Here is a 46,987-nt window from a genome sequence, read left to right as displayed (position 1 = left end):
TCAATCAGGTTTTGGTTTTGGCATTGGGGACAGCGCAGCTCGTGTGCCAATGCCAAAGCGCGCTTCTGATTTTCTGCCGACTTGAACTCATAGGTGTCCACAGGCGTCGCCAGCACTTGCCATGAAAACAGCACCGAACAGCAAAATACGAGCAATGCACGGATCATGATGCGGCTCCTTGCTGCGCAGCTTCGGCTTGGAGCTGCTGTATCATGGGATACAGGGTTTCACTCCATACCCGCTGATCGACTGGTCCGGCGAAGCGATATCGAATAATTCCCTTGTGATCCACCAGGAAAGTTTCTGGGGCGCCATAAACGCCCAAATCCAGTCCCAGTCGGCCATCCTTATCGAAAATATTCATCGTATAGGGATTGCCCTGATATTTGAGTTCCTGCAATGCCGGATCGCGCTCGTCACGGTAATTTATGCCATAGATAGGCAATATGTTTTTACGTGACAACATCAGCAAAAATGGATGCTCATACTTACAGGAAGGACACCAGGTCGCCCATACGTTGAGCATGGACACCTTACCCTTGAGATCTTCATTGCTGATCATTTCCCCGGGTACATCCAATTTTTCCAGGGAAAATACCGGAATAGGCTTTCCTTCCAGGGCGGAATCCAATTGCTGTGGATTAAGAAACAATCCTTTGTACAAAAAGATCCCCAGTCCTAAAAACACAAACAGTGGAATAAAGAGCACCAGCTTTTTCATGTCATCTCCAAAATCAGGCAGTTGCCATTTTTCCCTGAGCCGCCTCAGGCGCTGCGGCACGCACCCGATAACGCTTGTCCGAAGCGGCAAATAAACCGCCGATCATCATAAATATGCCACCGAACCACAACCAGCGGACGAAAGGCTTGTAATTCAGACGCACGGCAAATTCTGTATCACTGACAGGATCACCCATGGTGACATACAAATCCCGGAACAGACCCCAGTCGATGCCGGCTTCGGTCATATCCATGGTGCTGACATTGTACTGACGTCTGTCGGGCTTGAGCAGCGTCAGGAACTTATCCCCTTCGTAAACCTCAATTTGGCCTTGTTTCGCCGTGTAGTTCGGACCGGCCATATTCTTAATATCGACAAACTTGAAGGTGTAACCGGCCAACTCATAGCTGGCACCCGGCCCCATACGCACACTCTTTTCTATGGTGTAGTTGGACACCATGGTTGCTCCAACCACAGAAACGGCGATGCCCAGGTGCGCGACTATCATGCCCAATTGGCCGCGGCTGATGCGGGTCAGTTCAAATGTGCCTTCTTTGGTCTTGGCGAGGTTATAAGCTTCACGCAGGGTTGCCAGGGTAATCCACACAGCTGCCGCTATTCCGGCAGCAACCCAGGCATTGAACTCTCCGCCGGCCAGGAATGGAGCCGCCAAACCAAACAGTACAGACACAACCGCCGGTATCAATAACTGACGCTTAAGTTCACCTTGTTTGGCTTTTTTCCATCGCACAATGGGACCGATCCCCATGAAGACGAACAGTACCAGCACCAGAGGAACAAACACGGCATTAAAGTACGGTGGTCCAACGGAGATCTTACCCATGCCCAGTGCATCAATCAGCAGTGGATACAGGGTGCCAAGCAGCACAGTGCCTGCGGCTACAGTGAGTATCACATTGCACAACAGCAACATGGTTTCCTTGGACATGAGTTCAAATTTGGCAGGACTGGTCATATCGCTGGCCCGGAAGGCAAAGAGTGTCAGCGAACCACCTATGGTAATACCCAAGAGCAACAGAATGAACATACCGCGACTGGGGTCGGACGCAAAGGAGTGCACCGAGGTCAGCACGCCGGAACGCACAATAAAGGTGCCAAGCAGGCTTAGAGAAAACGCAAAAATAGACAGCAGTACCGTCCAGTTGCGGAAGGTGCCGCGCTTTTCGGTGACGATAAGCGAATGCACCAAAGCGGTACCGATCAACCAAGGCATAAAGGAGGCGTTTTCAACCGGATCCCAGAACCACCAGCCGCCCCAGCCCAGCTCATAGTAGGCCCACCAGGAGCCCAGCGCGATACCGCCGGTCAGGAATATCCAGGCAGCGAGTGTCCAAGGACGACTCCATCGTGCCCAGGCGGAATCCAGGCGACCACTGAGCAGCGCCGCAATGGCAAAAGCAAAACTGACCGCAAATCCAACATACCCCAGATACAGCATGGGGGGATGGAAGATAAGGCCCACGTCCTGCAGCATGGGGTTAAGATCCCGTCCTTCCATCGGTGCCGGAAACAGGCGGGCAAAGGGACTGGAGGTCAGCAAAGTGAAGGTACTGAAGCCCAGGGTGATAAGACCGATAACGGCCAACACCCTTGCGGTGAACACCTCTTCCAATCCCTTACTGAAGGTCGCTACTGCAGCGGCCCAAACAGAGATGGCGAAAACCCAAAACAGCAGGGAACCTTCATGACCACCCCAGACCGCGGCAATCTTGAAGAATATGGGTAGCTGCGAGTTGGAATGCTGGGCCACATAGGAAACCGAGAAATCGTCCACGGCAAAGCTGTATCCCAGAGCCACTATGGCCAAAAGGATAAAGAAACACATGCCGTAAGCTAAAGGCCAAGCATAACGCACCAGGTACTGATCCTTGCGCGCCACCCCAATCAGAGGCACGATGGTCAGCAGCAGGGCAAAGGCCATGCCGGTGATCAGCGAAAAATGTCCAAGTTCTGGGATCATGAGGATTCCTTCAATCAATTTGCCATGTTGAATGCCCGGCTGAGCATCAACCCACAACAAGCCTTGCTGCACATATTAGTGCTTGCGAATGCTCGTGCCATTTTAGACATAGCTACTGTGGCTGTCTGCCACTTTAGCTCAATAATGGGTTACGAGTCTCATTCTGTATTTGTCGACCCAAGACCCGCATCAGGGTTTGCAATCTGACAATGACACTTAAGCGAAAGTTCTTCGTGAGTCATTGATCTGTGAGGCAGACCTCAACTCCGGGTCGAAAAGCGTATATTACTGTTCAATGAATCTGCTTTTCGTATAATCTGGCGCTCAACCCTGCTTTACCGTCAATTCAAACGAAAGCGAACTGAAACGATGACCACATTCTGGATTTTGATAGCACTCGTTGTCCTGGTCGGCCTGGTGCTGATTTGGATTCCCCATTTCCGCCAACAAAAGGGTCTGGCCAAAGCTGAAGATGTGCGTCAAAGCACCAACCTGGCTTTGTACAAAGAAAGATTGGCCAATCTTGAACTGGAGTTGACCAATCAATCTCTGGATCAAAGCGAATTTGACGCGCTGAAAGCCGAGCTGGAACTGAGCCTGCTACAGGATATCAAGCAAGGCGACAAGGCCAGTGCCGGACTTAACAAGAACTCCCGCAGTCTGGCGTGGCCAATTCTGATGTCGGTAATGTTGCTGGCAGTCACCGCCTTCATGTATCACCGCCTGGGTGCATTTGAGGAGTTGGCCAATCCTCCCGTGGCGAATGATCCTCACGCCGGCATGAATCCGGAACAACTGATGGCCCAGCGTTTGAAAATGATGGAGGCCGCCGTCGCCTCTGAGCCCGAAAACAGCCAGGCCTGGTTCTCTCTCGGCCATGCCTATATCTCAGCCGGCCAATATGACAAGGCCATGACTGCCTTCGATAAGGTCATGGAGCTGGTTGGTACCTATGCGGAAATGCTCGGCCCTAAAGCCACCGCGCTCTACTACAAAAACGATCAGCAAATGACGCCGGAAGTACAGGCCCTGATCGATCAGGCTCTGGCACTGGATCCCAAGGATCCTTCGACTCTGTTGCTGGTTGGTATGGACGCATTTTTCAGTTCCGACTTCACCAAGGCCATCACCGCCTGGGAAACCATACTGACCTCTGACCGTCCGGACGTTGATCGTGAAGCCCTGGCCAATGCCATCGCGACCGCCAGAATGAGAATGCAGGACAGCGGTGCCATGCCAAATGATGCCACTCACAGGCCAATGACCCAGGCATCTGAACTGACAGTGACTGTATCGGTAAAACCCGAGCTGGCCACTCAGGTGCAGGCAAGTGACACCCTGTTTGTGTTTGCCCGCACCACAGACGGCGAGCGTATCCCCTTGGCTGTGACCAAGGTCAAGGCCGATGCCATGCCCATGACGGTTAAACTGGACGACAGCAGCGCCATGAGCAACGATCATAAGCTCAGTGGTGCCAAGGTAGTGGATGTTATTGCCCTGCTCTCAAAAAGCGGCACAGTCAGACCGCAAGCCGGAGATCTTCAGGGTCGGGTTGCCTCCGTCAAACCAGGCGAGCAAATCCAACTGACGTTGGACGTTCAGGTCCATTAGCGTTCAGCCCAAATAAATAAAGGCTCCCCAGGGAGCCTTTATTTTTACCTCACTCATCTCAGCAAAATCGGCATAAAAAAACCGGCCAATAGGGCCGGTTTTTTATCTGATGCCAGATTACTTGGACATGAACTCGATAGCAGCCTTGTAATCGTCATCGGAACAGTCGGTGCACATGCCACCTGGTGGCATAGCATTCAGACCTGATTTAACGCTGCCTACCAGAGCATCGATACCCTTGGCCAGGCGAGGCTCCCATTGGGCAGCGTCATGAACAACTGGTGCGCCGGCAACGCCCATGGCGTGGCATACGTGGCATGCTTTCTCGTATACAGCCTTACCTTCTTGTGCAGATACGCTTCCGGCCATTGCCAGAGAAGCTACTGCTACCACTGCTAACAGTTTTTTCATTCTAAGTGTTCCTAATGCAATTGTTACAATGCTCAACGCTGCCTTTCTAAAGGGGCAGACTGATGATTGCGTAACCAAGGCTACTACAAACTTCACCAAAACTCACCTTTTTGTGACCACAATCCCAGCCTTTGAATCAGGATGAGACATGGGACACAATTTCCTTATTATATTAGCAAGCCATAGAAAACGGGCGTGGGCAGCAGAAGCTGAGCCAGATCAAAATGCTGACACTAAATCCCTGCGCCGGATCACCATAGAGGTCAAGTGTGTTAGTATCGCAGCAGCTAGACATTCCCGAACCAGAGGCATCAGTGACCCCAAAGTTAATGACAGCTAACGCATTGATTTCCGCAGAGGGTCTTACCTGCATCCGCGAAGAGCGCATTCTGTTTGATGACCTGAGTTTCGCCATCAATCCCGGCGATATAATCCAGATTGAAGGCCCTAACGGGGCAGGTAAAACCAGCCTGTTGCGGATCCTTGCCGGTTTGTCCCGCCCATACGCAGGCACCGTGAAGTACCAGCATGAGGACATCAATGCCTGCCGCGATGAATTCAATGAAGACTTGCTTTACCTTGGCCACTTGGCCGGGGTGAAAAGCGAGCTGACAGCAGAAGAAAACCTTAACTTCAATTTAAGGATCAGTGGTTATGCTGACTTTGATTGCCGCGAAATCCTGGCCAAGGTGAACCTAGGTGGCTTTGAAGAAGCCCTGGCGGGGCATCTGTCCGCCGGCCAACACAGGCGTACGGCCTTGGCCAGGCTTTGGCACAATAGTGCCAAAATCTGGATCCTCGACGAACCTTTCACCGCCATTGATAAACGTGGTGTTGAGGAACTTGAACATTTGTTCATTCAACACGCCGATAGCGGTGGCTGCGTCATATTGACCACCCATCAGGACATGGGGTTAATCAAAGACGACAGATTACGCAAACTCCGCCTGGATTATCGCTTCCTATAAGGTTATTGCATGAAAAGAGGCATCAGTTTTACCCAGGCATTCTTCACACTGCTAAAGCGCGATCTGAAGATAGCCGTCCGTCACCGTGGCGATATATTCAACCCATTACTCTTCTTTGTCATGGTGGTGACCCTGTTTCCCCTCGGCATAGGACCTGAACCGAAAATTTTGACCCAAATTGCCCCCGGTATCATTTGGGTTGCCGCGCTGCTTGCCTCCATGCTCTCTCTTGAGCGCCTGTTCAAGGCTGATTTTGTCGATGGCTCACTGGAGCAAATGCTGTTGAGCCCCCAGCCGCTGTCTATTTTGGTGCTGGCGAAAGTACTGGCACACTGGCTACTGACCGGCGTGCCGCTGATCCTGGTCTCTCCCCTGCTGGCGGTACTGCTTCACCTTGAAGAGAACAGCTACGGCGCCCTGATGAGCACTCTGCTTCTGGGCACTCCGGTACTCAGCTTACTTGGCGCCATCGGCGTGGCTCTGACCGTGGGTTTACGGAAGGGGGGTGTCCTGCTCAGTTTATTGATCCTGCCGCTGTATATTCCGGTGCTTATTTTTGCCACCAGTGCCATAGACGCGGCGGGAATGAATTTACCCTACGATGGCCAGCTCGCTATAATAGCAGCCATGCTGGCAGGTTCTTTAACCTTGGCGCCCTTTGCAATTGGGGCTTCCCTTAGAGTGAGTACAAACTAAATGTGGAAATGGCTTCATCCTTACGCAGATCCTGAGCGAGCCTTCAAACTGTCAGATAAACTGCTTCCGTGGTTTACCGTCCTGGCCGTAGTGTTGATCGGTACGGGCACACTCTGGGGCCTGGCTTTTGCGCCAAGCGACTATCAGCAGGGTGACAGCTACCGGATTATCTTCATCCATGTGCCGGCAGCGTCAATGTCGATGGCTGTGTATATGGGCATGGCTACTGCCGCGTTCATCGGTTTGGTGTGGCAAATTAAACTCGCCGACTGGGCAGCAGCGTCAATGGCGCCAATTGGTGCTGTGATCACCTTTATCGCCCTGTTCACCGGCGCCACCTGGGGTAAACCCATGTGGGGGACTTGGTGGGTATGGGATGCACGTCTGACATCGGAATTGGTATTACTGTTTCTTTATTTGGGGGTGATATCCCTGTACGCCTCATTTGAAGACAAGGTGCTGGCAGCCAGAGCTGCTGGGATCCTGGCCATAGTAGGGGTAATCAATATTCCGATTATCAAATACTCGGTGGAATGGTGGAGTTCACTGCATCAGCCGTCGACCATCAGGATCACCGAGAAGTCCACCATGTCAATGGACATGCTCTTTCCGCTGCTGATTAACATATTTGGCTTTGGCATGATGGTGGGTGCCATCACCATATTGCGTTTCAAAGCCGAAATACTGGCACGTAATGCCATGCGTCCCTGGGTCAGGGAAATGGCCATGGCGAAAGGAGTCAAATAATGCAATTTGAATCTTTAAGTGAATTCTTCAACATGGGAGGCTATGCCTTCTACGTTTGGTTGGCTTACGGCACCACTTTCGGTTGTCTGGCAGCATTAATACTGTCAAGCCGGAGCCAACAACAAAAGGTGTTAACGGAAATTGCCAAGAAAATTGTCCGCGAAGAGCGCCTGAAAGAACATCGGAGTACCAAAGCATGAACCCAAGACGCAAGAAAAGACTGACCCTGGTTGTCGCCCTTATTGGCGGTGTAGCCGCTGTGGCTTCGCTGCTGCTGTACGCGCTCAACAGCAACATCAACCTTTTCTACACCCCGAGTGAAATTGTAAACGGCAAGACCGATACCGGCATTAAACCGACCGTAGGCCAGCGCATTCGCGTCGGCGGTATGGTGACTGAGGGATCGCTCAAGCGCGATCCGCAAAGCTTGCACGTGGAGTTTGCGGTACACGACGCCAATGGCGGTGAGATTCTGGTGACCTATGACGATCTGCTGCCCGATCTGTTCCGAGAAGGCCAGGGAATTGTCGCGCAAGGTATATTGACCGGCGAAGGTAAGCTTGAGGCATCGGAAGTATTGGCCAAGCACGATGAAAATTACATGCCCCCCGAGGTCGCTGAAGCCATGGGTAAGAATCACCAAAAGCTTGATTATGGCGACAAGCAAAAAGGTGGTTCACGCTAACTGCCATAAACGCCTCCCTCCGGAGGCGTTTTTTTATGCCTGCGAAAGGCCCTTCCTGTCTCCACCGCACATAACCAAACCACGTCCAAGCATTCCCCAAGAGCCAGAGTAAAGGCTAGCCATCCATTACCGTCAGCGCGATAGGCTCGCACAGTCTGTAGGTACTGTCGTGTGCTGTGAGCTATGGGCCGGGCTTTGGGCTATGGGCTTTGGGATATGGGCTTTGGGCTTTGGGCTGTAGGCTTTGGGCTGTAGGCTTTGGGCTTTGGGCTTTGGGCTTTGGGCTGTAGGCTGTAGGCTGTAGGCTGTAGGCTGTAGGCTGTAGGCTGTAGGCTGTAGGCTGTAGGCTGTAGGCTGTAGGCTGTAGGCTGTAGGCTGTAGGCTGTAGGCTGTTGGCTGTTGGCTGTTGGCTGTTGGCTGTTGGCTGTTGGCTGTTGGCTGTTGGCTGTTGGCTGTTGGCTGTTGGCTGTTGGCTGCCCAACGAATTACACAACCCACATTGAAGCCCAATACAGAAGCGACAGGCAGACAAACGAAAAACAAAAAGGCCGGATATTGCTACCCGGCCTTTTTAATTGAACTATCCCGATTACTCGGCTGCTTCGACGTCTACGGCTTCAGCAGCTTCAGGACGGCCAACCAGCTCGATGTAAGCCATAGGGGCTTTATCACCGGCACGCAGACCGCACTTCAGGATACGGGTGTAACCACCAGGACGCTCCTGGTAACGTGGACCCAGTTCATTAAACAGTTTACCTACGACTTCTTGATCGCGGGTACGAGCAAATGCCAGACGACGATTTGCAACGCTGTCACTTTTAGCAAGTGTTATCAGAGGCTCAACTACGCGGCGCAGTTCTTTCGCCTTCACTACGGTCGTCTTGATGATCTCGTGACGAACCAGTGAAGAAGCCATGTTGCGGAACATAGCTTGGCGGTGGCTGCTGTTGCGGTTAAGTTGACGACCACTCTTACGATGGCGCATGACCTAATCCTTATAACCTAAATCTGTACAAACCTGGGACTTACAGGTCGTCGGCCAAGCTGGCTGGAGGCCAGTTTTCCAGACGCATACCTAGCGACAGTCCGCGAGAAGCCAACACATCCTTGATCTCGGTAAGAGACTTCTTACCCAGGTTAGGTGTCTTGAGCAACTCAACTTCAGTGCGTTGTACCAGATCTCCGATGTAATGAATCGCTTCGGCCTTCAGACAGTTGGCCGAACGTACAGTTAGCTCTAAATCGTCGACAGGACGCAGCAGAATTGGATCGAACTCTGGCTTCTCTTCTTTCTGCTCTGGCTCAGAAACATCACGCAGCTCTACAAACGCATCCAGCTGTTCGGCCAGGATGGTTGCGGAACGACGGATAGCTTCTTCCGGATCGATAGTACCGTTAGTGGTCATATCGATTACCAGCTTATCCAGGTCAGTACGCTGTTCCACACGCGCTGCTTCTACGTTGTAGGCAATGCGGGCAACGGGCGAGAAGGAAGCGTCAACCAGCAAACGGCCGATTGGGCGATCATCGTCTTCGGTCTGGGCACGGGCAGAAGCCGGCACATAACCACGACCACGCTCAACGCGGATACGCATGCTGATCTCATTGTTACCGGTCAAATGACAGATAACATGGTCAGGGTTGACGATAGTTACATCACCGTCGTGGGTGATGTCTGCTGCAGTGACAGGGCCTGCGCCGGACTTGCTCAGAGTGAGCATAGCCTCGTCTTTACCCTCGATGATCACTGCCAGACCTTTCAGGTTCAGCAAGATTTCAAGGATATCTTCTTGTACGCCTTCCTTGCTGCTGTATTCATGCAGCACACCGTCGATCTCGACTTCGGTAACCGCGCAGCCGGGCATAGACGACAGAAGGATGCGACGCAACGCGTTACCCAAAGTATGTCCGAAACCACGCTCGAGCGGCTCCAGAGTCACCTTGGCACGAGTTGGGTTAACCTGCTCGATATCCACGAGACGCGGTTTAAGAAATTCTGTAACAGAACCCTGCATTGTGTCCTCTCTTGTTTGTTAGCCTTACTTAGAGTAAAGCTCGACGATCAGCTGTTCGTTAATATCCGCAGACAAATCGCTACGCTCTGGAACGCGCTTGAAAGCACCTTCCATCTTAGCGGCATCTACTTCAACCCAAGTAGGCTTCTCGCGCTGACCAGCCACTTCCAAAGCAGCCTTGATACGAGCTTGCTTCTGTGACTTTTCGCGGATGCTTACTACATCATTCGCAGACACTTTGAATGACGGAATGTTAACAACACGACCGTTTACCATAACAGACTTATGGCTAACCAGCTGACGTGCTTCAGCACGTGTCGCACCAAAGCCCATACGATAAACTACGTTATCCAGACGGGTTTCCAAAAGTTGCAGCAGGTTTTCACCAGTGTTGCCTTTCAGACGTGCAGCTTCTTTATAGTAGTTACGGAATTGCTTTTCCAACACACCGTAAATACGACGAACTTTTTGCTTCTCGCGCAGCTGCAGACCGTACTCAGACAGACGTGGCTTACGAGCGCCATGTTGTCCAGGTGCAGCTTCCAGCTTACACTTCGAATCGATTGCTCTCACACCGCTTTTCAGGAAAAGGTCAGTACCTTCCCGGCGGCTGAGCTTGAGCTTGGGACCCAAGTATCTTGCCATGATCTTTCTCCAACTATCCTAACTAAACGGCGAGTTACACGCGGCGCTTTTTAGGAGGGCGACAACCATTGTGAGGAATAGGTGTCACGTCAGTGATGTTGGTAATTTTGTAACCAACAGCGTTCAGCGCACGAATGGCTGACTCACGACCTGGACCTGGACCCTTCACAAAAACTTCAAGGTTTTTCAAACCGTAATCCTGAGCAGCAGCACCTGCGCGCTCAGCGGCAACCTGTGCAGCAAACGGGGTAGATTTACGTGAACCACGGAAACCTGAACCACCGGCAGTTGCCCAAGACAGAGCATTACCTTGACGATCGGTGATAGTCACGATTGTGTTGTTGAAAGACGCATGGATATGAGCCATGCCATCCGCAACCTGTTTACGTACGCGCTTACGCGGAGAACGTGACGGAACTTTAGCCATTGTCTACCTTCCCGTTACTTCTTGATTGGTTTACGTGGACCTTTGCGGGTACGCGCATTGGTCTTAGTACGTTGCCCACGGAGAGGCAGGCTACGACGATGGCGGAGGCCACGATAACAACCAAGGTCCATAAGACGCTTGATGTTCATTGAAACCTCACGACGCAAGTCACCTTCTACTGTGTATTTGGCAACTTCTTCGCGTAGAGTATCGATTTGAGCTTCGCTCAATTCCTTGATCTTAGCGTCTTCGGCGATAGCAGTAGCCGCGCAAATTGCTTTAGCGCGAGTACGACCAATGCCGTAGATAGCAGTCAATGCAATGACTGTATGCTTTTGATCAGGAATGTTAATGCCAGCGATACGGGCCACTATGCACTCCTTAAGTTAAAGGCCATCTGTGAAAAGCCCGAAAGGATACTCGACAGATGACGTGTTTGCAAACATTTTTTGGCCAGCCCGAAAATCGGGACTGGCCGGTTTTTTTAGCCTTGACGCTGTTTGTGTTTTGGTTCAACACAGATAACGCGTACAACGCCACTACGCTTGACGATCTTGCAGTTACGGCAGATCTTCTTCACGGAAGCTCGAACTTTCATTTCATCACTCCGTAAAAGCTGGCTTATCGACCAAAACGATCTAAGTTCGCCTGGTTAATAAGGTTCGCTTTTTTCATCACAGACTCATATTGATGAGACATCAAATGGGTCTGAACCTGAGCCATGAAGTCCATGATTACCACTACCATAATCAGCAGTGAGGTGCCGCCGAAATAAAACTGCACCTTCATAGTAATTAACATGAACTCCGGAATTAAACAGATAAAGGTAATGTATAACGCGCCTGCCAGAGTCAAACGAGTCATTACTTTATCAATGTAACGCGAAGTCTGTTCTCCAGGACGGATCCCGGGAATAAACGCACCGCTCTTCTTCAGGTTGTCTGCTGTCTCGCGTGGGTTAAACACCAGCGCGGTATAGAAGAAACAGAAAAAGATGATTGCCGTTGCATAAAGCAATGAGTACAGCGGCTGCCCGGGTGACACGGCCAGCGAAATGTCGCTGAGCCATGACAGGGCAGGATTCTGACCAAACCACTGAGCCAGTGTGCCTGGAAACAGAATAATGCTGGACGCAAAGATTGGCGGAATCACACCGGCCATGTTGACCTTCAGTGGCAAGTGAGTGCTCTGCGCAGCAAAAACCTTACGGCCCTGCTGACGCTTGGCGTAGTTGACAACGATACGACGCTGCCCACGCTCAACGAATACCACCAGATAAGTCACTACCAGTACAATTACTGCAATCAACAGCAATACCAGTACGTTAATGTCACCTTGACGCGCCTGCTCGGCCGTTTGGCCGATAGCGGATGGCAGGCCGGCTACGATACCTGCAAAAATCAGGATCGAAATACCGTTACCTATGCCACGCTCGGTTATTTGTTCGCCCAGCCACATCAGGAACATAGTCCCGGTGACCAAGCTCACGGTAGCAACAAAGTAAAAACCGAAACCTGGGTTGACCGCGAGGCCAGGAACCAGGTTCGGCAAACCGGTTGCAATACCGACCGACTGGAATGTACCCAACACCAAGGTGCCCCACCTTGTGTACTGACTGATTTTCTTGCGACCTGACTCACCTTCCTTTTTCAGTTCGGCGAGTGCAGGATGCACTACAGTCAGCAGTTGCATGATGATCGATGCCGAAATGTACGGCATGATCCCCAGTGCAAATATAGAGGCACGCTCAAGGGCACCACCGGAGAACATGTTGAACATGCCCAGGATGGTGCCTTGTTGCTGGCCAAACAGCTCTGCTAATACAGCTGCGTCAATACCAGGAATTGGCACAAAAGAACCGGCACGAAACACGATTATTGCACCAATCACGAACAGGAGACGGGCCTTCAGTTCAGAAAGACCGCCCTTCGCGCTTTTTAAATCAAGTCCTGGTTTTGCCATCGACGTATTATTCCTCGATCTTTCCGCCGGCAGCTTCAATAGCTGCACGTGCACCTTTGGTTACCTTCAGACCTTTCACGGTCACTGGGCGCTCAATGGTACCTGAAAGAACGATTTTCGCAAACTGGATGTTGCGAGTAATAACGTTCGCATCTTTCAGTGCGTTCAGGTCGATAACATCACCGTTAACTTTAGCCAGTTCGCCTACGCGAACTTCAGCAGTTACCATAGCAATACGCGAGGTAAAGCCGAACTTGGGCAGACGGATCTTCAGTGGCATTTGACCACCCTCGAAGCCAGGACGTACACCGCCACCGCTACGAGATTTTTGACCCTTGTGACCGCGACCAGCGGTCTTACCCAAGCCAGAACCGATACCACGGCCTACACGCTTTGGTGCAGACTTAGCGCCTGCAGCTGGAGATAGAGTATTCAGACGCATTTATCAGTCCTCCACCTTAACCATGTAGTAGACCTTATTGATCATACCGCGAACAGCAGGAGTATCTTCCAGCTCAACGGTGTGACCAATACGACGCAGACCCAAGCCAGTCAGAGTGGCTTTGTGCTTTGGCAGACGGCCGATAGCACTCTTGGTCTGAGTTACTTTTACAGTTTTAGTAGCCATGGTGCATTACCCCCGAATTTCGTCAACATTCAGGCCGCGCTTGGCTGCGATCTGCGCTGGTGACTTCATATGTACCAGAGCGTCAACAGTTGCACGAACGATGTTGATCGGGTTAGTAGAACCGTATGCTTTCGACAGAACGTTGTGAACGCCTGCTACTTCCAATACGGCACGCATTGCGCCACCGGCAATAATACCGGTACCCTGGGCAGCTGGTTGCATGTAAACGCGTGAACCAGTGTGACGACCCTTCACCGGATGGTGCAGAGTGCCGTGGTTCAGTTCTACAGAAACCATGTTGCGACGGGCTTTTTCCATTGCTTTTTGAATAGCAGCTGGAACTTCACGCGCCTTACCATAGCCGTAGCCGACACGACCGTTACCATCACCCACTACAGTCAATGCAGTGAAGCTGAAGATACGACCGCCCTTAACGACTTTAGAAACACGATTAACTGCAATCAATTTCTCTTGCAGATCGTCTTTTTGTTGCTGTTGAGCTTCTACTTTAGCCATTGTATAAACCCCTTAGAACTGGAGGCCAGCTTCACGAGCAGCGTCTGCCAGAGCAGCCACACGACCGTGATACTTGAAACCAGAACGGTCGAAGGCAACAACAGTCACGCCTTTCTCAACCGCGCGTTCTGCAATGGCTTTACCCACTGCCTTGGCCGCATCCACGTTACCGGTATACTTCAGAGCTTCTTTGATTGACTTTTCAACAGTAGAAGCCGTTGCAACCACCTGAGCTTCAGGATTGATCACCTGAGCATAGATGTGACGTGGTGTACGATGTACAACCAGACGGTTCACGCCCAGCTCTTGGATCTTCTTGCGAGCGCGAGTAGCACGACGCAAGCGAGATGTTTTCTTATCCATATCGCGTTACCTACTTCTTCTTAGCCTCTTTACGGCGTACTTCTTCGTTAGCGTAGCGAACACCCTTGCCTTTGTAAGGCTCTGGTGGACGATAGCCACGAATCTCAGCAGCCACTTGACCTACCAGTTCTTTGTCGATTGAACGCAGAACGATTTCGGTCTGGGATGGGCATTCAGCAGTAACGCCAGCAGGCATTTTGTGTACCAGCGGGTGTGAGAAGCCCAGGGACAGATCCAGATCGCTGCCAGCAACTTTAGCGCGGTAACCCACACCAACCAGTTGCAGCTTTTTCTCGAAACCCTGAGATACACCAATCACCATGTTGTTGATCAGGGCACGGGCAGTACCAGCTTGGGCCCAAGCGTTAACAACGCCTTCAACTGGACCAAACTTTACTTCGTTACCTTCAACAACAACGGCTACTGCATTGTTGATTACTCGAGTCAGAGTACCCTTACCGCCTTTGACGGTAATTTCCTGACCATTCAAAGTCACCTCTACGCCAGCAGGAATAGTGACTGGTGCTTTTGCTACACGAGACATTTCCTAGCTCCTTACGCTACGTAGCAGATAACCTCACCACCCATGCCAGCGAGGCGGGCGGCACGATCAGTCATCAGGCCTTTAGAAGTGGACACGATTGCGACACCCAGACCGCCCATCACTTTTGGCAGTTCGTCTTTACCTTTGTAAATACGAAGACCAGGACGGCTTACGCGCTGGATAGTCTCAACGACAGGTTGGCCTTGGAAATACTTCAGAGTGATTTCCAGTTCAGCCTTATTGGCTTCTTCTGCTACGGCGTAGTCAGTGATGTAACCTTCTTCTTTCAGCAGCTTCGCGATAGCGACTTTCAGCTTAGCAGATGGCATCTTCACAGATACTTTGTTAGCAGCTTGGCCGTTACGGATACGGGTCAACATATCCGCAATAGGATCTTGCATGCTCATATTAGCTTACTCCGTGACAAGTGCTTACCAGCTGGCCTTACGCAGACCAGGAACTTCACCACGCATGGTTGCTTCACGCAGTTTGATACGGCTCAGGCCGAACTTGCGCAGGAAGCCATGTGGGCGACCAGTTTGATTACAGCGGTTGCGTTGACGCGACGCGCTTGAATCACGTGGTAGAGCTTGCAGCTTCAGAACTGCATCCCAACGCGCTTCGTCAGTAGACTCAGGGCTGTTGATGATAGCTTTCAGAGCGGCACGCTTTTCAGCATACTTGGCCACGAGAACTGCACGCTTTGCTTCACGTGCTTTCATTGAAGTTTTTGCCATTACGCTACCCCTTATTTCTTGAATGGGAAGTTAAAAGCGTCTAACAAAGCACGACCTTCTTCGTCAGTGTTCGCAGAGGTAGTGATAACAATATCCATACCACGAACTTTATCGATTTTATCGTAATCGATTTCTGGGAAGATGATCTGCTCACGCACGCCCATAGCGTAGTTACCACGGCCGTCGAACGACTTAGCGCTCAGACCACGGAAGTCACGGATACGAGGGATTGCGATGTCAACCAAACGCTCAAAGAATTCCCACATGCGCTCACCGCGCAGGGTCACTTTACAGCCAATAGGGTAGCCTTCACGGATTTTAAAACCAGCAACTGACTTACGAGCTACAGTCACTACTGGCTTCTGGCCGGCAATAGCAGTCATATCACGGACAGCATTTTCCATGATTTTCTTGTCTGCAACAGCTTCGCCAACACCCATGTTCAGGGTGATTTTCTCAATCCGAGGGACTTGCATGACACTGGTATAACCGAACTTTTTAGTCAGTTCAGCGACAACAGTCTCTTTGTATTTATCATGCAGTTTCGCCATCGTTTACTCCAGTTACTTAACGAGTTCACTGTTCGATTTGAAGAAACGCACTTTCTTGCCGTCTTCAAATCGGAAACCAACACGATCCGCCTTGCCAGTGACAGGGTTAAAGATCGCTACATTTGATACTTGAATCGGTGCTTCTTTCTCAACAACACCACCAGTCACACCCAGTTGTGGGTTAGGCTTCTGGTGCTTCTTGACGAGATTGATGCCCTCAACAATGACTTTCCCGGTAGTCAGTACGCGAGTCACTTTGCCACGCTTACCTTTATCTTTACCGGTCAGTACGATTACTTCGTCTTCACGACGGATTTTTGCTGCCATTTTGAAGCTCCTTACAGTACTTCTGGTGCCAGCGACACGATTTTCATGAATTGCTCGTTACGCAGTTCACGGGTCACAGGTCCAAAGATACGAGTACCAATCGGCTGCAGGTTGTTGTTCAGAAGAACAGCCGCATTCCGATCGAAGCGAATGACAGAACCGTCTGGACGACGTACGCCTTTCTTAGTACGGACTACCACCGCGTTATACACATCACCTTTCTTCGCTTTAGCGCGAGGAATGGCTTCTTTAACAGAAACCTTGATGATGTCGCCGATACCGGCATAACGACGATGAGAGCCACCCAAGACCTTAATACACTGAACTCTGCGAGCGCCACTGTTACATGCGACGTCCAGAGTCGATTGCATTTGGATCATTTTAAGTGCTCCGCTATCGTTACCACACAATCCCCCACTATGGGGTATTTACTCACCATTTACTGCCCAGAAACGGACAAAAATGGCGCGCAAGTATAACACCATAAAAAGGGAATGGATAGTGCTAAAAAACAAACGGCCCCGGTTTTCGGGGCCGTTTACTCAATCCAGGCTTATTAGGCCTTGGAAACTACTTCAACCAGGGTCCAGGACTTGGTCTTGGACAAAGGACGACATTCACGGATAGTGACTACATCGCCTTCGTTGCACTGATTCATTTCGTCGTGTGCATGGATCTTGGTAGTACGCTTGATGTACTTACCATAGATAGGGTGTTTCACCTGACGCTCAACGGCAACAGTGATGGACTTGTCCATTTTGTTGCTGGTTACGCGACCCTGCAAAGTACGGATTTTGTCAGACATTATGCACCCGCCTTAGAAGTAATAATGGTCTTAACACGCGCAATATTACGGCGCACTTGCTTCAGCTGGTGAGTTTGGGCCAGCTGGCCAGTGGCGTGTTGCATACGCAGGTTGAACTGCTCACGCAGCAGACCAAGTAATTCAGCGTTCAGTTCTTCAACGCTTTTTTCTCTCAGTTCGCTCGCTTTCATTACATCACCGTCTTAGTTACGAAGGTAGTCTTGATTGGCAGTTTGGCAGCGGCCAGTGCGAAAGCTTCGCGAGCCAGCTCTTCAGAAACGCCGTTCATTTCGTAGAGTACCTTACCAGGTTGAATCTGGCATACCCAGTATTCAACGTTACCTTTACCTTTACCCATACGCACTTCAAGAGGCTTAGAGGTAATTGGTTTGTCAGGGAAAACCCGGATCCAGATTTTACCTTGACGTTTAACGTGACGTGTCATAGCACGACGTGCAGATTCGATCTGACGGGCAGTCAAACGGCCACGGCCAACTGCTTTCAGACCGAAAGTACCAAAGCTAACTTCGGTACCGCTCGCCAGACCGCGGTTGCGGCCTTTGAACATCTTGCGAAACTTCATACGTTTAGGTTGCAGCATTGCCGGCTCTCCTATTTACCACGAGGCTTGCGCTTGGGTTGCTGCTGTTTCGGCTCTTCTACCTGAGGCAGCATACCGTCCAGAACTTCACCTTTGAAGATCCAAACTTTAATGCCGATCACACCGTAGGTGGTGTGGCTTTCAGCAGTAGAATAGTCGATGTCAGCACGCAGAGTGTGCAAAGGCACGCGGCCTTCACGGTACCACTCGGTACGCGCAATCTCAGCGCCGCCAAGACGGCCACTAACTTCAACTTTGATACCTTGGGCACCGATACGCATTGCGTTCTGTACCGCACGCTTCATGGCGCGACGGAACATTACACGACGCTCGAGCTGCTGAGCGATAGAATCGGCAACCAGCTTGGCGTCCAGTTCAGGCTTACGGATCTCAGCGATGTTAATTTGGGCAGGAGTGCCAGCAATTTTGGCAACTTCAGCGCGCAGTACTTCAACATCTTCACCCTTCTTACCAATCACAACGCCTGGACGGGCAGTGTGGATGGTAACGCGGATGCTTTTCGCTGGGCGTTCAATAACAATCTTAGATACTGATGCGGCTTCCAGTTTCTTTTCCAGAAACTTACGCACTTCCCAGTCGCTGTGCAGGTTATTTGCATAATCTGCTTTATCGGCGTACCAGGTAGAGATCCAAGGCTTGGTGATACCCAGACGGATACCATTAGGATGTACTTTCTGTCCCATTGCTCTCTCCTAGCGATCTGATACAACCACAGTGATGTGGCTGGTACGCTTCATGATACGATCAGCACGACCCTTGGCACGTGGCATGATGCGCTTCATTGTTGGGCCTTCGTCAACGAAAACCTTGGCAATTTTCAGCTCATCAATGTCAGCGCCTTCATTGTGCTCGGCGTTGGCAATAGCAGAGTCAACTACTTTCTTAACCAGTACGGCGGCTTTCTTGGGGCTGAAAGTCAGGATCTCGAGGGCCTTTGAAACAGGCAGACCGCGGATCTGATCAGCAACCAGACGAGCCTTTTGAGGCGACGTACGGGCAAAACGATGTTTAGCTAAAACTTCCATCTTATTCCTCCCGTATTAACGCTTCTTCGCTTTCTTATCAGCAGCGTGGCCGCGATAAGTGCGAGTTGGTGAGAATTCACCAAGTTTGTGGCCGATCATTTCGTCAGTTACGAAAACAGGAACGTGCTGACGACCATTATGGACAGCGATGGTCAACCCAATCATTTGTGGGATGATCATTGAGCGGCGTGACCAAGTCTTGATAGGCTTTTTGTCACCCGCTTCCACCGCTTTCTCTACCTTCTTCAGCAAGTGCAGGTCAATGAATGGACCTTTCTTGAGAGAACGTGGCATGGCGAATCCTCTTATTACTTATTACGACGACGTACGATGTACTTGTCAGTGCGTTTGTTGCTACGAGTCTTATAACCCTTAGTTGGAACGCCCCATGGAGTTACTGGGTGACGGCCACCAGAAGTACGGCCTTCACCACCACCGTGTGGGTGATCTACAGGGTTCATTGCAACACCGCGAACTGTTGGGCGTACGCCTCTCCAGCGCTTGGCACCAGCTTTACCCAATTGGCGCAGCATGTGCTCGGCATTACCGACTTCACCTAAGGTCGCGCGGCAGTCTACTGGTACTTTGCGCATTTCGCCTGAGCGAAGACGCAGAGTAGCGTAGGCACCATCACGAGCCACTACTTGTACATAGGCACCGGCTGAACGTGCAATCTGAGCACCTTTGCCAGGCTTCATTTCCACAGCGTGAACAACAGAACCCACAGGGATGTTGCGCAGCGGCAGGGCGTTACCGGTCTTGATGTCTGCATCTACGCCAGAAACGATCTTGTCACCAGCCTGCATGCCTTTGGCAGCCAGGATGTAACGACGTTCGCCATCTGCGTACAGAACCAGAGCGATGTGAGCGGTACGGTTTGGATCGTATTCCAGACGTTCAATCTTTGCTGGGATACCATCTTTGTCACGCTTGAAATCGACCAGACGGTAATGTTGCTTGTGACCACCGCCGACGTGACGGACAGTGATACGACCGGTGTTGTTACGACCACCGGACTTGGACTTCTTCGCCAGCAGGCCAGCAAAAGGTTTACCCTTGTGCAGATCGCTGTTAACAATCTTAACAACGCCACGACGACCTGGAGAGGTTGGCTTACACTTTACAATTGCCATGAGTAATCTCCTTACGCTTCAGCGCCGACGAAATCGATGTCAGCACCGGCAGCCAGAGTCACATAGGCCTTTTTCCAATCGCTACGGCGGCCCATACGAGCACCAGTACGCTTAGTCTTGCCTTTGTTAACCAGCGTGCGAACGCCATCAACTTCAACTTCAAACAGTTTCTCAACAGCAGCTTTGATCTCAGCTTTGGTCGCATCGATAGCTACGCGGAAAACCACAGTGTTGTTCTTCTCGGCAACCACAGTGCTCTTTTCAGAGATGTGCGGAGCCAGAATAACTTTCAGTAAACGCTCTTCGCGGATCATGCCAGCATCTCCTCGATTTGCTTCACAGCATCAGCAGTTACCAGGACCTTGTTGAACGCGATCAGGCTTACTGGATCCAGGGCTGCTACATCACGAACGTCAACCTTGTACAGGTTGCGGGCAGCCAGGAACAGGTTCTCGTCAACTTCTGCAGTCACGATCAGCACGTCTTCCAGATCCATAGCTTTCAGCTTGGCTTTCAGCTCTTTGGTCTTTGGAGCTTCAACAGCGAACTGTTCTACAACTACCAGACGCTCTTGACGTACCAGCTCAGAGAGGATGCTCTTCAGAGCACCGCGGTACATCTTCTTGTTCACTTTTTGGCTGTGATCTTGGGTTTTAGCAGCGAAAGTTACGCCACCGCCACGCCAGATTGGGCCTTTGATACCACCGGCACGAGCGCGGCCAGTACCTTTCTGGCGCCATGGCTTTTTGCCAGAGCCAGTGATTTCAGCGCGAGTCTTCTGAGCACGAGTGCCCTGACGCGCGTTTGCAGCGTAAGCTACAACTACCTGATGAACCAGTGCTTCGTTAAAGTCACGGCCGAAGGTAGTTTCGGAAACTTCAAGAGCGCTTTGCGCGTCTTTCAATACCAATTCCATTACTATCTCCTCAGACCTTAAGCTTTAACGGCAGGCTTGATGATCAGGTCGCCATTGGTAGCGCCTGGAACAGCACCCTTAACCAGCAGCAGGTTACGCTCAACATCTACACGTACAACGTCCAGATTTTGAGTGGTAACACGCTCGGCACCCATGTGGCCTGACATTTTCTTGCCTTTAAATACGCGACCTGGCGTCTGGTTCTGACCGATAGAACCGTTAGCGCGGTGCGACAAAGAGTTACCGTGAGTCATATCCTGAGTACGGAAGTTCCAGCGCTTAACACCGCCCTGGAAGCCTTTACCCTTGGATTGACCGGTAACGTCTACTTTCGCTACGTCAGCGAAGATTTCAACTTTCAGCTCAGCACCAACTTCAATGCCTTCGCCTTCACCGTCTGCCAGACGCATTTCCCACAAACCACGGCCGGCTTCAACGCCCGCCTTGGCAAAGTGACCTGCTTCTGGTTTAGTGATGCGATTGGCTTTTTTGGCACCAGTTGTAACTTGAAGGGCACGGTAACCGTCAGTTTCCAGGGTCTTAACCTGGGTAACGCGGTTGGCTTCCACTTCAATTACAGTAACAGGGATAGACACGCCATCTTCGGTGAAGATGCGGGTCATACCCACTTTACGACCAATAAGACCGATAGCCATCTCTCAAACCTCTTCTAAGGATCTCAATTAACCCAAGCTAATCTGTACATCGACGCCAGCGGCCAGATCGAGACGCATCAGGGCGTCAACGGTCTTTTCAGTTGGCTCAACGATGTCAACCAGACGCTTGTGAGTACGCAATTCGTATTGGTCACGAGCATCTTTATTAACGTGCGGAGAGATCAAAACGGTATAACGCTCTTTGCGCGTAGGCAGTGGGATAGGACCACGAACCTGGGCACCAGTGCGTTTAGCAGTTTCAACGATTTCCGCAGTTGACTGATCAATCAAACGATGATCAAATCCTTTCAAGCGGATACGGATTCTTTGGTTCTGCATTGACCAGAGCTCCTAAAATGGACACATAAAAAATCACCCTCTAGCCATCTCCCCAATCGGGAAAGGCAGAGCGAGATGATTTAACCGTTCGACTCCCAATCGGAGTCGCTGTTGTAGCGGCCACAGTAAGTCTGTTTGGCTCGCTAAATATCGCTAACCTGAGTTAGCGAGGCGACTATTATACATGCCCCGCAAGCAATATCAAGTTAGCTGTGCAATTCATCGGCAACTATTCAGCCGAAATGCAATTAGCGCGGAATTATACGGCCTTCTACACAAATTACCAGCTTTTTATACACAGGCTTTGCCCAGCGTATAAAACAAAAAGGCGACCCTGAGGTCGCCTTTTCTACCAATTACCGCAATTAAGCGATGATCTTGGCTACTACACCAGCACCAACGGTACGGCCGCCTTCACGGATTGCGAAGCGCAGACCTTCGTCCATCGCGATTGGGCAGATCAGGGTAACAACCATCTTGATGTTGTCACCAGGCATTACCATCTCTACGCCTTCTGGCAGTTCGATGGTACCGGTCACGTCAGTTGTACGGAAGTAGAACTGTGGACGGTAGCCTTTGAAGAATGGAGTGTGACGACCACCTTCTTCTTTTGACAGAACGTATACTTCTGATTCAAAAGTAGTGTGTGGGTTGATTGAACCAGGCTTGGCCAGTACTTGACCACGCTCTACTTCATCACGCTTGGTACCACGCAGCAGAACACCTACGTTCTCACCGGCACGGCCTTCGTCCAGCAGCTTGCGGAACATTTCAACACCGGTACAGGTGGTCTTGGTGGTGTCGTGGATACCCACGATTTCAACTTCGTTACCTACGTTGATGATACCACGCTCAACACGACCGGTTACTACAGTACCACGGCCAGAGATTGAGAATACGTCTTCGATTGGCAGCAGGAATGGCTTATCGATGTCACGCTCTGGCTCAGGAATGTAGGTATCCAGGGCTTCGGCCAGCTCGATGATCTTGGCTTCCCAAGCAGCGTCGCCTTCCAGAGCCTTCAGAGCAGAACCTTGGATTACTGGCAGGTCATCACCTGGGAAGTCGTATTCAGACAGCAGTTCACGAACTTCCATCTCTACCAGTTCCAGCAGCTCTTCGTCATCTACCATGTCACACTTGTTCATGAACACGATGATGAAAGGTACACCTACCTGACGAGACAGCAGGATGTGCTCACGAGTTTGTGGCATTGGACCGTCGGTCGCAGCTACTACCAGGATAGCGCCGTCCATCTGGGCAGCACCGGTGATCATGTTTTTAACATAGTCAGCGTGGCCTGGGCAGTCTACGTGGGCGTAGTGACGAGTAGGAGTGTCGTACTCGATGTGAGAGGTGTTGATGGTAATACCGCGCTCACGCTCTTCTGGAGCGTTGTCGATTTGAGCGAAGTCTTTAGCCTCACCACCGTAGGTCTTAGCCAGTACGTGAGAGATAGCAGCAGTCAGAGTGGTTTTACCATGGTCAACGTGACCGATGGTGCCCACGTTTACGTGGGGCTTGGAACGTTCGAATTTAGCTTTAGCCACGATATATTCCTTTCTTTTCAGAAACATCCGCCTCTGGCGGACAATATCAATTTAAGTAACAGTTAGACCCTTTGCCGAACATCAGCTGCGGGATTCAATAACTGCCTTTGCAATGTTTTGCGGCGCGTCGGCGTACTTCAGGAACTCCATGGAGTAAGAAGCACGACCCTGAGTTGCTGAGCGCAAATCAGTCGCATAACCAAACATTTCGGACAAAGGTACCACAGCATGGACAATCTTGACGCCAGCGACGCCATCATCCATACCCTCGATAAGACCACGACGACGGTTCAGATCCCCTACTACGTCACCCATGTAGTCTTCCGGAGTGGTAACCTCCACCTTCATGCAAGGCTCGAGCAACACCGGGCTTGCTTGCAGCGCGCCCTTCTTGAAGCCCATCGAACCTGCAACTTTGAACGCCATCTCATTCGAGTCCACATCATGATATGAACCGTCGAACAGAGTGACCTTCACGTCCAACACAGGGAAGCCGGCGAGCACGCCGTTCTTCATCTGCTCTTGGATACCTTTGTCAACGGCAGGGATGTATTCCTTGGGAATAACACCACCCACGATGGCGTTGACGAATTCGTAGCCTGCGCCCTCTTCCATTGGTTCGATCTTCAGCCATACATGACCGAATTGACCGCGACCACCGGATTGACGGACGAACTTACCTTCGGCTTCCACACTGCTGCGGATAGTCTCACGGTAAGCTACCTGGGGTTTACCCACGTTGCATTCAACGCTGAATTCGCGACGCATGCGATCAACAATAATGTCCAAGTGTAGCTCACCCATGCCGGAAATCAGGGTTTGTCCTGATTCCACATCGGTCTCAACCCGGAAAGATGGATCTTCGGCTGCCAATTTTTGCAACGCGATACCCATTTTGTCCTGGTCGGCCTTGGAGCGAGGCTCCACGGCGATGGTGATCACCGGCTCAGGGAATTCCATACGCTCAAGGATAACCTTCTGGTCCATATCACACAGGGTATCCCCGGTAGTGACATCCTTGAGGCCAATGGCAGCAGCGATATCACCGGCACGAACTTCTTTCAGCTCGGTACGGTCGTTGGCATGCATCTGTACGATACGGCCAATACGTTCGCGCTTTTGTTTCACTGAATTGTACACCGCCGCACCCGACTCCAGTACCCCGGAATACACCCGGATAAAGGTCAGGGAACCCACGAAGGGGTCGGTGGCTATCTTGAATGCCAGCGCCGAGAAAGGAGCATTGTCGTCAGCATGACGCTCAACTTCCTTCTCCTCGTCGTCGATACCCTTGATTGCAGGCACATCTATTGGCGCCGGCAGGTATTCGATAACAGCGTCCAGCACCGCCTGCACGCCCTTATTCTTAAAGGCGCTGCCACAGGTGGCGAGTACAATTTCATTGTTGATGGTACGTTGGCGCAGCGCGGCCTTGATTTCGGTTTCGGACAGTTCACCTGTTTCCAGGTACTTTTCCATCAACTCCTCAGAGGCTTCGGCGGCACTTTCCACCAGGTATTCACGCATCTCGTTGGCTTTATCAACAAGATCGGCAGGAATATCTTCGTAGTTGAACGTCATCCCCTGGTCCGCTTCGTTCCAGTTGATGGCCTTCATCTTGATAAGGTCGATAACACCTTTGAATTCGTCTTCAGCACCAATATTGAGCTGAATAGGCACGCAGGTTGCGCCCAAACGGTTACGGATCTGCTTGCACACGCGATCGAAATCGGCACCGGCACGATCCATCTTGTTAACGAATACCATGCGAGGTACACCGTACTTGTCAGCTTGACGCCATACGGTTTCAGATTGTGGTTCTACGCCGGATGCGCCACAGAACACTACTACAGCACCGTCAAGCACGCGCAGAGAACGTTCTACTTCAATGGTGAAGTCAACGTGTCCGGGGGTGTCGATGATGTTGATGCGATGTTCGGTAAACTGGGCGTCCATACCGCGCCAGAAGGTGGTTACCGCAGCAGAGGTAATGGTAATACCACGCTCTTGCTCCTGTACCATCCAATCTGTCGTCGCAGCACCGTCATGCACTTCACCGATTTTATGAGACAGACCAGTGTAAAACAGAACACGCTCAGTAGTTGTGGTTTTACCTGCGTCAACATGAGCACAAATACCGATGTTACGGTAACGCTCAATAGGAGTTGTACGAGCCACGATTTAACCCTCTAAACCGGAAAAAACTTCCGGCAATATCCATTAAGGCGCGGACAGCCAAGGCTGCCCGCGCCATTTTATTACCAGCGGTAATGTGCGAACGCTTTGTTCGCTTCTGCCATACGATGCACGTCTTCGCGCTTCTTAACGGCAGTGCCTTTGTTTTCGGATGCATCCAGCATTTCGCCGGCCAGACGCAGAGCCATAGATTTTTCACCACGCTTACGAGCAGCTTCAACCAACCAACGCATTGCCAGGGCATTACGACGGACTGGACGAACTTCACATGGAACCTGATAGGTAGAACCACCCACGCGGCGAGACTTAACTTCCACGGATGGGCGAACGTTGTCCAGAGCAGCTTCCAGGATCACCAGATGATCAGCGCCTTTTTTCTCGGCAACTACATCCAGTGCTTTGTAGATAATTTTTTCAGCAGTTGACTTTTTGCCATCCTGCATAATGACGTTGATGAACTTAGCCAGCAACTCACTGTGAAACTTTGGATCAGGTAGGATTTTACGTTGTCCTACTACGCGACGTCTTGGCATAACTTTTCTCCGTATGCTTCAGGGATTTCCAAAACCGGAATCGATTAATTTAGCTTGGCCTTACTTAACGGGATGCCATTAAGACTTAGGACGCTTAGCACCGTACTTAGAGCGGCCTTGACGACGGGCGCTAACGCCAGCACAGTCGAGGGCACCACGAACAGTGTGATAGCGAACACCGGGAAGGTCTTTAACACGACCGCCACGGATCAGGATCACGCTGTGCTCTTGCAGGTTGTGGCCTTCACCGCCGATGTACGAAGTCACTTCGAAACCGTTGGTCAGACGCACACGCGCTACTTTACGCAGTGCAGAGTTTGGTTTTTTAGGGGTAGTGGTGTACACGCGAGTACAAACACCACGCTTCTGTGGGCACGCATTCAACGCAGGCACGTTAGTCTTGTCGACTTTCGGCGCACGTGGCTTACGTACCAACTGGTTTACAGTTGCCATGTATAGCTCCAAATCAGTTGAATCTAACTCAACAATAAGGTGTGAAAAATCTATCCCACAGTAGTGGGACGCGAAATTGTAGAAAGGTCGGGTCAGACTGTCAAGAAATAGCCAACCTTTGTGGTCAAATGGCGAAAAAAAAGGCGTCTTGCGACGCCTTTTTCATTCTGGGACGCCAGATTACTCTTGGCTGCCTGCCAGATTCAGCAGATCAGCCAGGTTTTGCTCGGCTTCGCTGGCACTCACGGTTTGCGCCTCAACCACCTCGCCCTTGGCGCGAGCCTGGTTGCGGTTCTTGTGGTAGGCATAACCGGTACCGGCCGGGATCAGACGACCCACGATCACGTTCTCTTTCAGACCACGCAGGTTGTCGGACTTGCCGCCAACGGCTGCTTCGGTCAGAACGCGAGTGGTCTCCTGGAACGAGGCCGCAGAGATGAAGGACTCGGTCGCCAGAGACGCCTTGGTGATACCCAGCAGATCGCGTTCGAACTTGGCAGGACGTTTGCCCTGAGCTTCCAGTTCACGGTTGGCGATCTTGACGCGGGACACTTCCAGCTGCTCACCTTCGAGGAACTCGGAATCGCCGGCTTCAGTGATGATGCACTTACGCAGCATCTGGCGGATGATCACTTCGATATGCTTATCGTTGATCTTCACACCCTGCAGACGGTAAACGTCCTGAACTTCGTTGACTATGTAGTTGGCCACACTGTGGATACCACGCAGACGCAGAATGTCATGGGCCGCTTCCGGACCGTCGGCGATCACTTCACCGCGCTCAACCTTTTCACCTTCGAACACGTTCAGGTTACGCCACTTTGGAATCATTTCCTCATAGGCATCGCCACCGTCGCTCGGGGTAATAACCAGACGGCGCTTACCCTTGGTCTCTTTACCGAAGGAGATGGTACCGCTGATTTCGGCCAGGATTGCAGGCTCTTTCGGCTTACGCGCTTCGAAGAGGTCAGCAACCCGTGGCAGACCACCGGTGATGTCGCGGGTCTTGGACGATTCCTGAGGAATACGAGCAAGTGCGTCACCCACGCTGATCTTGGCGTTGTCGTCCAGGTTCACAATCGCGTTACCGGGCAGGAAGTACTGCGCAGGAACGTCGGTGCCAGGGATCATCAGGTCATTGCCGTTATCGTCAACCAGACGGATCATCGGACGCAGTTCTTTACCGGCGGAGGTACGTTGACCCACGTCCAGTACCACGATGGAAGACAGACCGGTGAGCTCGTCGGTTTGACGGGTCATGGTCACGCCATCGATCATGTCGACGAACTTAATGTTACCGGCCACTTCGGTGATGATTGGGTGAGTGTGCGGATCCCAGTTGGCGATGGTTTCGCCGGCTTCAACAGCAGACTCTTCCAACTTCTCCAACACGGTACCGTAAGGCACCTTGTAGCGCTCTTTCTCACGACCCAGCTCATCGATGATGGCCAGTTCAGAAGAACGGGACACGATCACCAGCTTGCCGTCGCTGTTGGTAACATGCTTGGCATTGTGCAGCTTCAGGGTACCGGCGTTCTTAACCTGTACGCTGTTTTCTGCAGAAGCCCTGGATGCCGCACCACCGATGTGGAAGGTACGCATCGTCAGCTGTGTACCTGGTTCACCGATTGACTGGGCAGCAACCACACCAATGGCCTCACCGTGGTTAATCAGGTGACCACGGGCCAGGTCACGGCCGTAACAGGCAGCACACACACCGAAATCGGTATCGCAGGTGATTACGGAGCGCACTATCACTTCGTCAACACTGTGTTGTTCAAGCTTGTCACACCAGGCTTCGTCCAGCAGGGTGTTGCGAGGTGCCAGCACGTCTTCGGTGCCAGGGAAGAACACGTCTTCGGCAACCACACGGCCCAGCACGCGCTCACGCAGCGGCTCAACAACGTCACCACCTTCGATCAGCGGCTTCATGGTCAGACCTTCGAAGGTGCCACAGTCTTCCTCGATAACCACCAGATCCTGGGCCACGTCCACCAGACGACGAGTCAGGTAACCTGAGTTCGCTGTCTTCAGTGCCGTATCCGCCAGACCCTTACGGGCACCGTGGGTAGAAATAAAGTACTGCAGTACGTTCAGACCTTCGCGGAAGTTAGCCACGATGGGTGTTTCGATGATCGAGCCGTCTGGCTTGGCCATCAGACCACGCATACCCGCCAGCTGACGGATCTGGGCGGCACTACCACGAGCGCCTGAGTCGGCCATCATGTAGATGCTGTTGAACGACTTCTGCTTCTCTTCTTCACCCTGACGGTTGATGACTGTCTCGGTGGACAGGTTTTCCATCATCGCCTTGGACACTTTTTCGTTGGCGCTTGCCCAGATGTCGATCACCTTGTTATAGCGCTCACCGGCAGTTACCAGACCAGACTGGAACTGTTCCTGGATTTCCAGCACTTCGGCTTCGGCCTCGGCCACCAGGGTGTACTTCTCATCCGGGATCACCATGTCGTTGATACCCACAGAGGCACCGGAGATGGTGGCGAAATGGAAACCGGTGTACATCAGTTGGTCGGCGAAGATAACGGTATCTTTCAGACCCAGCTGACGGTAACAGGTGTTCAGCAGCTTGGAGATCTGCTTCTTGCCCATATCCTGGTTCACCAGGTCGAATGACAGACCGGCAGGCAGGATTTGTGACAGCAGCGCACGGCCCACTGTGGTGTCGACGATACGACGCACCTGGGTACGCTCGCCGTTGTCAGCGATTTGGGTTTCAGTGATACGTACTTTCACACGGGCGTGCAGTTCGGCAGCACCAGTGCGATAAGCTTTCTCGGCTTCGGCAACAGATTCGAAGGCCATGCCTTCACCGCGACCGTTTACACGCTCACGGCTGGTGTAGTACAGACCCAATACCACGTCCTGAGAAGGAACGATGATTGGCTCACCGTTGGCGGGCGACAGGATGTTGTTGGTAGACATCATCAGCGCACGTGCTTCCAACTGGGCTTCCAGGGTCAGGGGTACGTGTACCGCCATCTGGTCACCGTCGAAGTCGGCGTTATAGGCCGCACACACCAGTGGGTGCAGTTGGATTGCCTTACCTTCGATCAGTACAGGTTCGAACGCCTGAATACCCAGACGGTGCAGTGTTGGTGCACGGTTGAGCATCACGGGATGTTCGCGGATAACTTCATCCAGTACGTCCCAAACCTCGGCAACTTCGCGCTCGACCATCTTCTTGGCGGCTTTGATGGTGGTGGCCAGACCACGACCTTCCAGCTTGCCATAGATGAAGGGCTTGAACAGTTCCAGTGCCATTTTCTTTGGCAGACCGCACTGATGCAGACGCAGGGTAGGACCTACGGTAATTACCGAACGGCCTGAGTAGTCAACACGCTTACCGAGCAGGTTCTGACGGAAACGACCTTGCTTACCCTTGATCATGTCGGCCAGGGACTTCAGAGGACGCTTGTTGGAACCGGTAATGGCACGGCCGCGACGACCGTTATCCAGCAGCGCATCTACAGATTCCTGCAGCATACGCTTTTCGTTGCGTACGATAATGTCAGGCGCAGCCAGATCCAGCAGACGCTTCAGACGGTTGTTACGGTTGATCACGCGGCGATACAGATCGTTCAGATCGGAAGTCGCGAAACGGCCGCCGTCCAGCGGTACCAGAGGACGCAGGTCCGGTGGCAGCACAGGCAGCACTTTCAGGATCATCCACTCAGGCTTGTTGCCGGAGGTGTAGAAGGCTTCCATCAGCTTCAGACGCTTGGTCACTTTCTTGCGACGGGTCTCTGAGTTGATGGATGGCAGCTCTTCGCGCATCTGCTCGATTTCTTTGGCCAGATCGATGGCACGCAGCAGTTCCAGAACCGCTTCGGCACCCATCTTGGCTTCGAACTCATCGCCGTACTCTTCGAGGGCGTCGAGGTAGGTTTCTTCGGTCAGCATCTGACCGCGCTCGAGGCTGGTCATGCCAGGCTCGATTACCACGAAAGATTCGAAATACAGCACGCGCTCGATATCACGCAGGGTCATATCCAGCATCAGACCGATACGGGACGGCAGCGATTTCAAGAACCAGATGTGGGCAACTGGGCTGGCCAGTTCGATGTGACCCATGCGCTCACGACGCACCTTGGTCTGGGTTACTTCAACGCCACACTTCTCACAGATCACACCACGGTGCTTGAGACGCTTGTACTTACCGCACAAACACTCGTAATCCTTGACGGGGCCAAAGATACGGGCGCAGAACAGACCTTCGCGCTCAGGCTTGAAGGTACGGTAGTTAATGGTTTCTGGCTTCTTTACTTCGCCGAATGACCAAGAACGGATCAGGTCGGGCGAGGCCAGACCAATCTTGATGCCGTTAAATTCTTCAGTCTTGCTTTGCTGTTTCAGAAACTTTAATAAGTCTTTCACGTTTCTCTCCTGAAGGAGTTAAACCAGGTGCCCCGCCCGGGAGCCGGGCACCATTTCAGTTGCCAAACGCGCCTGCGGCGGCGTCTTACTCTTGATCCAACTCGATATTGATACCGAGAGAACGGATCTCCTTCAGCAATACGTTGAAGGACTCAGGCATACCAGGCTGCATCTGATGGTTGCCGTCAACGATGTTCTTGTACATCTGGGTACGACCGTTAACGTCATCAGACTTAACTGTGAGCATTTCCTGGAGCGTGTAAGCAGCACCGTATGCTTCCAGGGCCCACACTTCCATCTCACCGAAACGCTGACCACCGAATTGGGCTTTACCGCCCAGAGGCTGCTGGGTAACCAAGCTGTACGAACCGGTAGAACGGGCGTGCATCTTGTCATCCACCAAGTGGTTCAGTTTGAGCATGTACATGTAACCTACGGTTACTTCACGCTCAAATTCGTTGCCGGTACGACCATCGAACAGCTTCAGCTGGCCGGAAGTTGGCAGACCTGCGAGTTCAAGCATTTGCTTGATCTCTTTCTCTTTCGCGCCGTCGAAGGCTGGGGTTGCGATTGGCAAACCGTCCTTCAGGTGCTTGGCAAGGCGGACGACTTCATCATCGGTGAAGGAGTCTATATCCACCTTTTGCTGAGCTTCGCCCAGATCGTAAGCCTGCTTGATGTAACCACGCAGCTCGGCCAGTTCACGCTGTTCTTCCAGCATGGCGGCGATGCGGTTACCGATACCTTTGGCAGCGGCACCCAGGTGAACTTCCAGTACCTGACCGATGTTCATACGAGAAGGTACACCGAGTGGGTTCAGTACGATATCCACTGGGTTACCATGCTCATCGTATGGCATGTCTTCGATTGGACAGATCTTGGAGATCACACCCTTGTTACCGTGACGACCGGCCATCTTGTCACCAGGTTGGATGGTGCGCTTAACCGCCAGGTAAACCTTGACGATCTTCAGCACGCCTGGAGCCAGGTCATCGCCCTGGGTGATCTTACGACGCTTATGCTCGAACTTCTTGTCGAAGTCGGCCTTCAGCTCTTCATGCTGTTCGGCCAGTTGCTCCAGTTCGGTTTGCTTGGCTTCATCGTCGATCACCTGGGTCAGCACTTCCTTACGGGGAATGGCAGCCAGTTGCGCTTCGGTGTAGCCGGCACCCAGCAGCAGGTTACGGGCACGGCCCAGTACACCTTCTTCCAGGATCTTGAACTCTTCGGAGAGGTCCTTACGGGCCTGGGCAATGTGCATCTCTTCGATTTCGATGGCACGCTTGTCTTTCTCAACGCCGTCACGGGTAAATACCTGAACGTCGATGATGGTACCTTTCACTGAGTTAGGTACGCGCAGCGAGCTGTCTTTCACGTCAGAGGCTTTTTCACCGAAGATGGCACGCAGCAGTTTCTCTTCCGGAGTCAGCTGAGTCTCACCCTTGGGTGTTACCTTACCAACCAGAATGTCGCCACCCTTCACTTCGGCACCGATGTACACGATGCCTGACTCGTCCAGCTTGGACAGAGCAGACTCACCCACGTTGGGGATATCGGCAGTGATTTCCTCGCTACCCAGCTTGGTATCACGGGCGATACAGGACAGTTCCTGAATGTGGATGGTGGTGAAGCGGTCATCCTGAACCACACGCTCAGAGATCAGGATAGAGTCTTCGAAGTTGTAACCGTTCCAAGGCATGAAGGCTACGCGCATGTTCTGACCCAGGGCCAGATCACCGAGGTCGGTAGAAGGACCGTCGGCCAATACGTCGCCACGTACAACCGGATCACCTACCTGGCAGCATGGACGCTGGTTGATACAGGTGTTCTGGTTTGAACGGGTGTACTTGGTCAGGTTGTAGATATCGATACCGGCTTCGCCTGGGCGCAGCTCGTCTTCGTTTACCTTCACCACGATGCGGCTGGCGTCGACGTAGTCGATCACACCGCCACGCTTGGCAGCCACTACCACACCTGAGTCGACGGCCAGGGCACGTTCAATACCTGTACCAACCAGCGGCTTATCAGAGCGCAGAGTAGGTACGGCCTGACGTTGCATGTTCGCGCCCATGAGTGCGCGGTTGGCGTCGTCGTGCTCGAGGAAGGGGATCAGTGAAGCAGCCACAGAAATGATCTGCTGTGGAGATACGTCCATATACTGGATATCGGAAGCGCGCATAAAGGTGGATTCACCTTTGTGGCGACAGGCAACCTGCTCTTCCAGGATGCGACCTTCGTTGTCCAGTTCAATGTTCGCCTGAGCGATCACATAACGGCCTTCTTCGATGGCGGACAGGTATTCCACTTCATCGGTTACCACGCCGTCGATCACCTTACGGTATGGCGTTTCCAGGAAACCGTAAGAGTTGGTACGGGCGAAGGTCGCCAGAGAGTTGATCAGACCAATGTTTGGACCTTCAGGGGTCTCAATTGGACACAGACGACCGTAGTGAGTTGGGTGTACGTCACGGACTTCGAAGCCGGCGCGCTCACGGGTCAAACCGCCGGGACCAAGCGCGGAGATACGACGCTTGTGAGTCACTTCTGACAGCGGGTTGTTCTGATCCATAAACTGAGACAGCTGGGAAGAACCGAAGAACTCCTTCACCGCCGCAGAGATTGGCTTGGCGTTGATCAGATCCTGAGGCATCAGTTCGTTCAGATCGCCCAGAGACAGACGCTCACGCACGGCACGCTCAACACGCACCAGACCAACGCGGAACTGGTTCTCGGCCATTTCACCAACGGAGCGGATACGGCGGTTACCCAGGTGGTCGATATCGTCCACTTCGTCGTAACCGTTGCGGATTTCGATGATCTTCTTCATCACCGCAACTATGTCCTCTTTGGACAGTACGCCGGTACCTTCGTCATCGGGCAGCTCCAGACGACGGTTGAATTTCATACGACCTACTTTGGACAGATCGTAACGCTCTTCGCTGAAGAACAGGTTCTGGAACAGGGCTTCGGCAGCATCCTTGGTTGGCGGCTCGCCAGGACGCATCATGCGATAGATTTCCACCAGGGCCTCGAGGCGGTTGGTAGAAGAATCGATACGCAGGGTGTCGGAAATGTAGGCACCGTGATCCAGTTCGTTGATGTACAGGGTCGCGATGTTCTTGATGCCGGCCAGAGACAACTGGGCCAGATCTTCCAAACGGATTTCAGAGTTGGCAGACAGCAATACTTCGCCGGTATCGGGATCGATATAATCCTGAGCGGCGATCTTGCCAACAATGTACTCAACCGGTACTTCCAGTTCAGTAGTATTGGTTTTTTCCAGTTGACGGATATGACGTGCAGTAACGCGACGGCCCTTTTCAACCAGAACTGTGCCTTCGGCATCCTTGATGTCGTAGCTGGCGGTTTCGCCACGCAGACGCTCAGGAACCAGACCCATCACCAGAGTATCTTTCTTGATAGAGAACTCTACGCGCTCAAAGAACAGATCCAGGATTTCCTGGGTAGAGAACTCCAGGGCACGCAGGATGATGGTTGCAGGCAGCTTACGACGACGGTCGATACGCACAAACAGCGCATCTTTCGGGTCGAATTCGAAATCCAACCAGGAACCGCGGTAAGGAATGATACGCGCGTTATACAGCACTTTACCGGAAGAGTGAGTCTTGCCACGGTCGTGGTCGAAGAACACACCGGGAGAACGGTGCAGCTGAGAAACGATAACACGCTCGGTACCGTTGATAACGAAGGTACCGTTTTCAGTCATCAGAGGGATATCCCCCATGTAGACTTCTTGTTCTTTAATGTCTTTTACTGTGCCGGCGGCGGCTTCGCGATCAAACAGCACCATGCGCAGTTTCACGCGCAGGGGGGCAGAATAAGTCACGCCGCGGATCTGGCACTCTTTCACATCAAATACGGGCTCACCCAGCTTGTAGCTGACATATTGCAGCTCAGAATTACCAGAAAAGCTCTTGATGGGAAAAACGCTGCGGAAAGCGGCCTCAAGGCCACGCTCACCGGAGGGATCTTGATCGGTGAACTTCTTAAAAGAGTCTAACTGAATCGACAGCAGGTAAGGGATATCCAGCACCTGTGGACGCTTACCAAAGTCTTTGCGAATACGCTTCTTTTCAGAATAGGAGTAAACCATGGGTTTCCTCTGCTTGCGAGATGTGACCAAGACTGAACCAACAAGGGTTAATTCAGCACGTTTGCCCATCACCGTTGATGGCAAGAACCTAACCAATAATCACTGCTAGGGACTGCAGAATTTGGCGACAAACGGTGAAAAAAAATCGCCAACGCTTACAGCGCAAAAAAGGCCGACGGTTAAAAAACCGCCAGCCTCCATCCGGGACAAGCCCGAATGTTTGCAAGCTAAATAATAGCTTACTTGATTTCTACAGAAGCGCCGGCTTCTTCCAGCTCTTTCTTCAGAGCTTCGGCTTCTTCTTTAGAAACACCTTCTTTAACGGCTACTGGAGCAGATTCAGCCATAGCTTTGGCTTCTTTCAGACCCAGACCGGTAGCACCACGAACGGCCTTGATCACAGCAACTTTGTTGTCACCGTGGGCAGTCATAACTACGTCGAACTCGGTCTTCTCTTCAACAGCAGCGGCTTCAGCACCACCACCAGAAACTACGGCAGCAGCGGCAGAAACACCGAACTTCTCTTCCATAGCTTCGATCAGTTCAACAACTTCCATTACAGACATAGCTGCAAAGGCTTCGAGGATTTGGTCTTTAGTGATAGACATAACAAAAATTTCCTAATGTTCTGAATTCAATTCGATTAAGCAGCCAGCTTGAAATTAAGCGGCTTCTTGTTTTTGATCGCGCAGTGCAGCCAGAGTACGAACGAACTTGCCAGCAGATGCTTCTTTCATAGTCATCATCAGCTGTGCCAGTGCTTCTTCGTAAGTCGGCAGTTTTGCCAAACGATCAATATCAGCTGCAGGGATGAAATTCCCTTCGAAAGCTGCACCTTTAACTTCGAACTTAGCTTGCTCTTTCGCGAAATCTTTCAACAGACGCGCGGCAGCACCTGGGTGCTCGTTAGAGAAAGCGATCAAAGTTGGGCCAGTGAACACTTCACCGAGGCACTCAAAAGCAGTACCTTCAACGGCGCGACGAGCCAGAGTGTTACGTACTACGCGTACATATACACCGGCAGCGCGGGCGTTTTTACGGAGAGTGGTCATGGCGCCTACAGTTACACCGCGAGAATCGGCGACAACTGCAGACAGTGCACCTTTGGCAGCTTCGTTGACTTCAGCAACAATCGCTTTTTTGTCTTCGAGTCTTAATGCCATTGGCTTTACTCCTGGATTCTACCCGAGGTTGCCCCCGGAATTTACCTACTGAGTTAACAACTCAGCCACTTACGGTGCAGATTATCCAGCAGAAAAATTCTATCTGGGGCCTGACACCATCTACGCAGGAAATTAAGTTTATTGAAAAACACCTGCGGTCTTGGATGGAAACCCGCTAAACAGCGGGCTTCAACCCACAAAAGTGCGCGCATTATAGACTAATGCACGACCCTTGTAAAATTAGTTGGCAGTTTCCAGAGAGCTCTGGTCTACCGCAACACCTGCACCCATAGTGGTGGAGATGCTGACTTTCTTCACGTACTGGCCTTTGGCTGCAGCAGGCTTGGCCTTCTTCAGTGCAGACAGCAGTGCTTCCAGGTTTTCTTTCAGCTGAACGGGAGTGAAGTCCACTTTACCGATGGTAGTGTGGATAATACCGTTCTTGTCGTTACGGTAACGAACCTGACCGGCCTTGGCGTTTTTAACAGCTTCGGCAACGTTAGGAGTTACAGTACCGGTTTTTGGGTTTGGCATCAGGCCGCGAGGACCCAGGATTTGACCCAGCATACCTACAACGCGCATCGCATCAGGAGAAGCGATAACTACGTCGAAGTTCATTTCGCCGGCTTTAACCTGCTCAGCCAGATCTTCCATACCTACCAGTTCAGCACCGGCAGCCTTGGCGGCTTCGGCGTTGGCACCTTGGGTAAATACGGCTACACGTACGTCACGACCGGTACCGTGTGGCAGCACAGTGGCGCCACGAACGTTTTGGTCAGATTTACGTGGGTCTACACCCAGGTTAACTGCAACGTCAACACTCTCAACGAACTTGGCAGTGGCCAGCTCTTTCAGCAGGGCAACGGCTTCGTTGATTTCGTAGCTCTTGGTAACATCCACTTTTTCGCGGATAACGCGCATGCGTTTAGTCAGTTTTGCCATCTTATTAGTCCTCTACTACCAAGCCCATTGAACGTGCAGTACCTTCGATTGAGCGAGTCATCGCTTCAATGTCGGCACCAGTCATATCTACAGCTTTGGTTTCAGCGATTTCCTGAAGCTTGCTGCGCTTGATAGTACCCACTTTCTGGGTGTTTGGACGGCTTGAACCTGACTTCAGGCCAGCAGCCTGCTTCAGCATGAAAGACGCTGGTGGAGTCTTGGTTTCAAAAGTGAAAGAGCGATCGCTGTATACAGTGATCACTACTGGGATCGGCATGCCCTTTTCCATTTTTTCTGTACGGGCGTTGAACGCTTTACAGAATTCCATGATGTTCACACCTTTTTGACCCAGAGCAGGACCAACTGGTGGAGATGGGTTAGCGGAACCAGATTTTACTTGCAGCTTGATGTAAGCTTCAATTTTCTTTGCCATGTTGACATTTCCTCAGTTTGGGTTCAAACGCCTGCAGGCGACATGCCCACGGGCTCCCCGAAAACAACGGGTGCGGATTATACAGAAACCCACACCCCTTGCCAAACGGATTTTTGTGCTTTATTTAATCAACCTTTCTCGATCTGGCTGAAGTCCAGTTCGACAGGGGTTGAACGGCCGAAGATCATCACAGAGACCTTAACGCGGTTCTTGTCATAATCGACCTCTTCCACAGTGCCGTTAAAATCAGCAAAGGGACCGTCGTTAACCCGAACCACTTCACCTGGTTCGAACATAACGCGATGGGTTGGAGAATCCGTGGTTTCCTGCAGACGGCGCAGAATTGCCTCGGCTTCTTTGTCGCTGATGGGCGCTGGGCGATCAGAAGTACCGCCAATAAAGCCCATCACGCGTGGAATGCTCTTGACCAGGTGCCAAGAGTCATCGTTCATTTCCATCTGTACCAGCACGTAGCCAGGGAAGAACTTGCGCTCACTCTTGCGACGCTGACCGGCACGCATTTCAACAACTTCTTCGGTAGGAACCAAGACTTCGCCGAAGTATTGTTCCATGCCGTGCATCTTGATGTGTTCAATTAAAGATTTGCACACTCGGCCCTCGTAGCCGGAGAATGCTTGAACCACATACCATCTTTTCTTAGCTTCTTTAGCTTCAGTCATTCGAGGTGCCTATACGCCGGTAATAAAGTTAACTATTTTCAGCAGAACCGCATCCAGGCCCCACAGAATAATCGCGAGAACACCTGTAGCTGCCAGTACGATATAGGTAGTGGTCAGGGCTTCTTTACGGGTCGGCCATATCACTTTGCGCACTTCAATTTGCGACTCGCGGGCAAAAGCCAGGGCTTGTTTGCCTTTTTCGGTCTGCAACGCAACAAATGCTGCGATGGCAAATGCCACAATTACTGCCAGGGCCCGCACCACAACGCTGGCCTCACTGTACATTTGGTTGCCAATTACAGCAGCGGCCAGCAACAGGATTGCCACCCCCCACTTAACGAGATCCAGAGAGCTTCCCTGGTTTTCAGTATTAGTTGTCATCGGTTAATTCCGTTACTCAATACGGCCTGAGCCAGGCACCCTAGTCCCGATAGTTACCGGGATCTGCCCCATTTTCCGAACTCGCCATGAATTGCCGGAAACGACAGGCTCAGGGCTTAAAAATCGGCCATAGATTGTATTCTTATTCAACCGGAGGTGCAAGGCTGTGACACGCCAAAAACACTGCACCACCACCCTGAATAGAAAAACTATCTGCTTGGCTTAAAACAAAAAGGCGACCCTGAGGTCGCCTTTTCTACCAATTACCGCAATTAAGCGATGATCTTGGCTACTACACCAGCACCAACGGTACGGCCGCCTTCACGGATTGCGAAGCGCAGACCTTCGTCCATCGCGATTGGGCAGATCAGGGTAACAACCATCTTGATGTTGTCACCAGGCATTACCATCTCTACGCCTTCTGGCAGTTCGATGGTACCGGTCACGTCAGTTGTACGGAAGTAGAACTGTGGACGGTAGCCTTTGAAGAATGGAGTGTGACGACCACCTTCTTCTTTTGACAGAACGTATACTTCTGATTCAAAAGTAGTGTGTGGGTTGATTGAACCAGGCTTGGCCAGTACTTGACCACGCTCTACTTCATCACGCTTGGTACCACGCAGCAGAACACCTACGTTCTCACCGGCACGGCCTTCGTCCAGCAGCTTGCGGAACATTTCAACACCGGTACAGGTGGTCTTGGTGGTGTCGTGGATACCCACGATTTCAACTTCGTTACCTACGTTGATGATACCACGCTCAACACGACCGGTTACTACAGTACCACGGCCAGAGATTGAGAATACGTCTTCGATTGGCAGCAGGAATGGCTTATCGATGTCACGCTCTGGCTCAGGAATGTAGGTATCCAGGGCTTCGGCCAGCTCGATGATCTTGGCTTCCCAAGCAGCGTCGCCTTCCAGAGCCTTCAGAGCAGAACCTTGGATTACTGGCAGGTCATCACCTGGGAAGTCGTATTCAGACAGCAGTTCACGAACTTCCATCTCTACCAGTTCCAGCAGCTCTTCGTCATCTACCATGTCACACTTGTTCATGAACACGATGATGAAAGGTACACCTACCTGACGAGACAGCAGGATGTGCTCACGAGTTTGTGGCATTGGACCGTCGGTCGCAGCTACTACCAGGATAGCGCCGTCCATCTGGGCAGCACCGGTGATCATGTTTTTAACATAGTCAGCGTGGCCTGGGCAGTCTACGTGGGCGTAGTGACGAGTAGGAGTATCGTACTCGATGTGAGAGGTGTTGATGGTAATACCGCGCTCACGCTCTTCTGGAGCGTTGTCGATTTGAGCGAAGTCTTTAGCCTCACCACCGTAGGTCTTAGCCAGTACGTGAGAGATAGCAGCAGTCAGAGTGGTTTTACCATGGTCAACGTGACCGATGGTGCCCACGTTTACGTGGGGTTTGGAACGTTCAAATTTAGCTTTTGCCATGGTATTGCCTCAATCCAAGATGCTTGGTGATGAAAACCTGTATATAGAAAAAATCCGATGTCATTAACTGACATCGAACCGTTTACTTTAGGTAAAAGTAGCATTTATAAAGAGAGGCTGGTGCTGATAGGCAGATTCGAACTGCCGACCTCATCCTTACCAAGGATGCGCTCTACCACCTGAGCCATATCAGCATCTTAAATTGGAGCGGGCAGCGGGAATCGAACCCGCGTTATCAGCTTGGAAGGCTGGAGTAATACCATTATACGATGCCCGCACAACCTAACTTTTGGCCACCTAGTACCTAGGAAAATGGTGGAGGGAGAAGGATTCGAACCTTCGAAGGCGGAGCCGTCAGATTTACAGTCTGATCCCTTTGGCCACTCGGGAACCCCTCCAGTAAAATGGTGCCGGCACCAAGAGTCGAACTCGGGACCTACTGATTACAAGTCAGTTGCTCTACCAACTGAGCTATGCCGGCATGTCATTTCGGTAGCGGATATTAGGTAAATGTCGCCATGAGTGCAACAGAAAAATCGCAATTTCGCCAAAAAAAGTGCCAAGCGGCGCTTTTTTGCACGTCTTCCGCCCTGGCACTACAACAATCCGTGTTAAGGGTTATTCGTCACTATTGTGCCGTTTCCGGAGCTGGTGTACTGTGCCCAGCCTAAGGTAAGGAAAGTGCATGAATAATAACCAGACCCAGCAGGCCCTCTACTTGAACTTCGACCGCAACCAATGGGCCGAACTCCGGAATGCGGTGCCCTTGACGCTTAACGAAGGTGACCTCAGCCACCTGCGTGGTATCAATGAACGCATTTCCTTGTCCGAGGTGACGGACATCTATTTGCCCTTAAGCCGCTTGCTTAACCTTATTGTGGGCTCCAAGCAGCAGAGAGGCGTCATACTCAATGCCTTCCTTGGCCGAAAACCCACCGACAGCCCCTATATCATCAGCATTGCCGGCAGTGTCGCCGTCGGCAAGAGCACCACAGCGCGGATACTGCAGGCGTTGCTGCAACAATGGCCTGAGCATCCCAAGGTCGACTTGTTAACTACCGACGGCTTCCTTTATCCTCTGGCCGAGCTCAAGCGCAAAGGGCTACTCAAGCGCAAAGGCTTTCCGGAAAGCTACGATGGGCGGATGCTGATCGAATTTATCTCTGCGGTGAAATCCGGCAAGACTGAGGTCAAAGCACCGATTTATTCGCACCTCAGCTACGACCGCATCAAAGACCAGCACCAGATCATCAATAAGCCGGACATACTGATCCTGGAAGGCCTTAACGTATTGCAAACCGGCTTGGATGCCCATGTGGATATCCGACGTCCCTTTGTGTCCGACTTTGTGGACTTTTCCATTTATGTGGACGCCGAAGAGGATTTACTGAAGCAATGGTATATAGAACGTTTTCTGCAATTCCGCAGCGGTGCCTTTGCCGACGAACGCTCCTACTTCCATCATTATGCGGCACTGAGTGACAATGAGGCCGTCGACACCGCCGCACAGATCTGGGACAGCATCAACGGCCCCAACCTGAGGCAAAACATCCAACCCACCCGGGAGCGGGCTCATCTGATATTGCGTAAAGGACACAATCACCAGATGGAACAGGTGTTACTGCGTAAATAAGGCGCTCTCACCGGTCAATGCCCGGCCCTCAGGCTGATTTCTCCGCCGATAAAACTCTGCAGTCCGGCATCCGTCTCAAGCAGCAGGGCCCCTTGCTCATCTATTCCGCGGCAAATTCCGGCGACGCGCCTGTCTGCCATCAGCAGTTCAACCGGTTTGCCGGCAAACTCATCGGCAGCAGACCAACGGCTCTGGAAAGCGCCAAGACCTTCCCGCTCGAAAAGTTCCAAGTCCCTGCATAATTGGCTATGCAAAGCCAGGGTCAAAGCTGTCTTATCGGGCACCCTTTCCGTCGATTGCAAATCACTCCAGGGTTGGTCAATTTTCTCTGCTTGGTTCGTGGGCATGGCAAGATTCACACCTATGCCAATCACCAGTTGGCACTCTCCATCGGCCTGCCCCTTAATTTCCACCAGGATGCCAGCCAACTTGCGACCTTGAAAATAAAGGTCATTGGGCCATTTCAACCCCAATTCCTCAACTCCCAAGTCCGCCAACACCTTGGCCAGAGCGCAACCGGCCACCAGACTTAAACCCATGGCCTTTGACAGCTCAGGGAGAGACCAGAACAGTGAAAAATACAGGTGACTGCCGTAGGGCGATACCCAGCTGCGCCCCCGCCTTCCCCTGCCACTGGATTGATACTCGGCAACGCAAAGGTCGCCACTTTCCAGCTCATCGGCATGCTGCAGCATAAACGCATTGGTGCTGTCAGTTTCATCGAAGTAGAAGGACCTTTTACCTACGCCCTGCTTAAGTCTGACGGGGTCGATAAGAGACACAGGCGAAGCTAATTTATATCCCTTTCCCTTAACGCTGAACAAGGACACACCATAGTCGGCAAGCCCCTCCATATGCTTATTGATTGCGCTGCGACTGATACCCAGCTTTTCAGCTAAAAGCTCTCCGGAAACAAAGTCACCGGCCGCCATCAATGCCAGAATTTCGCGTTTACGTTGCCAATGTTCACTCATTTTCAGCCTCCAGCTGTTGATGTCCTATGATATTCGGCTCAGCCTCCAGCCGCACAGCAAACTTTTCCTGCACCCTCTGCATCACCAATCGCGCCAACGCGCATATGTCAGCCCCCGTCGCAGAGCCGAGATTCACCAAAACCAAGGCTTGCTGTTCGTGTACCCCGGCCTGGCCGAGTTTAAAACCCTTCAATCCAGCTTGTTCAATCAACCAGCCTGCAGCCAACTTGACCCGCCCGTCTTCCATGCCATAACCGACGATCTGTGGGAAACGTACCGCAAGTTCGGCGTATTGCGCTGCCTCGACAATAGGGTTTTTGAAAAAACTACCGGCATTGCCTAGTACTTCGGGATCCGGCAACTTCTGCCGCCGAATGGCAACTACCCGATCAAAGACAGCTTTGGGAGTAAGATCTTTAACTGGCAGCTCACTCAAGGGCCCATAAGAGACCTTTGGCGACCAGGCTTTCGCCAAACGAATGCCAATGCCACAGATGATCACTTTATTTTTCAGTGCATGTTTAAAAATAGAATCACGGTAGCCAAAATGGCATTCGGCCGCCGTTATCCTGTGCTTCGTCATCGACCCTATGTCCAGATATTCCACCCAGTCACAAACATCGCAAAACTCAACACCGTAGGCTCCAATATTCTGAATTGGGGCAGCACCGGCGGTACCTGGGATCAATGCTAAATTTTCCAGCCCCGGCATACCGTTTTCCAGGGTAAAACATACCAGTTGGTGCCAATTGACGCCTGCAGCAACCTCCAAACGAAAGCATTCCTCTTCTTCATAAACCTGAATGCCTTGAATCGCCATTTGCAACACAGTGCCGTCAAAGTCCTCGGTGAACACCACATTACTGCCACCACCCAGAACCAAGAAAGGCGCGTTACTTTGCTTGAGTTCGCGTAAGACGGTTAATAGCTGCTCCTGGGATTGGATGCGTTCCAGCCTGTTACAAGACTGCGACAGGCCAAAAGTGTTGAAGGATTTGAGGGAAACGCTGGGGAACATCTTATATCCGGCTGAGAATGGAAAGCCCCATTCTAGCCGCTAACACAGCAGAACACACCCCAAGGGCTAACAAGTGTTGCCCTGAAAGGCTGTTATTTGAGAAGCTGAAAGCAAAAAGGCCACCCGCTTGGGTGGCCTCTTCGTCTTATTGGGCGTCTGGCGATGGCCAGCTTCGAGCAAGCTCTTCGCGTTCAGCTGTTGCGCTTACCAAACTTCGTTTGGTAAGCGCAACAGCTTCACCCTACGACCACCACGGACGGTGGAAGTGTCGATTATGCAGGATGCAATTATCGACCTATCACATGGTAAGGATGCATGCTTTGCAAGCACTTAGTCATTCCCCATGTAAGCGCAGACTTTCACCGGCAGGTAAAAATCCACCTGCATAGCAGGTGGCTTTGACACAGCCCCCTAAAAGGGGGCTTAAAAACTAACCTTCCAACCCTAACGCTATTTGCCGTTTCTCTTCTTCTTTGGCTGTCTTTTCCTGGTGCCGTACATATCTACGGATTATGTCTTCGTTTGCTCCTACTGAGTCCACAAAATAACCCCGTTGCCAGAAGTGATTCCCCCAGAGCTTGTGCTTTCTTAAATAAGGAAATTTGGCAAACATCCTGATCGCGGTTCTCCCTTTAACAAAACCCATTAAATCCGACACGCTTAGACTGGGTGGGGTTCTGACTACTAGATGGACATGATCTTCCTGAACATTTAGTTCCACGACTCTGCATTTCTTCATGTTGCAGTAAACATAGATACTTCGATAAAGCTCTCTGCCGAGATTACCTTTCAGGATTTTGTACCTGTACTTGGGTGTCCAAACGAGGTGATACTGACAACGATAGAATACGTGAGACGCGGATTCATATCTGCTCATGCTACTTACTCCTTGATTTGCTGGTAACAAACCGAGGGAGTATTTAGCATGGGCATTCTCCGGGCAAAGCCCCACCAGAACGATCACCACCTCCATAGGAGGTGGTTTTAGGGTGACAATAAATGAAAAAATCCCCAACACCAAGTGCTGGGGATTCTTCCTTTATTAGGCGTCTGGCGATGACCTACTCTCACATGGGGAGACCCCACACTACCATCGGCGCGATTGCGTTTCACTTCTGAGTTCGGAATGGGATCAGGTGGGACCACAATGCTATTGTCACCAGACAAAATTGGTAATTTGGAAAGCTGTGCAGTGAAATATGGTGGTCGCTACTGGGATCGAACCAGTGACCCCCTCCTTGTAAGGGAGGTGCTCTCCCGGCTGAGCTAAGCGACCGGAAATTCTGTGCTGCTGCTCTTACGAGCCTTGAGTCTCGACTTCAATCAAGTTTGGGTACTTCAAGCAAAACGTAAAACCCATCTGGGTTGTATGGTTAAGCCTCTCGAGTCATTAGTATCAGTTAGCTCAACGCCTCACAACGCTTACACACCTGACCTATCAACGTCCTGGTCTCGAACGGCTCTTATGTGGACTCTAGGTCCAAGGGATGACTCATCTTGGGGCTCGCTTCCCGCTTAGATGCTTTCAGCGGTTATCGATTCCGAACGTAGCTACCGGGCAATGCCATTGGCATGACAACCCGAACACCAGCGGTTCGTTCACTCCGGTCCTCTCGTACTAGGAGCAACTCCCCTCAATCATCCAACGCCCACGGCAGATAGGGACCGAACTGTCTCACGACGTTCTGAACCCAGCTCGCGTACCACTTTAAATGGCGAACAGCCATACCCTTGGGACCGACTTCAGCCCCAGGATGTGATGAGCCGACATCGAGGTGCCAAACACCGCCGTCGATATGAACTCTTGGGCGGTATCAGCCTGTTATCCCCGGAGTACCTTTTATCCGTTGAGCGATGGCCCTTCCATTCAGAACCACCGGATCACTATGACCTACTTTCGTACCTGCTCGACGTGTCTGTCTCGCAGTTAAGCTGGCTTATGCCATTGCACTAACCGTACGATGTCCGACCGTACTTAGCCAACCTTCGTGCTCCTCCGTTACTCTTTGGGAGGAGACCGCCCCAGTCAAACTACCCACCAGGCACTGTCCCTAACCCCGATTAGGGGCCCAGGTTAGAACATCAACACTACAAGGGTGGTATTTCAAGGACGACTCCACGAGAACTGGCGTTCCCGCTTCAAAGTCTCCCACCTATCCTACACATGTAGGGTCAATGTTCAGTGCCAAGCTATAGTAAAGGTTCACGGGGTCTTTCCGTCTAGCCGCGGGTATACGGCATCTTCACCGCAATTTCAACTTCACTGAGTCTCGGCTGGAGACAGCGTGGCCATCATTACGCCATTCGTGCAGGTCGGAACTTACCCGACAAGGAATTTCGCTACCTTAGGACCGTTATAGTTACGGCCGCCGTTTACCGGGGCTTCGATCATGAGCTTCTCTTGCGATAACCCAATCAATTAACCTTCCGGCACCGGGCAGGCGTCACACCGTATACTTCCTCTTGCGAGTTTGCACAGTGCTGTGTTTTTGATAAACAGTTGCAGCCACCTGGTATCTGCGACTGCCGTCAGCTCGGGGAGCAAGTCCCTCCACCAACAGCAGCGTACCTTCTCCCGAAGTTACGGTACCATTTTGCCTAGTTCCTTCAGCCGAGTTCTCTCAAGCGCCTTGGTATTCTCTACCCGACCACCTGTGTCGGTTTGGGGTACGATTCCTGCTAACCTGAAGCTTAGAAGATTTTCCTGGAAGCCTGGCATCAACCACTTCAGTGCCGTAGCACCTCGTCATCAGCTCTCGGTGTATGTGTGCCCGGATTTGCCTAAGCACACCACCTACCACCTTAAACACGGACAACCAACGCCGTGCTGGCCTAGCCTTCTCCGTCTCTCCATCGCAGTTAGCAGAAGTACGGGAATATTAACCCGTTTCCCATCGACTACGCCTTTCGGCCTCGCCTTAGGGGTCGACTCACCCTGCCCCGATTAACGTTGGACAGGAACCCTTGGTCTTTCGGCGAGGGGGTTTTTCACCCCCTTTATCGTTACTCATGTCAGCATTCGCACTTCTGATAC

At 51.8% G+C, this 46,987-nt stretch carries 55 protein-coding genes, 5 tRNA genes and 2 rRNA genes (2 of these 62 only partly in view); 7 read left to right on the top strand and 55 right to left on the bottom strand.

The genetic code is table 11. The features are described from left to right. The 3 genes in view from nrfF to JYB85_RS01245 are tightly spaced (at most 13 nt apart) and all read right to left on the bottom strand, a layout consistent with a single transcriptional unit that may run on beyond the window. On the bottom strand, positions 1-167 hold the 5' end (the start) of the coding sequence (gene nrfF / locus JYB85_RS01255) for a heme lyase NrfEFG subunit NrfF (RefSeq protein WP_207380715.1). The gene continues 334 nt to the left of window position 1, outside the view; only the first 167 of its 501 coding nucleotides appear in the window; the start codon lies at positions 165-167; its stop codon lies off the left edge, out of view. Continuing rightward, entirely contained in the window at positions 164-721 is a 558-nt protein-coding gene (locus tag JYB85_RS01250; RefSeq protein ID WP_207380714.1) for a DsbE family thiol:disulfide interchange protein, read from the bottom strand. Before JYB85_RS01250 ends, nrfF begins: the two co-directional genes overlap by 4 nt. 13 nt (positions 722-734) lie before the next feature. Beyond that, a complete protein-coding gene (locus tag JYB85_RS01245; RefSeq protein ID WP_207380713.1) occupies positions 735-2,702 on the bottom strand; it encodes a heme lyase CcmF/NrfE family subunit in 1,968 nt (655 codons plus the stop codon). A gap of 369 nt (positions 2,703-3,071) precedes the next feature. On the opposite strand from JYB85_RS01245, the gene ccmI reads away from it, so the two are divergent. Further along, positions 3,072-4,313 (top strand): c-type cytochrome biogenesis protein CcmI, encoded by a 1,242-nt coding sequence (gene ccmI / locus JYB85_RS01240; RefSeq protein ID WP_207380712.1) that lies wholly within the window; start codon positions 3,072-3,074, stop codon positions 4,311-4,313. Positions 4,314-4,430: 117 nt separating this feature from the next. On the opposite strand, the gene JYB85_RS01235 is transcribed toward ccmI, so the two are convergent. Then, on the bottom strand, positions 4,431-4,724 hold the full coding sequence (locus tag JYB85_RS01235) for a c-type cytochrome (RefSeq protein WP_207380711.1): 294 nt from the start codon (positions 4,722-4,724) through the stop codon (positions 4,431-4,433). Between the two features lie 329 nt (positions 4,725-5,053). On the opposite strand from JYB85_RS01235, the gene ccmA reads away from it, so the two are divergent. The 5 genes from ccmA to ccmE are packed head-to-tail and all read left to right on the top strand — an operon-like array spanning position 5,054 to position 7,820. Next, complete coding sequence (ccmA, locus tag JYB85_RS01230) at positions 5,054-5,692, top strand: cytochrome c biogenesis heme-transporting ATPase CcmA (RefSeq protein WP_207381941.1); 639 nt, start codon at positions 5,054-5,056, stop codon at positions 5,690-5,692. Between the two features lie 9 nt (positions 5,693-5,701). Beyond that, positions 5,702-6,388 carry a heme exporter protein CcmB gene (ccmB, locus tag JYB85_RS01225; RefSeq protein WP_207380710.1) on the top strand — a complete coding sequence of 229 codons (687 nt, stop codon included), beginning with the start codon at positions 5,702-5,704 and terminating at the stop codon, positions 6,386-6,388. Then, complete coding sequence (locus tag JYB85_RS01220) at positions 6,389-7,135, top strand: heme ABC transporter permease (protein ID WP_207380709.1); 747 nt, start codon at positions 6,389-6,391, stop codon at positions 7,133-7,135. After that, the gene (gene ccmD / locus JYB85_RS01215; RefSeq protein ID WP_207380708.1) at positions 7,135-7,335 is read left to right on the top strand and encodes a heme exporter protein CcmD; all 201 of its coding nucleotides are present in this window, start codon (positions 7,135-7,137) and stop codon (positions 7,333-7,335) included. The genes JYB85_RS01220 and ccmD overlap by 1 nt, the downstream gene beginning before the upstream one ends. After that, the gene (gene ccmE, locus JYB85_RS01210; RefSeq protein ID WP_207380707.1) at positions 7,332-7,820 is read left to right on the top strand and encodes a cytochrome c maturation protein CcmE; all 489 of its coding nucleotides are present in this window, start codon (positions 7,332-7,334) and stop codon (positions 7,818-7,820) included. The genes ccmD and ccmE overlap by 4 nt, the downstream gene beginning before the upstream one ends. Positions 7,821-8,409: 589 nt before the next feature. Here the strand turns inward: ccmE and rplQ are convergent. The 45 genes from rplQ to JYB85_RS00985 form a co-directional block, all read right to left on the bottom strand. Next, a complete protein-coding gene (gene rplQ / locus JYB85_RS01205) occupies positions 8,410-8,805 on the bottom strand; it encodes a 50S ribosomal protein L17 (protein WP_207380706.1) in 396 nt (131 codons plus the stop codon). A 40-nt stretch (positions 8,806-8,845) separates the two neighbouring features. Continuing rightward, positions 8,846-9,835: a DNA-directed RNA polymerase subunit alpha gene (locus JYB85_RS01200; RefSeq protein WP_207321641.1), complete on the bottom strand. Its 990-nt coding sequence runs from the start codon at positions 9,833-9,835 to the stop codon at positions 8,846-8,848. A 24-nt stretch (positions 9,836-9,859) separates the two neighbouring features. Further along, on the bottom strand, positions 9,860-10,480 hold the full coding sequence (gene rpsD, locus JYB85_RS01195) for a 30S ribosomal protein S4 (RefSeq protein WP_207321640.1): 621 nt from the start codon (positions 10,478-10,480) through the stop codon (positions 9,860-9,862). A gap of 34 nt (positions 10,481-10,514) precedes the next feature. Beyond that, positions 10,515-10,907 carry a 30S ribosomal protein S11 gene (gene rpsK, locus JYB85_RS01190; RefSeq protein WP_207321639.1) on the bottom strand — a complete coding sequence of 131 codons (393 nt, stop codon included), beginning with the start codon at positions 10,905-10,907 and terminating at the stop codon, positions 10,515-10,517. Positions 10,908-10,921: 14 nt separating this feature from the next. Then, complete coding sequence (gene rpsM / locus JYB85_RS01185) at positions 10,922-11,278, bottom strand: 30S ribosomal protein S13 (protein ID WP_207321638.1); 357 nt, start codon at positions 11,276-11,278, stop codon at positions 10,922-10,924. A gap of 113 nt (positions 11,279-11,391) precedes the next feature. Continuing rightward, complete coding sequence (gene rpmJ, locus JYB85_RS01180; RefSeq protein WP_006083579.1) at positions 11,392-11,505, bottom strand: 50S ribosomal protein L36; 114 nt, start codon at positions 11,503-11,505, stop codon at positions 11,392-11,394. Between the two features lie 23 nt (positions 11,506-11,528). Further along, positions 11,529-12,869: a preprotein translocase subunit SecY gene (secY, locus tag JYB85_RS01175; RefSeq protein ID WP_207380705.1), complete on the bottom strand. Its 1,341-nt coding sequence runs from the start codon at positions 12,867-12,869 to the stop codon at positions 11,529-11,531. Positions 12,870-12,876: 7 nt separating this feature from the next. Beyond that, complete coding sequence (rplO, locus tag JYB85_RS01170; RefSeq protein WP_207321636.1) at positions 12,877-13,311, bottom strand: 50S ribosomal protein L15; 435 nt, start codon at positions 13,309-13,311, stop codon at positions 12,877-12,879. 3 nt (positions 13,312-13,314) lie between these two features. Beyond that, positions 13,315-13,497, bottom strand: a complete 183-nt coding sequence (rpmD, locus tag JYB85_RS01165) for a 50S ribosomal protein L30 (protein WP_207321635.1) — start codon at positions 13,495-13,497, stop codon at positions 13,315-13,317. 6 nt (positions 13,498-13,503) lie between these two features. Further along, complete coding sequence (rpsE, locus tag JYB85_RS01160; RefSeq protein WP_207380704.1) at positions 13,504-14,013, bottom strand: 30S ribosomal protein S5; 510 nt, start codon at positions 14,011-14,013, stop codon at positions 13,504-13,506. A 12-nt stretch (positions 14,014-14,025) separates the two neighbouring features. After that, the gene (gene rplR / locus JYB85_RS01155) at positions 14,026-14,376 is read right to left on the bottom strand and encodes a 50S ribosomal protein L18 (protein ID WP_207321633.1); all 351 of its coding nucleotides are present in this window, start codon (positions 14,374-14,376) and stop codon (positions 14,026-14,028) included. A gap of 10 nt (positions 14,377-14,386) precedes the next feature. Then, positions 14,387-14,920, bottom strand: coding sequence for a 50S ribosomal protein L6 (gene rplF / locus JYB85_RS01150; protein WP_207321632.1), 534 nt, complete (start codon positions 14,918-14,920; stop codon positions 14,387-14,389). Positions 14,921-14,931: 11 nt separating this feature from the next. Next, positions 14,932-15,327 (bottom strand): 30S ribosomal protein S8, encoded by a 396-nt coding sequence (rpsH, locus tag JYB85_RS01145; RefSeq protein WP_207321631.1) that lies wholly within the window; start codon positions 15,325-15,327, stop codon positions 14,932-14,934. 24 nt (positions 15,328-15,351) lie between these two features. Next, complete coding sequence (gene rpsN, locus JYB85_RS01140) at positions 15,352-15,657, bottom strand: 30S ribosomal protein S14 (RefSeq protein WP_207321630.1); 306 nt, start codon at positions 15,655-15,657, stop codon at positions 15,352-15,354. An 11-nt stretch (positions 15,658-15,668) separates the two neighbouring features. Further along, positions 15,669-16,208 (bottom strand): 50S ribosomal protein L5, encoded by a 540-nt coding sequence (gene rplE, locus JYB85_RS01135; RefSeq protein WP_207321629.1) that lies wholly within the window; start codon positions 16,206-16,208, stop codon positions 15,669-15,671. Between the two features lie 12 nt (positions 16,209-16,220). Next, positions 16,221-16,535, bottom strand: coding sequence for a 50S ribosomal protein L24 (rplX, locus tag JYB85_RS01130; RefSeq protein ID WP_207380703.1), 315 nt, complete (start codon positions 16,533-16,535; stop codon positions 16,221-16,223). 11 nt (positions 16,536-16,546) lie between these two features. Continuing rightward, complete coding sequence (rplN, locus tag JYB85_RS01125) at positions 16,547-16,915, bottom strand: 50S ribosomal protein L14 (RefSeq protein WP_006083590.1); 369 nt, start codon at positions 16,913-16,915, stop codon at positions 16,547-16,549. 176 nt (positions 16,916-17,091) lie between these two features. Next, positions 17,092-17,340: a 30S ribosomal protein S17 gene (gene rpsQ / locus JYB85_RS01120; RefSeq protein WP_207321627.1), complete on the bottom strand. Its 249-nt coding sequence runs from the start codon at positions 17,338-17,340 to the stop codon at positions 17,092-17,094. Beyond that, complete coding sequence (gene rpmC, locus JYB85_RS01115) at positions 17,340-17,531, bottom strand: 50S ribosomal protein L29 (protein WP_011758342.1); 192 nt, start codon at positions 17,529-17,531, stop codon at positions 17,340-17,342. Before rpmC ends, rpsQ begins: the two co-directional genes overlap by 1 nt. Continuing rightward, complete coding sequence (gene rplP, locus JYB85_RS01110; protein ID WP_207380702.1) at positions 17,531-17,941, bottom strand: 50S ribosomal protein L16; 411 nt, start codon at positions 17,939-17,941, stop codon at positions 17,531-17,533. The genes rpmC and rplP overlap by 1 nt, the downstream gene beginning before the upstream one ends. Before the next feature lie 11 nt (positions 17,942-17,952). Next, positions 17,953-18,645, bottom strand: a complete 693-nt coding sequence (gene rpsC / locus JYB85_RS01105; RefSeq protein WP_207380701.1) for a 30S ribosomal protein S3 — start codon at positions 18,643-18,645, stop codon at positions 17,953-17,955. 9 nt (positions 18,646-18,654) lie between these two features. After that, the gene (rplV, locus tag JYB85_RS01100) at positions 18,655-18,987 is read right to left on the bottom strand and encodes a 50S ribosomal protein L22 (RefSeq protein WP_207321624.1); all 333 of its coding nucleotides are present in this window, start codon (positions 18,985-18,987) and stop codon (positions 18,655-18,657) included. 15 nt (positions 18,988-19,002) lie between these two features. Then, positions 19,003-19,281, bottom strand: a complete 279-nt coding sequence (rpsS, locus tag JYB85_RS01095) for a 30S ribosomal protein S19 (protein ID WP_011758338.1) — start codon at positions 19,279-19,281, stop codon at positions 19,003-19,005. A 14-nt stretch (positions 19,282-19,295) separates the two neighbouring features. Then, complete coding sequence (gene rplB / locus JYB85_RS01090; protein WP_207380700.1) at positions 19,296-20,120, bottom strand: 50S ribosomal protein L2; 825 nt, start codon at positions 20,118-20,120, stop codon at positions 19,296-19,298. Positions 20,121-20,131: 11 nt separating this feature from the next. Then, positions 20,132-20,434 (bottom strand): 50S ribosomal protein L23, encoded by a 303-nt coding sequence (gene rplW, locus JYB85_RS01085; protein WP_207321622.1) that lies wholly within the window; start codon positions 20,432-20,434, stop codon positions 20,132-20,134. Then, positions 20,431-21,036, bottom strand: a complete 606-nt coding sequence (gene rplD / locus JYB85_RS01080; protein ID WP_207380699.1) for a 50S ribosomal protein L4 — start codon at positions 21,034-21,036, stop codon at positions 20,431-20,433. The genes rplW and rplD overlap by 4 nt, the downstream gene beginning before the upstream one ends. Positions 21,037-21,053: 17 nt before the next feature. Further along, positions 21,054-21,692 (bottom strand): 50S ribosomal protein L3, encoded by a 639-nt coding sequence (gene rplC, locus JYB85_RS01075; protein ID WP_207321620.1) that lies wholly within the window; start codon positions 21,690-21,692, stop codon positions 21,054-21,056. A gap of 27 nt (positions 21,693-21,719) precedes the next feature. Beyond that, on the bottom strand, positions 21,720-22,031 hold the full coding sequence (gene rpsJ, locus JYB85_RS01070; RefSeq protein ID WP_011070616.1) for a 30S ribosomal protein S10: 312 nt from the start codon (positions 22,029-22,031) through the stop codon (positions 21,720-21,722). A gap of 365 nt (positions 22,032-22,396) precedes the next feature. Then, positions 22,397-23,581: an elongation factor Tu gene (gene tuf, locus JYB85_RS01065; protein ID WP_207380691.1), complete on the bottom strand. Its 1,185-nt coding sequence runs from the start codon at positions 23,579-23,581 to the stop codon at positions 22,397-22,399. Positions 23,582-23,662: 81 nt separating this feature from the next. Next, positions 23,663-25,759: an elongation factor G gene (gene fusA, locus JYB85_RS01060; RefSeq protein ID WP_207380698.1), complete on the bottom strand. Its 2,097-nt coding sequence runs from the start codon at positions 25,757-25,759 to the stop codon at positions 23,663-23,665. 80 nt (positions 25,760-25,839) lie between these two features. Beyond that, positions 25,840-26,310 (bottom strand): 30S ribosomal protein S7, encoded by a 471-nt coding sequence (gene rpsG / locus JYB85_RS01055; RefSeq protein WP_207321617.1) that lies wholly within the window; start codon positions 26,308-26,310, stop codon positions 25,840-25,842. A gap of 78 nt (positions 26,311-26,388) precedes the next feature. After that, positions 26,389-26,763, bottom strand: a complete 375-nt coding sequence (rpsL, locus tag JYB85_RS01050) for a 30S ribosomal protein S12 (RefSeq protein WP_207321616.1) — start codon at positions 26,761-26,763, stop codon at positions 26,389-26,391. A gap of 180 nt (positions 26,764-26,943) precedes the next feature. Then, on the bottom strand, positions 26,944-31,158 hold the full coding sequence (gene rpoC, locus JYB85_RS01045; protein WP_207380697.1) for a DNA-directed RNA polymerase subunit beta': 4,215 nt from the start codon (positions 31,156-31,158) through the stop codon (positions 26,944-26,946). 85 nt (positions 31,159-31,243) lie between these two features. After that, on the bottom strand, positions 31,244-35,272 hold the full coding sequence (gene rpoB, locus JYB85_RS01040; RefSeq protein ID WP_207380696.1) for a DNA-directed RNA polymerase subunit beta: 4,029 nt from the start codon (positions 35,270-35,272) through the stop codon (positions 31,244-31,246). A 239-nt stretch (positions 35,273-35,511) separates the two neighbouring features. Continuing rightward, positions 35,512-35,880, bottom strand: a complete 369-nt coding sequence (rplL, locus tag JYB85_RS01035) for a 50S ribosomal protein L7/L12 (protein ID WP_207380695.1) — start codon at positions 35,878-35,880, stop codon at positions 35,512-35,514. Positions 35,881-35,934: 54 nt separating this feature from the next. Beyond that, entirely contained in the window at positions 35,935-36,435 is a 501-nt protein-coding gene (rplJ, locus tag JYB85_RS01030; RefSeq protein WP_207321612.1) for a 50S ribosomal protein L10, read from the bottom strand. A 240-nt stretch (positions 36,436-36,675) separates the two neighbouring features. Then, entirely contained in the window at positions 36,676-37,377 is a 702-nt protein-coding gene (gene rplA / locus JYB85_RS01025) for a 50S ribosomal protein L1 (protein ID WP_207380694.1), read from the bottom strand. Between the two features lie 4 nt (positions 37,378-37,381). After that, positions 37,382-37,810: a 50S ribosomal protein L11 gene (gene rplK, locus JYB85_RS01020; protein WP_207321610.1), complete on the bottom strand. Its 429-nt coding sequence runs from the start codon at positions 37,808-37,810 to the stop codon at positions 37,382-37,384. Positions 37,811-37,938: 128 nt separating this feature from the next. Further along, complete coding sequence (gene nusG, locus JYB85_RS01015) at positions 37,939-38,490, bottom strand: transcription termination/antitermination protein NusG (protein WP_207380693.1); 552 nt, start codon at positions 38,488-38,490, stop codon at positions 37,939-37,941. 9 nt (positions 38,491-38,499) lie between these two features. Then, positions 38,500-38,871 carry a preprotein translocase subunit SecE gene (gene secE, locus JYB85_RS01010; protein WP_207380692.1) on the bottom strand — a complete coding sequence of 124 codons (372 nt, stop codon included), beginning with the start codon at positions 38,869-38,871 and terminating at the stop codon, positions 38,500-38,502. Positions 38,872-39,143: 272 nt separating this feature from the next. After that, a complete protein-coding gene (gene tuf, locus JYB85_RS01005; RefSeq protein ID WP_207380691.1) occupies positions 39,144-40,328 on the bottom strand; it encodes an elongation factor Tu in 1,185 nt (394 codons plus the stop codon). Between the two features lie 118 nt (positions 40,329-40,446). Continuing rightward, a tRNA-Thr gene (locus JYB85_RS01000) sits at positions 40,447-40,522 on the bottom strand. 9 nt (positions 40,523-40,531) lie between these two features. Further along, positions 40,532-40,605: transfer RNA gene (locus JYB85_RS00995), tRNA-Gly, on the bottom strand. A 36-nt stretch (positions 40,606-40,641) separates the two neighbouring features. Further along, positions 40,642-40,726, bottom strand: a tRNA-Tyr gene (locus JYB85_RS00990). A 7-nt stretch (positions 40,727-40,733) separates the two neighbouring features. After that, positions 40,734-40,809, bottom strand: a tRNA-Thr gene (locus tag JYB85_RS00985). A 204-nt stretch (positions 40,810-41,013) separates the two neighbouring features. Between JYB85_RS00985 and coaA the strand changes: the two genes are divergently transcribed. After that, the gene (gene coaA / locus JYB85_RS00980) at positions 41,014-41,961 is read left to right on the top strand and encodes a type I pantothenate kinase (protein WP_207380690.1); all 948 of its coding nucleotides are present in this window, start codon (positions 41,014-41,016) and stop codon (positions 41,959-41,961) included. A 14-nt stretch (positions 41,962-41,975) separates the two neighbouring features. Here the strand turns inward: coaA and birA are convergent, their stop codons facing one another. From birA to JYB85_RS00950, 6 genes are all read right to left on the bottom strand, one after another. Continuing rightward, positions 41,976-42,935, bottom strand: a complete 960-nt coding sequence (gene birA, locus JYB85_RS00975) for a bifunctional biotin--[acetyl-CoA-carboxylase] ligase/biotin operon repressor BirA (RefSeq protein WP_207380689.1) — start codon at positions 42,933-42,935, stop codon at positions 41,976-41,978. Then, a complete protein-coding gene (murB, locus tag JYB85_RS00970) occupies positions 42,928-43,953 on the bottom strand; it encodes a UDP-N-acetylmuramate dehydrogenase (protein WP_207380688.1) in 1,026 nt (341 codons plus the stop codon). The genes birA and murB overlap by 8 nt, the downstream gene beginning before the upstream one ends. A gap of 430 nt (positions 43,954-44,383) precedes the next feature. Further along, positions 44,384-44,830 carry an IS200/IS605 family transposase gene (gene tnpA / locus JYB85_RS00965; protein WP_207381940.1) on the bottom strand — a complete coding sequence of 149 codons (447 nt, stop codon included), beginning with the start codon at positions 44,828-44,830 and terminating at the stop codon, positions 44,384-44,386. 171 nt (positions 44,831-45,001) lie between these two features. Next, positions 45,002-45,117 (bottom strand): 5S ribosomal RNA (rrf, locus tag JYB85_RS00960). A 36-nt stretch (positions 45,118-45,153) separates the two neighbouring features. Continuing rightward, positions 45,154-45,229 (bottom strand) — tRNA-Val (locus JYB85_RS00955). Positions 45,230-45,322: 93 nt separating this feature from the next. Continuing rightward, positions 45,323-46,987: ribosomal RNA gene (locus tag JYB85_RS00950) — 23S ribosomal RNA — on the bottom strand (it continues 1,228 nt past the right edge of the window).

Source organism: Shewanella sedimentimangrovi, from assembly GCF_017354965.1.
Taxonomy (GTDB): Bacteria; Pseudomonadota; Gammaproteobacteria; order Enterobacterales; family Shewanellaceae; genus Shewanella; species Shewanella cyperi.
This window is presented reverse-complemented; position numbering and strand designations above follow the sequence as displayed.

Coding starts and splice junctions, on each gene's coding strand:
- JYB85_RS01250 (WP_207380714.1), bottom strand. CDS start 721: ATGAAAAAGCTGGTGCTCTTTATTCCACTGTTTGTGTTTTTAGGACTG.
- JYB85_RS01245 (WP_207380713.1), bottom strand. CDS start 2,702: ATGATCCCAGAACTTGGACATTTTTCGCTGATCACCGGCATGGCCTTT.
- ccmI (WP_207380712.1), top strand. CDS start 3,072: ATGACCACATTCTGGATTTTGATAGCACTCGTTGTCCTGGTCGGCCTG.
- JYB85_RS01235 (WP_207380711.1), bottom strand. CDS start 4,724: ATGAAAAAACTGTTAGCAGTGGTAGCAGTAGCTTCTCTGGCAATGGCC.
- ccmA (WP_207381941.1), top strand. CDS start 5,054: ATGACAGCTAACGCATTGATTTCCGCAGAGGGTCTTACCTGCATCCGC.
- ccmB (WP_207380710.1), top strand. CDS start 5,702: ATGAAAAGAGGCATCAGTTTTACCCAGGCATTCTTCACACTGCTAAAG.
- JYB85_RS01220 (WP_207380709.1), top strand. CDS start 6,389: ATGTGGAAATGGCTTCATCCTTACGCAGATCCTGAGCGAGCCTTCAAA.
- ccmD (WP_207380708.1), top strand. CDS start 7,135: ATGCAATTTGAATCTTTAAGTGAATTCTTCAACATGGGAGGCTATGCC.
- ccmE (WP_207380707.1), top strand. CDS start 7,332: ATGAACCCAAGACGCAAGAAAAGACTGACCCTGGTTGTCGCCCTTATT.
- rplQ (WP_207380706.1), bottom strand. CDS start 8,805: ATGCGCCATCGTAAGAGTGGTCGTCAACTTAACCGCAACAGCAGCCAC.
- JYB85_RS01200 (WP_207321641.1), bottom strand. CDS start 9,835: ATGCAGGGTTCTGTTACAGAATTTCTTAAACCGCGTCTCGTGGATATC.
- rpsD (WP_207321640.1), bottom strand. CDS start 10,480: ATGGCAAGATACTTGGGTCCCAAGCTCAAGCTCAGCCGCCGGGAAGGT.
- rpsK (WP_207321639.1), bottom strand. CDS start 10,907: ATGGCTAAAGTTCCGTCACGTTCTCCGCGTAAGCGCGTACGTAAACAG.
- rpmJ (WP_006083579.1), bottom strand. CDS start 11,505: ATGAAAGTTCGAGCTTCCGTGAAGAAGATCTGCCGTAACTGCAAGATC.
- secY (WP_207380705.1), bottom strand. CDS start 12,869: ATGGCAAAACCAGGACTTGATTTAAAAAGCGCGAAGGGCGGTCTTTCT.
- rplO (WP_207321636.1), bottom strand. CDS start 13,311: ATGCGTCTGAATACTCTATCTCCAGCTGCAGGCGCTAAGTCTGCACCA.
- rpmD (WP_207321635.1), bottom strand. CDS start 13,497: ATGGCTACTAAAACTGTAAAAGTAACTCAGACCAAGAGTGCTATCGGC.
- rpsE (WP_207380704.1), bottom strand. CDS start 14,013: ATGGCTAAAGTAGAAGCTCAACAGCAACAAAAAGACGATCTGCAAGAG.
- rplR (WP_207321633.1), bottom strand. CDS start 14,376: ATGGATAAGAAAACATCTCGCTTGCGTCGTGCTACTCGCGCTCGCAAG.
- rplF (WP_207321632.1), bottom strand. CDS start 14,920: ATGTCTCGTGTAGCAAAAGCACCAGTCACTATTCCTGCTGGCGTAGAG.
- rpsH (WP_207321631.1), bottom strand. CDS start 15,327: ATGAGCATGCAAGATCCTATTGCGGATATGTTGACCCGTATCCGTAAC.
- rpsN (WP_207321630.1), bottom strand. CDS start 15,657: ATGGCAAAAACTTCAATGAAAGCACGTGAAGCAAAGCGTGCAGTTCTC.
- rplE (WP_207321629.1), bottom strand. CDS start 16,208: ATGGCGAAACTGCATGATAAATACAAAGAGACTGTTGTCGCTGAACTG.
- rplX (WP_207380703.1), bottom strand. CDS start 16,535: ATGGCAGCAAAAATCCGTCGTGAAGACGAAGTAATCGTACTGACCGGT.
- rplN (WP_006083590.1), bottom strand. CDS start 16,915: ATGATCCAAATGCAATCGACTCTGGACGTCGCATGTAACAGTGGCGCT.
- rpsQ (WP_207321627.1), bottom strand. CDS start 17,340: ATGTCTGACAAAATCCGTACTTTGCAGGGTCGCGTAACCAGCAACAAA.
- rpmC (WP_011758342.1), bottom strand. CDS start 17,531: ATGAAAGCGAGCGAACTGAGAGAAAAAAGCGTTGAAGAACTGAACGCT.
- rplP (WP_207380702.1), bottom strand. CDS start 17,941: ATGCTGCAACCTAAACGTATGAAGTTTCGCAAGATGTTCAAAGGCCGC.
- rpsC (WP_207380701.1), bottom strand. CDS start 18,645: ATGGGACAGAAAGTACATCCTAATGGTATCCGTCTGGGTATCACCAAG.
- rplV (WP_207321624.1), bottom strand. CDS start 18,987: ATGGAAGTTTTAGCTAAACATCGTTTTGCCCGTACGTCGCCTCAAAAG.
- rpsS (WP_011758338.1), bottom strand. CDS start 19,281: ATGCCACGTTCTCTCAAGAAAGGTCCATTCATTGACCTGCACTTGCTG.
- rplB (WP_207380700.1), bottom strand. CDS start 20,120: ATGGCAATTGTAAAGTGTAAGCCAACCTCTCCAGGTCGTCGTGGCGTT.
- rplW (WP_207321622.1), bottom strand. CDS start 20,434: ATGATCCGCGAAGAGCGTTTACTGAAAGTTATTCTGGCTCCGCACATC.
- rplD (WP_207380699.1), bottom strand. CDS start 21,036: ATGGAATTGGTATTGAAAGACGCGCAAAGCGCTCTTGAAGTTTCCGAA.
- rplC (WP_207321620.1), bottom strand. CDS start 21,692: ATGGCTATCGGTCTTATTGGTCGTAAAGTGGGTATGACCCGCATCTTC.
- rpsJ (WP_011070616.1), bottom strand. CDS start 22,031: ATGCAGAACCAAAGAATCCGTATCCGCTTGAAAGGATTTGATCATCGT.
- rpsG (WP_207321617.1), bottom strand. CDS start 26,310: ATGCCAAGACGTCGCGTAGTAGGACAACGTAAAATCCTACCTGATCCA.
- rpsL (WP_207321616.1), bottom strand. CDS start 26,763: ATGGCAACTGTAAACCAGTTGGTACGTAAGCCACGTGCGCCGAAAGTC.
- rpoB (WP_207380696.1), bottom strand. CDS start 35,272: ATGGTTTACTCCTATTCTGAAAAGAAGCGTATTCGCAAAGACTTTGGT.
- rplL (WP_207380695.1), bottom strand. CDS start 35,880: ATGTCTATCACTAAAGACCAAATCCTCGAAGCCTTTGCAGCTATGTCT.
- rplJ (WP_207321612.1), bottom strand. CDS start 36,435: ATGGCATTAAGACTCGAAGACAAAAAAGCGATTGTTGCTGAAGTCAAC.
- rplA (WP_207380694.1), bottom strand. CDS start 37,377: ATGGCAAAACTGACTAAACGCATGCGCGTTATCCGCGAAAAAGTGGAT.
- rplK (WP_207321610.1), bottom strand. CDS start 37,810: ATGGCAAAGAAAATTGAAGCTTACATCAAGCTGCAAGTAAAATCTGGT.
- nusG (WP_207380693.1), bottom strand. CDS start 38,490: ATGACTGAAGCTAAAGAAGCTAAGAAAAGATGGTATGTGGTTCAAGCA.
- secE (WP_207380692.1), bottom strand. CDS start 38,871: ATGACAACTAATACTGAAAACCAGGGAAGCTCTCTGGATCTCGTTAAG.
- tuf (WP_207380691.1), bottom strand. CDS start 40,328: ATGGCAAAAGCTAAATTTGAACGTTCCAAACCCCACGTAAACGTGGGC.
- coaA (WP_207380690.1), top strand. CDS start 41,014: ATGAATAATAACCAGACCCAGCAGGCCCTCTACTTGAACTTCGACCGC.
- birA (WP_207380689.1), bottom strand. CDS start 42,935: ATGAGTGAACATTGGCAACGTAAACGCGAAATTCTGGCATTGATGGCG.
- murB (WP_207380688.1), bottom strand. CDS start 43,953: ATGTTCCCCAGCGTTTCCCTCAAATCCTTCAACACTTTTGGCCTGTCG.
- tnpA (WP_207381940.1), bottom strand. CDS start 44,830: ATGAGCAGATATGAATCCGCGTCTCACGTATTCTATCGTTGTCAGTAT.